Consider the following 55725-nt stretch of genomic DNA (forward strand, 5'->3'; position numbering starts at 1 on the left):
CGCGGGGGGGGGGGGGGGGGGCGGGGGGGGGGGCGCCCCCGCGGCGGGGGGGGGGGGGGCCGGGGGGGGGGCGTTGGGGGGCCCGGGCCCGGCCCGGGGGGGGGCCCGGGGGCCCGGGTGGGTCAGGGTTCGATGATGATCTTGCCTGCCGTGTGGCCCGCCTGGCTGAGGGTGAAGGCCTCCGCGAGGGCCGAGAGGGGGAAGGTCTCGGCGACGGTGACCGTCAGGCGGCCCTCGTCGGCGAGGCGGGCCAGGGCCGTGAGGTCCTCGCCGACGGGGCGGACCCACATCCACTGGCCGCCCGCCCCGAGGACCGTGTGGTCGGCGATGGAGGCGTGCCGGCCGCCCTCGGCGAGCACGGCCGTGGTGACGTCCAGGACCCCGCCGACGAAGTCCGCGACGACGCTCACACCGTCGGGGGCGAGCGCGCGCACCCGTTCGGTGAGCCCGTCCCCGTAGGCGACGGGCTCGCAGCCCAGCTCCCGCAGCCGGTCGTGGTTGCGGGGCGAGGCGGTGCCGATGACCCGGGCGCCGAGCGCGCGGGCGATCTGCACGCCGAGCGAGCCGACCCCGCCCGCCGCGCCGTGGACCAGGACGGTGTCGTCCCCGCCCGTGCCGAGGCGGGTCAGCAGCTGGTAGGCGGTGAGCCCGGCCAGCGGCAGGCCGGCCGCCTGCCGCCAGTCGAGCGAGGCGGGCTTGCGCGCGAGGGCCCGTACGGGGACGGAGACGAACTCGGCGAAGGTGCCGCCGTGCACGTAGTCCTTGCGGGCGTACGCCATCACCTCGTCGCCCTCGGCGAACTCGGGGACGTCGATGCCGACCCGCTCGACGGTGCCGGACACGTCCCAGCCCGGGACCACCGGGTACACGACGTCCATGAGGCCGTCGAGCCCGCCCGCCATGATCTTCCAGTCGACCGGGTTGACCGACGCGCACCGCACCCGGACGAGGACCTCGCCCGGAGCGACCTTGGGGACCGGGAGCCTGGTCTCGGCCAGCACCTCCGGTCCGCCGTACTTCTCGTACGCCATGGCCCGCATGGTGGGCCGGCCGTCCTGGGGGTCCTGTGACATGGGTGTGCCCTCTCGGTGAAGATGAACCGGCGCCGCTCCCCCCATCCCACCACGAACGGCCCGCCGCGCCCCGCCCGCAACGCGGGCGGCGGCGATGCGCGCGGCCGGCTCACTCGTACTCGGTGCCGCCCTTGCGGGTCAGGTAGGCCGGGCTGACCGCCTTCGCGATGGCCCGGCCGCCGACGACCGGGCTGTAGCGCTCCACGGCCGGGCGGATGACGACGCCCTCGCGCAGGTGCAGGCCCCGCCCGGAGACGGTCTCCCGTCCGCCGGCCAGCTCCAGCACGGCATCCAGGGCGTACGGGCCCTCGTAGAGCCGCGGCACCAGCGGGAGTTCGCCCTCCTCCAGCACCCGCGCCGGATCGAACCAGCGCACCCGGCCGTCGATCTCGGCGGACACGTCGAACACGGCGAACCCGGGCGGGGTGTCGGCGTCGCCGGCCCGGGCCCCGTAGGACAGGTCCTGTACGCCCGCCCCGTAGACCTCGCCGAAGACGCCGACCCGGGTGGCGCCGAGCCGCTCGGCCAGCCGGGCGGCGGCCCGCTCGACACCGTGGCCGCGGACGGCCCGCCAGTACACGTTGCGCCCGTCCTCCTTGAGCGCCAGGCCGCGCGCGCCGAAGCCCTTGGAGGAGACGAGGACGCGGTCCTCGCCGGCCAGGTAGGTCACCAGGCAGGCCGTGCCGTGGAGCTTCTCCGTGAGGACGACGGGCTCCCCCGGCTCGAAGACCCCCGGGTAGCGCTGGAGGTTCTCGATGTCCACCCACGGCAGGAGGTCGGGGGCCGCCTCGACGTCGCCGTCCATCGTCGTCGGGACCGGTGGCGACCATTTGACGATGCCCAGGGCCTCCGCGAAGTCGGTGCCCTCCTTGGCGGCGAGCTCCAGGTCGACGCCGTCGAGGGCGCGGGGCCGGCACACCAGGCCCTGCGACAGCTCCCCGCGCAGCCGGACGGCCTTGACCCGGTCGTGGGCGCTCCCGGCCAGCCGGCCGGTGAGCCCGAGCTCCTCGATCAGGGCTGCGGGCAGGACGGCCTGTTCGGGTATGTAGAGGGCGAACTCCCCCGTCCGGTACGCACCCTTGGCGACGACGGCCCGGTAGAGGCCCACCTGGGCCAGCTCCAGGGCGTCGGCGTTCGGATGGGCGTGGACGATCAGTTCCTCGACGGTGACGCGCAGCGTGGACATGGCGGCTCCTCGGTTCGGTTGTGGATGGCCGGACCACTGTCGGGCCCCCTATTTCCGCTGGTCCAGCGGAAATAGGGGTGTTAGCCTGCGCCCGCCCCGGCAACCGGCCGCGCGGCCGTCCGACTCGGAGGACCCCTATGGAGCAGCGCCCCGTCACCGTCGTCACCGGAGGGAGCAGGGGCATCGGCGCGGCCACCTGCGTCCGGCTCGCGGCGGAGGGCCACGACCTGGCGCTGGGCTACGCGCGCGAGGAAGCGGCCGCCGAGGCCGTGGCGGAGCGGGTGCGGGCGGCGGGCGCGCGGTGCGTGACGGTGCGGGGCGACACCTCGCGGGAGCATGACGTCGAGCGGCTCTTCGACGTGGCCGGGGCCGAACTGGGCCGGGTCACCGGGCTGGTCAACAACGCGGGGGTGACGGGCCCGCTGGGGCGTCTCGCCGATGCCCGGACAGAGGACCTGCGGCGGGTGGTGGAGGTGAACCTGCTCGGCTACCTGCTGTGCTGCCGCCGCGCCGCACGGGACATGGCGCGGGGGGACGGCGGGGCCATCGTGAACGTCTCCTCCGCGGCCGCCACCCTGGGCAGCCCCGGGGAGTACGTGCACTACGCGGCGGCCAAGGCGGGCGTCGACGCCCTCACCGTCGGGCTGTCCAAGGAGCTGGGGCCGGACGGCATCCGGGTCAACGCCGTGGCGCCCGGCATCATCGAGACGGACATGCACGCCGCGATGGGCGACGCGGACCGCCCCGCCCGTACGGCCGGCGCGACCCCGCTCGGGCGGCCCGGGCGGCCGGAGGAGATCGCGGGGGCCGTCGCGTGGCTGCTCTCGCCGGACGCCTCGTTCACCACGGGTGCGGTCCTGCGCGTCTCCGGCGGCCGCTGACCGCCCGCGTCAGCCGAAGGCGGCGCGCGTCGCCGGGCCGTAGACGCCGCTCGGGTCGCCCTTGATGTCGCGGTCCCGCTGGAGCTGGGCGACCCCGCGCTTGGTCTGACCGTCGTAGACCCCGGTCACCCGGACGTAGGTGAAACCCTGCGCGTAGAGCCGCTGCTGGAGGTCCGCGACCTCGGGCCCCTTGTCGCCCGAGCGCAGGGTTCCGGAGTTCTTGGGCGGTTGCTTCGCGGACGCCTCGGGGGTGCCCTGCGGACTCGTCGCGGGCTTCGCGGAGGAGGAGGGCGACGGGCCGCGCGTGAGCCCGGAGGACGACGGTTTCGCGGTGGCGGCCTGGCTGCGCACCTCGGGCTCCCCGGCGCCCGGGCTGCGGGCGGGCAGCACCGGCATCGCCAGGTCCGGGCGGGCGGTGGCCTCGGCGGTCTCCGGCTCGGACCCGCTCAGCAGGAACGCCAGCGTGCCCGCTCCGGCCGCCAGCACCACCAGCCCGAGGACCACCAGGGGCAGCCGGCTCCCCCGCGGCTCGGGCGCGTGGCGGGGCGCCGCGGCCACCGGGCCGGCCGGAGGTCCGGACGGCACCCGCGGCAGGGGTTCGGTCAGCGCCTCGGACGGTTCCGCGAGCGTCGGCCAGGCGGGGTAGGCCGCGTCGGACGGGCTCTCGGGGACGCCCACGTAGGGGCGGACGAACAGGCGGTCGTCGGGCTCGGGCCCGCTCTCATCGGGGTGTGGGGACACAGTTGTCTCCCGGCAGGGTCGGGGGGGGGGGGGGGGGGGGGGGGGGGGGCCCCCCCCCCCCCCGCCCCCCCCCCCCCCGCCCGCCGGCCGCGCCGCGGGCCCGCCCCCCCCCCGGCGGGGGGGGGGGGGGGGGGGGGGGGGGGGGGGGCCCCCCCCCCCCACCCGCCGGTCAGGCCCTGCGCCGCCGGGCGAACGGGGCCTGACCCGCTCCAGTGGCGGGCGGGGCGAGCGGGGCGCGGACGGGTATCGGCATCTGGGGCGTCTCCGGAGTGCGGCTCATACGGTCGTTCTTGAGCGGACTCTTTCCGTCCGGGGCGGTTCCGGTCAAGCCCGCTGTCCGATCCGCCCCATCCATCCGCTCTCCGTCCGCCGCACCGGGGCCCGGCTCCCCGCTCCGGGCCCGCCGGAGGTGCACGGCCAGCGTGAGGGCGGCGGCGCACATCAGGGCGGCGCCGGTCAGCGGGGCGGCCGGCACGCGGACGCGGTCCACGGCGAGCCCGCCGGCGAGCGCACCCGCGGCGATGGCGACGTTGAACATGGCCACCATCAGCGAGGAGGCGGCCTCGGCGTCCCGCGGCGCGGCCCTCAGCATCCATCTCTGGAGGCTGACGGACACCCCGCCGTAGAACAGGCCCCAGACCAGCAGCAGGCAGGTCCCGGCGACGGCGCCCGGCAGGACGGCCGTCAGGGCCAGCACCCCGGCGAGAGCGGTGCTGATGGTGAGCAGCGTACGGCGGGGGTCGCGCGGACCGGCCAGGAAGTTGCCGGCGACCCCGGCGAGGCCGTAGCCGAGGAGGAGGGTGCTGACGGACCCGGCGTCGACGCCGGAGACGTCCCGCAGGATCGGCCGGACGAAGGTGTAGGCGGCGAACTGGCCGGTGACCACCAGGAAGGTCACGGCCACCCCGGTGCGCACCCCCGCGTTGGCCCGCAGCAGGGACGGGAGTTCGGCGAAGGTGACGGGCGCGGCCGGCGGCAGTGCGGGCAGCAGCAGGAGCAGCGCGGCCAGGGCGAGCGCGCCGAGGGCGCCCACGGCGGCGAAGGCCGCCCGCCAGCCGCCGAGTTCGCCGAGGAGGGTGCCTGCGGGGACACCGAGCACGGAGGCGGTCGGGACGCCGCCGAATATCAGGGCCGTGGCCCGGCCGACGCGGTGCGCGGGGACCAGCCGGACGGCGAGGCCTCCCGCGATGGCCCAGAACCCGCCGACGCTGATGCCGACGAGCAGCCGGGCGGCCAGGACGACGGTGAAACCGGGGGCGAGGGCGGCGGCGAGGTTGGCGGCGGCCATCAGGCCGATCAGCGCGCACAGCACGCGCCGCCGGTCGATGCGGGCGGCTCCGACGGTGACGAGGGGCGCGCAGAGGCCGGCGACGATTCCGGGGACGGTCACCATCAGGCCGGCGGTGCCGTCGGAGACGTGGAGGTCGGCACCGACGGGGGTGAGCAGTCCGATGGGCAGGAGTTCGGAGGTGATCAGGCAGAAGATCCCGAGGGAGACGGCGGCGACGGCCGCCCATCCCCTCAGGGGACGGTCGCCGGTTCGGGGAACGCTGGACGCGGCGGGTTCGGTCATGCTCGGCACTCCGTACGGGGTGAAGGCGGACGGGCGGTGAACGGGGCCCGGCGGCACCGGGCGCCGGGGGTCGCGCCTCCCCCGCCGCCCGCACTGCCGTGCCGCGCCGATCGCGTTCGTGCCCATTCTGCGGCCGTCCGGGCCCTTCTCGGCCGACCCTGTGGAGAATCGGTTCACCACGGTGGCGGGTGGTTCCCCCGTCCCGGCCGCGTCACCCGGAAGCGTGAGCGGGGCGGCCGGGCCGACCCGGACTGCGGCATGGTGGTCGGGTGCTGTTGCGCCGGGCCGCCCTGCCCCTCTCCCTCCTGGCCCTCCTGGCGAGCGCCGGCTGTGTCTCCGTCGCCCCGGCGCACCACGGCCCGGGCCCCGCCCAGGGGTCCGCGCCGCCCGCCGGCGCCCTGGACGCCGACCGCCCCGATCCCACCCCGCCGCCGCCCCCGCCCCTCCCACTGGGCGAGGTCCCGGACGCGACGCCGGACCCCGCTCCGGCCCCCTCCGTCCGGACGGCGCGCCCGCCGGCCGAACGCCCGCCGAAGCCGGCCCCGCCGCGCCGCTCCCGGCCCCTCAAGCCCGCGCCGGCGCGCCGCCCCGCACCGCCCCCGGCGCGCGGGGAGGAGCTGTGCCAGGCCGCGGAGGGAGTGGTCCCGCCCTCGATCGTCGACCTCTGCGTCCGCCAGTACGCGCACTGACCGGTACGCACGGGGCCACGGGTCACCGGGCTCCCGGATCCGCCGTTCCCCTGAGCGCCCCGCACCGGCCGCGGACCGTCCGACGGGCCGCCCGCAGCCGGCGCACCGCGCTGTGGCCGCGCCGGCTCCACTCGGCGCGCGGCAGTCCGGCGCGCTGGCCGCCACCGGTGATCAGGGCGTTGACCGGGGCGTGCGGGTCGGCGGCCATCCCCTTGGCGACCAGGACGCCCACCACGAGCGGGACGAGGGCCACGGCGAGGGCGGAGCCGGCGCAGGTCACCCGGTGCAGGCGCGGGCGGGGGGATTCCGAGGTCATGGCGCCATTCCAGCAGCGGTGCCGGGGCGGGGAATCGGTGCGGGTACTCAGGCCGTTGGACCGGGGTACTCAGACGGCGGAGGGCGGGCGTGGTGGCGGATCCCCAGGGGCAGGGCTTCGAACCGGCGACGGGTGACGGCCCGCCCCCCTCGGGTCCGGCGCGGGCGGGCGAGCTGGCCACCGCGTACGAGGGGCTGGTGCAGATCCGCCGCCTGCTGACCGGGGGCGTCGGCGTGCCCGCCCCCTGGGAGCTGCGGATGATGCCGCGCGCGGTGGCCCTCGTCCTGGAGGCGGCGGGGTTCCCGCCCTCCGCGGTGGACGCCGACGGCCGGCGCAGCCGTACCGGCTACCGGGTGGCGGCCGGGGCGGAGGGGCTGGTGGAGGTCACCTGGGCCGGCCCGCCCGGGAGCGGGGCCGCCGGTGAGGAGCGGGAACGCCTGTCGGCCTGCGCGGCGGAACTGGAGCGCCACGGCTGGGACTGCCTGCTGTACCGGGGCCCGCGCGGGCGCCGGTTCCTGGAGGTGGGCGCGCCCCACCCGGCAGGGTGAGGCGCGCCCCTCAGGCCGGTGACCCCTCAGGCCGGTGACCCCTCAAGCCGGTGACCGCTCAGGCCGGGTCCCGGCGGTGCGGGAGGCGCAGGGCGCGGCGACCGCCCCGGGGGCGGGGGCCCGGTCACGGCGCCCCGAAGGTGAGGGCCAGGCGCGGGGTGGCCTCCGCGGCCGCCGCCTCCGAGGACCACAGCCACAGGGCGTCGGTCCCGGCGCTGGTCAGGGCCAGGCTGTAGGAGCCGCCCAGCGCGGCGGCCACGGCGGCCGTGTTCAGCCCGGCGGTGTGCACCGCCGAGCCGTCCGGCACCCCCGGGAACGCGCCGAGCGCCGGAGCGCCCGTGCCCGGGCGGTTGTTGTACGTGGTGCCGGCCTCCGACCAGGCGCCGCTGACGGGGACCACCGAGACGGTGTCCGTGGTGCCGGCGCCCGCCATGGTGCTGGTCTTCACGCTGAGCGCCGCCGACTTGAGCACCTTGCCCGCCGGGGCGGCCGGCAGGTCGAAGCGAAGGTAGCTCGTGTACAGCGACGTCCCGCGGACGGCCAGGGAGCCCGAGGTGCCGTAGTTGGCGTCCGGGGCGCCCGCGTTGGCGTACGTGTCCTCGGCCGCGGTGACCTGGACGGTGGAGTCCGCCGGGGCGGAGGCGAGGGCGAAGTGGTTCTGCACCTGCGCCGCGCTCAGGACCGTCGGGTAGACGGCCGTCTCGTCCAGCAGGCCCGCCCAGTGCTCGCTCGTCGGGCGGTCCGGCCAGCCGCCGAGTCCGTCGAAGCCGGCGCGCCAGTAGCCCGTGTAGTCCTCGTGGGTGGTGACGTTCAGGGTGCCCCGCTGGACTCCGTCCACGTAGAGGGCCATCCCGCCGGGGCCCTGGGTGGCGACGACGTGGTGCCACTTGTCGTCGTTGAACGCGGCGGCGGTGGTGATGGTGCGGGTGGCGCCGGTGTAGACCCCGTAGACCAGCCGGCCGTCGTCGGTCATGTAGACGTGCTTGTCGTAGTGGCCGCTGCCGTTGGTCTGCTGGCTGCCGAAGCCGACGAGCTTGCCGCCGCGGGTGGTGTTCGTCCTGAACCAGGTCTCGATGCTGTACGTGGCGCCCACCGTCTGGCGGCGGTCGCCGTACACGTGCGCGTCCGTGCCGTTGAAGCCGATCGCGGTGCTCGCACCGGCCACCGCCCCCGGGCTCTGGCGCAGGGCCGGGCCGTAGTGGTGCACGCCGGCCTGGTTGCCGTCCGAGGAGTCGGCGACGTACGGCAGCACCGTGTCGTCGTAGCGCCAGTACAGCTGGGCGCCGTCCGCCCGGACCTGGTTCGCGTACGCCTCCGGCGAGGTCGGGACGGTCACGCTCGCCGGCGCGGACGGGGCGCTGGTGTTGCCCGCCGCGTCGGTGGCCGTCACCCGGTAGGTGTACGACTGCCCGGGCTGGGCGGTGGTGTCCGTCCAGGAGGCCTGCGGGCGCTTGAAGAACAGCGAGTCCGCGGTGACCGTGCCGATCGGCGTGGCCGCTCCGTTGCGGTAGACGCGGTAGGTGAGCGCGCTGTCGTCCAGGTCGAGGCTGGTGCGCCAGCGCACCTGGACCTCGCCGGGCTTGACGCTCGCCGCGCTGGCGAGGGGAACCGTCGGCGCGCCCGTGTCGCCCGTGGAGGAGAAGCGCGTCAGGCTCTGCTGCGCCGTCCCGTTGACGGTGGTGAACTCACCGCCGACCCACAGGTACGGGATCCCGCCCTTGGAGCCGACGGTCATCACGCGCGGGCCGATGCCCTCGCCGACGCCGTCGTTGGTGTCGGGCGCCCAGCCCAGCTTGCCGACGCTCGTGGTGGGCTGCGCCAGCAGGTGGTGGCGCTGCCCGTCGGGGTACTCGCCGACGCTGGAGCAGTCGTGCGCGTGCGAGGCGCTGTAGAGCACGTTCTGGTACGGCAGGACCGCCTGGGTGGCGCCCAGGCAGGTGTCGCGCCAGCGCTGGCCGAAGCCGGAGAGGTCGAGGGCGATACGGCCGTCGAAGACCCCGCCTCCGGTGCCCTCGTTGGCGGTGTAGAAGCCCGTGGCGTCTGTCGCGATGTCCTTGACCACGGAGTTGGTCTCGATGAAGCCCGGGTAGCCCTTGGTGAGGGCGCCGGTGGCGGAGTCGACGACGGCCAGGGCGTGCGTGTTCGTCCCGTTGACGGTGAAGAAGTCGCCGCCGAGCAGCACGTTCTTCCCGTCCGGGGTGACCTCGACGGCGCGGCCCGGCTCGTCGGCGTCGGCCCGGAAGGGGCGCAGCGCGCCGTCCGCCGCGGCGACGGCGGCGAAGCGCTGCCGGGGCTGGCCGCTGACGGTCAGGAAGTCGCCGCCGGCGTAGACGGTGTCGCCGGCGACGGCGATGGCCCGTACCGTGGCGGCGAAGGCGGGGCGGAAGGACGGCTTCACGGTGCAGGTGGCCACGTCGACGGCGGCCATGCTGGAGACGGGGGTGCCGTTGACGGCGCCGAAGTAGCCGCCCGCGTAGAGCGTCTTCTTGTCCGGGGAGAGGGTGAGCGCGCGGACCGTGGCGGTGCCGGCGGCGACGGTGAAGGACAGGGTGCAGGAGGTCGGGGCGCCGGTCGCCGCGTCGAGGGCGGCGAAGTTCACGGCCGGCTGCTCGCCGCCCGCGCCGCCCGCGGGCGGGCGGACGGTGGAGAAGGTGCCGCCGACGAAGACGGTGCCCCCGGCCTCGGCGAGGGCCCAGACGATGCCGTTGGGCTGCCAGGTGGGCAGCGCGTCGGCGGTGAAGGCCACGGGCGGGGTGACGGCCGCGGCCTGCGGGACGAGCCCGAGTCCCACGACCGCGCCGGTGCCGGCCAGGGACAGGGCGAGAGCGGCTGCCAGACCTCTGGATCTACGCATGAACCCCCCAGTTCGGTATCCGTTGTCCGTACGGGCGCACCCTAGGGCGGATTGCCCCGGCGGTCAGCACACTTGACGTACCGCATGCCGAACGGCCGCCGCGCCGGGAGGGCCGGCGGCCGCGGGCCCGGGGGCCTCAGCCCGTCGGCAGCGCCCGGCACAGCAGGGACGCCGGGGAGGGGCGGAAGCCGGCGCGGGCGGTGAAGGCGATGCCCGCCGCGTACTCGGTGGGCAGGCACTGGCCCTTGTAGTGGCCCCAGGCGTAGTCCCCGCCCGGGGTCCCGGCCGGGCGGTCGTCGCCGCGGTCGAACCAGACCGTACGGCCGGAGCCCGCGAGGGGGACGCGGGCCGGGGCGCACAGGGCCGCCGACACCCGGTCACCGCGCAGGCTGTACCCGATGAGGAACCTGCCGGCCGGGCACTGGAGCTTGGTGTAGCCGGTGGCCCAGTCGCCGCCCGCCGGGACGTACGACTCGTCACGGACCACCGTCTGGCCGCCGCCGGGGGCCCGCAGGTCCGAGGTGGAGCACAGCCCGCGCCCTCCGGTGTGGCTCAGGCCCGCCAGGCGGGCGCCGTCGGGGCAGACGGCCTTGCGGGCGCCCGCGTCCCAGTCTCCGGCGGCCCGGGAGAGCAGCGAGGCGATGTGGTCCCGGTGGTCGGTGCTGAGCTGGTACCAGGCGGGGGTGGCCGGGACCGGCCCGGTGCGGCCCGCGGCCGAGGTGAGGGCGGTCCAGGGGGCGGTGCGCCAGTCGGCGGGGTCGAGGACGCCCGTCCGCTGCCCGGTGTGGCCGTAGCGGAGCAGCGCCCAGCTGTCGCCGCCGGGGGTGCCCTGTGCGGTGGTGCTCCAGCCGACGAGCGGCCAGTAGGCGAAGTCGGCGTCGGCGGCGGCCAGGTAGGCGGTCGTGTTCTGGAACCAGGCGCGCGGGGCGGCGCCGGTCTCGTCGGCGCCGGTGCCGAACTCGCTGATCCACACCGGGGCGGTGAAGTGCTTGCCCGTCTCGGCGGAGACGAAGAACGCCTGGTCGTAGAGGGCCTGTTCGAGTTCGGCCCGGCTCAGGTCCTGGTAGCGCGGGTCATGGGTCTCGCCGAGGCCGGTCGCGCCGCTGTGGTGGGGTCCGGTGTAGCCGTAGAAGTGTGCCGAGTAGACCAGTTTGTCCGAGACGACCAGGGTGTGGGAGAGGGTACGGGCGGGGGTGAGGACGGGGCGGCCGTGCGGGAGGCCGTCGGCGGGGATGCCCGTCCAGTTGATGCCCTCGATGACGATGAGCAGGTTCGGGTTGGCCTCGGTCAGGATCCGGTCCGCGGCTTCCTCGGAGGCGGCCTGCCAGTCGTGGCTGTCGCCGAGGCCCCAGTTGGGGTCGTCCCAGGTGTCGCGTCGGACCTCGTTGTAGAGGTCGGCGCCGACCACACGGGGGTTGTCGCGGTAGCGGCGGGCCAGGAAGACCCAGTCGTCGGCCCACTGGGCGGTGGAACGGGTGCTGTTCCAGCGCTCGTTGCCGTCGAGGCCGCAGCACCAGCGGGTGGTCCCGGTGTGGTTGTTGAGGATGACGGCGAAGCCCGCGTCCGTGAGGGCGGCCACGACGGCGTCGTAGACCTGGAGCGGGGTGCGGCCGCGCAGCGCCGGGTTGGCGGCGACGGCCGCGTCCGGGACGGGGGCGGTGGTGTGCAGCATCTCGTTGGAGAAGGGGAGCCGGACGCTGTTCAGCCCGAGCGCGCGGAAGTCGGCGAGCAGGGACGCCAGCGGCACCCGGTCCAGGCCGAGGGGGATGCCGTGGGAGTCCTGGCCCGCGTGGTGGGTGGCGGGGTCGGCGATGTCCCCTGAGCCGTTCCAGGAGCCCTGGGCGCCGTCCCAGTTTCCGGAGCGCAGCCGGAAGCGGTTGCCCTGGGCGTCGACGATGTAGCGGCCCCGGGTGGAGAGCGGGGGCGCCCACGGCGCGGGGTCGGCGGCCGCCCGGGCGGGGGCCGGTGCGGGCGCCGCGGCGGCGGGAGCGGGGGCGGCGGCCGGCAGGAGGCCGCCCGCGAGGAGCAGCACGCCCGCCAGCACCCGTACGAGGCTCTTCATCTGGCTCCCACCCGGTTCGGCCGCCCCGGCCGGGCGGCTGCGGCGGACAAGTTACCGGCCGGTCGCACGGGAGGGAAGGCGCCTGCGCGACCCCGTTCCCGGCGCGTCAACCCGCGGGCACGCGCCGCCCCTCCCCGCGGGCGAGCCGGGGGAAAACCGCCCCGTGCGGGGCGGGGCGGCTCTACCGTGCCCTGAGGGGTCGGGCGACGGTACCGGAGGGCGGGGCTGATGGACGAGGAAGAGGACATGCGGCTGGCGGAGATCACCCCGGAGATCTCCCGCCGCACCCTGGCGATGCTGCGCGGGCTGGCGGGGCTGGAGCCGCCCGAGCGGGTGCCCGAGGACGCGATGGCCGTCGCCGACGCGATCCTGGCCGAGCACGGGACGGACGGGCTGCGCGTGCTGGTGATGACCCTGGCCGCCTGGGCGACGGCCCAGATCGAGAACGTCGCCGAGCTCAGCGGACGCAGCCACGAGGCCGTGCTCGACGCGATGGAGCTGGCCTGTCTGGAGGCCGGCGCCGAGGAGTAGCCGCCGGGCGGGGGGCGCCCGCCGCCCGGGCGGGCAGCGGGCGGCTGGCGGGCGGTTCGAGGTGCCCGGTCCGCGCCGTGCCGCGTTCCGGCCCGGGTCGGCGACACTGGGGGGACCAGAAGGTTGCGGGGGGTCCTGAACGGAGGCCGTCGTGAGCACACCTTCCCCCATCCGGATCGCCGCCGTGCTGTCCGCCGAGCACCGCGGCCGGCTGATGTCCCACGCCCATGAGGTCAATTTCCCCGAGGGCGCCCGGATCTTCGAAGAGGGCGGCCGGGCGGAGGCCTTCTGGATCGTGCGCTCCGGCACGGTGACCCTGGAGGTCCCGCTGCCCTCCGGCGGCCACCGGGGCGCCGTGGCCGTCGAGAGCCTCGGGCCCGGGGAGCTCGTCGGCTGGTCCTGGCTCTTCCCGCCGTACACCTGGCAGCTGAGCGCCGAGGCGATGACCCCGGTGCGGGCCTACGAGTTCGACGGGCAGGCCGTGCGGCTGCTCATGGACGCCGACCCCGCCTTCGGCTCCGCCATCGGGCACTGGGTCGGCCGGATCCTCGCGGTACGCCTCCAGCAGACCCGCACCCGGCTCCTGGACCTCTACGCTCCCCGGCCGACGCCCACCCGCTGACCGCCCCGGCTCCGCCTCCCACACGCCCCACCGGCCCCAGGCCGGTCGCGTGCGGGGGGCGTGTTCGGCCGATTCCCGGAACCCCTCCTTCACAGGTCACGACGGCCCCGCCCACTGCGGACTGCACTCATGCGCTCACGATCAGTGACGAGAAATCGAGGTGTGAACGAGCGTTCCCGCCCCGGATCGGCAAGACTCCCGTCCGCTATCCGAAACACCGACCCCGAGGAGTGTTCGAAATGCGGTCCATCACCAGGAGTCTGGGACTGGCTTCCGGAGCAATGGCGCTCACCGCCTTCACCGCCCTGGCCGGGACCGGAGCCGCCGACGCGGCGCCGACCGGAGCGCAGAGCCTGTACGCGCCGTCCGCGCTCGTGGTCAGCGTGACGGCCGGTCAGAACGCCGCCACCGGAACCGTGCTGCGCGCGGCGACCCTCGTGTGCGCACCGCGCCCGGGCGGCACCCATCCGTCACCGGCCGCCGCCTGCGCCGAGCTGAAGGCGCACGGGGCTTCGCTGGACGTGCTGGCCGCCCCCCGCCCCGACACCGCGTGCACCCGGGAGTGGAACCCGGTGACGGTCACCGCCGAGGGCGTCTGGCAGGGCCGGCGGATGAGCTACACCTACACCTTCGGCAACCCCTGCGGCCTGCGCAGCAGCACCGGCACGCTCTTCGGCGTCTGAGCGCGCCGGCGGGCCCGACCCGCGGACCGGCCGGGCGGCGCCGCCGACCGCCGCCCGGCCCCACGGCCCCGGCCGTCAGCCCAGTTCGAGGCTCGTGACCCCGTACAGCCCGCCCCACTCCAGCTCCGGGGCCGGACCCGTGTACATGCGGGCGGTCTCGAAGGACGGGGCCAGCCCCAGACCGGCCGCCACGGCGGCCGCGGCCGGGTTCACGTCGGGCACGTCCACCGACACCTCCCCGTCGGGGGCGTGCCCGGCGAGCCGCCGCACCAGGGCCGAGGCCACCTCCGGCCTGGCCGCGTACAGGGGGCCGATCCGGGAGGCGGAGCTGCAGGGGCGGATCACGCCGAAGCCCTCGATCCGGCCGTCGCGGACCGCGGCGAGGGCGGTCCGGCCCGGCAGGGCGGTCCAGGCGGAGAGGAAGGCGTCGCGCGCCTCGGGGAAGAACCTGCGGTCGTAGGCGGCGAGCCGGGCGAAGGGCAGCGAGGCCGCGTCGACGATCTCCACCCCCGCGTCGTCACCCGGCTGCGGGACCCCCTCGTAGCGCATGTTCGTCCAGGCGGAGCGGAAGCCGGACTTGCGGTAGTTGTCCTGCTGCTCGACCACCCCGTCCAGTCCGACGAGCCTCCCGTCGAGCCGCTCCGTCCCGGCCCGCCACAGCCGGATCCCGTAGCCGTGGCCGCGGACCTCGGGGCGGGCGATGTAGAAGCCGATGAACCCGAAGCCGCTGCCGTAGCGCACGGCGGAGATGCAGGCGACGGGCTTCCCGTCGAGCCGGCCGACGAGGAAGCCGTCCGGGTCGGCGACCGCGAAGGCGAAGCGGTCGCTGTCCCCCGGGTTCCAGCCCTCCTCGTCGGCCCAGGTGCGCAGCATCTCCATGTCGGCGGCGCTCGCGCCGGTGATTTCGAAACGTGTCATGCGGGCTGTTCTACCCCGGAAATCACCCCGCGCAGATCACGTCGTCGAGGACGATCGGACGGGAGTCGGTGCGGACGTACGCGGTGAAGGTGTCCGTGACCCCGGAGGGCCAGGTGGTGGTGACGGTGGCCCAGCCGACGAACGCGGACGGCATGGCGGTGGCCTGGCCGACGGTGACGGACCGCGGCGTGCCGGGTCGGCACAGCAGGACGTCGGTCTCCGGGGCGTGCGCCTGTTTGTCCTTGAGCAGCTGCGAGACGCGGTACTCCCGGTCCTGCGCGGAGGGGCCGTGGCTGCCGTAGAAGGTCCGCAGGAAGCGGGTGATCTCCTCCGTGGTGTGCCGCTGGTACCAGCGGGGCAGGGGGTCGCTCAGGGTGCGGGCCGCGGAACGGCGGGGCTGTGGATCGGCGTGGGCGGCCGCCGGTGCCGACGACGCGACCAGGGGGAGCAGCAGGGACACGGCGGCGGCCAGCAGCAGGGCGCCGGAGCGGGGCGGGGTGAGCGTCATGTCCGGTATGTAACCGACGGCCCGCGGGGTCAGCCGGGGGCGCGGCGCGTTCTCACTCCGGTGGAGGGGGAGATTCACCGCAGAAACGCCCCTCCGCTTGCGCCGGCCGGCCCCGGGTGCTGTGCCGGAGCCGCCCCGGCGGGGCGGAAATCGTTCGCGGGCCGGGACGCCCGCCGCCTAGGGTCGGCGCATGGGAAAGCAGCTTGTCGCAGTGTTCAGCGGGGCCGGTATGTCCACCGATTCCGGGATCCCGGACTACCGGGGGCCGCAGGGGCTGTGGCGCCGTGATCCGGAGGCCGAGAAGCTCGTGACGTACGAGCACTACATGGCCGATCCCGGGATCCGCCGGCGCTCCTGGCTGATGCGCGCCGAGATCGCCGCTCTCGGGGCCCGCCCCAACGCGGCCCACGCGGCCGTGGCGGAACTGGAGCGCGCCGGCACCCCGGTGCGGGTCATCACGCAGAACGTCGACGGGCTGCACCAGCTCGCCGGAATGCCCGCGCGGAAGGTATTCGAGCTGCACGGGACGGCCAGGTCGGTGGTGTGCACCCGCTGCCACGCCCGCTCGGGGATGGACGAGGCGCTGGCCCGGGTCGCCGCCGGGGAGCCCGACCCGGACTGTGCGTCCTGCGGCGGGATCCTCAAGGCGGCGACCGTGATGTTCGGCGAGCGGCTGGACCCGGAGGTGCTCGCCCAGGCCGTGGCCGTGGCCAAGGGATGCCAGGTGTTCATCGCCGTCGGCACGACGCTCCAGGTACAGCCCGCGGCCTCGCTCGCCGGGATGGCGGCCGAGGCCGGGGCGCGGCTGATCATCGTCAACGCGGAGGAGACCCCGTACGACTCCCTGGCCGCCGAGGTGATCCGCGAACCGATCGGCACCGCCCTCCCGGCCCTCCTGGCCCGCTTCGCCTAGGGCCTGTCGTCACACTCCCGTCGTCGCCCGGAGGGCGGCCCCGCGGCGTCATGGGGGTCCCCCCTGGTCGAGCGAAGTCGAGAGCTTGGGGGAGCGTGCTCTCGGTGCGCCGGGCGGAAGCACGCGTACTGGACGTACTCGGCTTTCGCCCGGTGCGGCGAGAGCACGTGCCAGGCGTCGCGGGGCAGACGGGAGTGTGACGACAGGCCCTAGGAGGCCCTGGAGCCGGCCTCAGGCCGTCCCCTCGTCGGCGGCCCGGCGCATGGCCGCCACGTCGAGCTTCTTCATCCGCAGCATCGCCTCGGTGGCGCGGGCTGCCCGGCCCGGGTCCGGGTCGCTGATCAGGTCGATGGCGCCGGGCGGGATCACCTGCCAGGAGACCCCGAAGCGGTCCTTGACCCAGCCGCAGGCCGATTCCTGTCCGCCGTCCGCGGTGAGGGCGTCGTAGTAGTAGTCCGCCTCGGGCTCGTCGGAGCAGTGGATCTGGAAGGAGACGGCCTCGGTGAAGGGGAACTGGGGGCCGCCGTTGAGGCCGATGAACCTCTGGCCGTTGATCTCGAACTCGACCACCATCACCTCGCCGGCCGGACCGGGGCCCGCCTCGGTGTAGCGGGCCGTCCGCAGGATCCGGCCGTCCTTGAAGACGGAGAGGTAGTAGTCGGCGGCGGCCTCCGCGTCGCCGTCGAACCACAGGCACGTGGTGAAGCCGTTGCTGGTCATGGCTGCTGCCTCCAGGGGGACGAGGGGGCCGGGCGGCCCTCCTCACATACGGACCGGCCCCGCGCCCGAATCTCATCGGTGGGCGCGGGGCCGGTCCGCAGGTTCACCCGTTCGGGCGGCCCGGCTACTTCCCGAGCATGCGGTCGACGACCCGCTCGGCGGCGTGGCCGTCGTCCAGGTCGCAGAACTCGGCGCGGAACGCCTCCCGTGCCGCGGCGAACCGGGCGCCCACGGCGTCGGCGTCGCGGACGGCCTCGATCAGGCTCGCGGAGTCCTTCAGCAGCGGGCCGGGCGCCTTCTCCTCCAGGTCGAAGGTGAAGCCGCGCAGGGTGTCGCGGTAGTGCTCCAGGTCGTACGTGAACAGCAGGATCGGCTTGTCGGTCAGCGCGAAGTCGAAGAGCGCGGACGAGTAGTCCGAGATCAGCACGTCGGCGACGAGCAGCAGGTCCGTGGCGTCGGGCCAGCGGGAGACGTCCACGACGAAGCCGTCGCGCACGCCGTCGCGCAGCTGCTCCCCCACCAGGTGGTGGCCGCGGACGAGCAGGACGTGGTCCTCGCCCAGCTCGCGGCGGGCCGCGTCCAGGTCGATCCGCAGGTCGAGCTTGTAGCCGCCGCTCCAGCCCTCGCGGTTCTCGCGCCAGGTCGGCAGGTAGAGGACGACCTTCTTGCCCTCGGGCAGGCCGAGACGGCGGCGGACCTCGGCGATCCGCTCCGCGTCGGGACGCAGCAGCGCGTCGGTGCGCGGGCTGCCGGACTCGATGACCTCGCCCTCGTAGCCGAGGGCCCGCTTGAGGATGGGGGTGGCGTACGAGCTCGGCGAGGCGAGCAGCGTCCACTGGGCGCTGTCGTGCGCCAGGCCCTCCAGCACCTCGGGGCTGGTGTAGTAGTCGTGCGTGAAGTCGTAGCCGATCTGCTTGAGCGGCGTCCCGTGCCAGGTCTGGACGACCGTCTGGCCGGGGCGGCGCCGGAAGTGCGACGGCACGCTGTCGTTGACGACGTAGAAGCGGGCGCGGGCCAGGACGTCCCAGGCCTCCAGGCTGTCGTACTGGACGGCGCGGGCGGTCGCGGGGACCTCGACGCGGCCGTCGCGGACCAGCCAGACGTGCTCCAGCTTCTCGCCGCGGCGCAGCAGCTCCTCGTGGATGGCGCGGGGCGCGTCACCGGCGCCGTTGCCCTGGAAGACGTCGTACACGACCAGGTCCTTGACCGGGAGCCGCCGCTGCGCGGGGTAGGTCTCGTCGCGGGCGACGCGCTGGGCGTAGCGGGAGCGGTCGTGCGGGCTCAGCAGCGGGTCGCTGACCAGGGCCATCCGGTCGTGGTGGCGGGCTTCGACGCGCATGCGGCGGCCCAGCACGGTGACCGGGTGGGGCCCGGTGTTCAAGGCCGCGCCGACGAGCTGGACGGGGGCGCCGCGGTCGACGCCGAGCAGGCCGGCGGTGGTGCCGCCCTGGCTCACCGGGCGCAGGGTGGGCCACCAGCGGCCCTGCGGGAGGGTGGTGCGGCCGGCGTAGGCCTCGGGGAGCACGGGCTCGAAGGAGGCCTCGAAGCGGTCCCCGTCGCGGGTGACGGGGTAGCTGAACTCGGTGCCGTGCTGGTCGTGCAGGACCAGCTCGTAGGGTTCGTCGGCGCTCTCCGCGGGGGCCCGGAAGGTGCCGCGCAGGGTCAGCGTGCCGGCCTCGGCGGAGACGGCGTCGACGAGCGGCGGGGAGGGCTGGACGGAGAGGACGAGGTGGCCGTTCCTGGCGCGCTTGGCGAAGACGGCGAGGTCCGCGTCCCCACCGGGGAGCAGGGCGGCCAGGCCGGTGAAGCCGCCGCGTTCGTCGTGGACCAGGGGGTGGCGGGTGCCGTCGGCACGCACCGCGGCCAGGGTCCACGCCTGCGGGCTCCACTCGCCGGGCTCGCGGCGGGCGGGTGCGACGGCGCCGAGCCCGGCGAGCGGGACGAGGGCGGTGAAGGGGATCCGGCCGCCCGCGGCGGCGGTGCCCAGGGTGAGCGGGACGTCGAGGGTGGTGCCGCTGGCGGCGTGTTCGGCGCGCAGGACGACGCCCTCGCCGGCCCCGGGGGCCAGCTCGCCGGTCAGCTCCAGGGCGTCGTCGCCGCTGGTGCGGACGTCGAGCACGCGGGCACGGACGATCTCTACCTGGACGGTGAGGGAGCCCGCGACGGTCGGCACGATCCGGACGTCGGGGGTGGCCCAGTGGGCGGGCGGGTTCATGCCGCTGTCGTGCTCGCCGCCCCTGAGGCGGGCCCGGTGCAGGCCGCCGGGGCCGGTGACGGCGATGGAGGTGGTCCATATCCCCTCGCGCCACGTGCCGCCCGACTGGAAGACCGTGGGGTCGACGACGGCGGTGAAGCCCGCCCAGTCGGCGTGCCGCAGGGCGAGGTGCGGGGAGTTCACGGTGGCCATCGGCGAGGCCACCGTGCGGGTGGGGACGACCGTGCGGCGGCGCTTGCCCTGCTCGCGGAAGACGAGCATCTTGCGGGAGCCCAGGCGGCTCTCGGCACCCATGTGCCCGGGCAGGGCGTAGCCGCGCAGCAGCAGCTTGCCGTCGCTCCAGGCGGCCTGCTCCAGCCGGCTGACGACGCGGCGCTCGCGCGGGCCGAGGGTCAGCAGCTTCGGGGGGACGGGCGCCTTGAGGAAGGGGTAGTCGGCCTGCGGGCGGGCCAGGCCCTTGACCGGCACGCTGTAGCTGAAGTCCCGCTGGTGGTGCAGGAGGGCGATGAACTCCTCGACGCGGCCCTCGCGGGCCAGGTACGCCTTGAGCCGGTCGGCGACGGTGAGGTCGGTCCACGGACCGGTGCCGATCTCGCGGATGAGGCCGCCGACCTCCTTGACGAAGGCGGCGCGGAAGTCCTCGCCGCCCTCGGCGACGTACTTGTAGATGAGCGGGAGCTCCTCGCTCAACACGTTGTAGTCGTAGTCGCGCAGGTAGCGGGCGTACTTCTCGCCGGTCTTGGCGAGCAGGGCCTCGCGCACCAGCCGAACGGAGGTGACGCGGTCGATGACGGAGACCGGGTCGGTGGAGCGCTGGGTGATGGAGCGCTCGCCGGTCTCGCGCACGCGCCAGTGGTAGACGCAGTCGCTGATCACGTCGACGCTCTGGGCGAAGTAGTGCGCGGGGATGCTGACGGGGGCGTCCTCGTAGAGGATGCCCTCCGGGTACTGGAAGCCGTGCTCTTCCCAGAAGCCGCGCCGGTAGACCTTGTTCCAGGCGGTGCGGTCGGTGACCAGTGCCGGGAACTTCGAGATGTGGGTCTTCAGGCGCGTGTTCGCGAACGCGACGCGGTGGCCCCAGGACTGCTGCATGCCGACGGAGCGGAAGCGCTTGACGTTGCCGGCGGCGAAATCGGAGCCGCTCTCGTCCAGGGCGTCGATCAGCTTCTGGTAGGCGTCCGCCGGCATGGTGTCGTCGCTGTCGACGAAAGCGATGTACTCGCTGTCCGGGGAAGCGTGCCGGAAGCCTACGTTCCGCGCGGCACCGAGGCCGGCGTTCTCCTGTAGGACCACCCGGAAGCGCTTGTCACGCTCAGCGAAGGCCTTGGCGATGGCCGCGCTGTTGTCCGTGGACCCGTCATCGACGATGACGACTTCGAAGTCGTCGAACGTCTGAGCTGCTAGGGATTCCAGGCACTCGTCGAGGTAGAGCTCGACGTTGTAGGAGGGTACGACGATGCTCAGGCGCGGGGGCATGGGTGACGGGTTCTCCAGCGTTTTTATCTTTGTCGACCGGGTTGATGATCAGCCAATTACAGCATCTTACTCTGTAACAGGATGATAAAGTTGACCCATCCCGGACATATGGGACGGTCCGCCGGGGCGAGCGGCAAAGAATTCAGCCGCCCGCCACCGTGCCGTCGCGACCCCGGCGGGGCCGCCGCCAGGACCGTCAGACCTCCAGGCTCTCCTCGATCTTCTTCAACTGGTGACGCGCCATGGCAAGGTTGGCCCTGCCGCGGTCGAGGGCGAGATAGAGGAAGAAGCCCTCGCTGTTGCGCCCCTTCATCAGCCTGATCAGGTGGTACTGACTGCCGAGAGTGATCAGGATGTCCTCGATCTCGTCCTTCAGACCGAGCATCTCCATGGTGCGGACCTTGGCCCGCACCACGTCCGTGTTGCCGGCCGCGGCGACCGTCAGGTCCAGGTCCTTGCCGCCTCCGACGTGGCCGAGGGCCATCCCGCTGCCGTAGTCGACGAGGGCGGCGCCGATCGCGCCCTCGATGCTGGTGGTGGCTTCCTTGAGGGCGGTTTCCACGTTGACCATGAGGCTTCCTTTGCAGTCGTTTGCGATGGGCGTGTTCTGTCGGGTCCGTCAGGAACGGTCGGGGCGCTCCGCCACGGGCGCCTCCGGGCCGGACCTGCGGCCCAGGCTGTGCTCTATGAGTTCGGCGATCCGGACGCTGGAGCGGCGGGCCTCCAGGTGGAGGCGGCCGACGTTGACGCGCGGCTCGGCGATCAGGGTGAGGACCGCCGCCTCGCCCGCCGCGTAGGTGGCGACGTAGCCGTTCTCGCCGCGCACGAGCAGCTCCCGGAAGCCGCCCTGCCCGGTGCAGTCGCTGAGCCGCTGGGCCACCCCGAGGGCGGCGGCGGTCAGTGCCGCGACGGACTCGGCCTCCGCGGCCGCGCTGTCCTGGGCCAGGACCAGGCCGTCGACACTGGCGGCCAGGGCCCCGCCGAGCTGGGGCACCCGGGCCCGCAGCCGGCGGAGCTCGGCGAGTATCTCGGCTTCGGCCTCGGCGGGCAGCATCACCATGCTCATGTCGGCTTTCCTCCCTTCGGGCGGCCTCCGCTCGAAACGGTCGGCTCGCAGAACCGGTCGGAGCGGGAGCCTCACAGGCTTGCCTCCAGTGCGTCGCGTAACCGGCGGAGCAGCGCCACGTCCGGGGATTGGGCCTGGGTGATCCAGTCGGGCAGGGGCGGGACCGGCACCTGGACCGGCCGGTCGTGCGGTGTCTCGACGAGCCCGGCGGCTGCGAGTCTTCGTACGTCGAGCAGGGTGTGGAAGGCGGGCCGGCCCAGCACCCACGCCAGGTCGGCCGGGGTCCGCACGCCGTCCGCCTGTCCGAGCAGCGCCCGCTGCCGGGCGGTGACGATCTGCCCGGGCGCGGCCTGCCGCGGCACGACCGGCGCGGTGTCGAGCTGCGGGTACGGCCACACGGCGTCCAGCAGTTCGCGGCGGCGGCGGGTCTCGCGTTCCACGGCGGCCGCCGGGACGGACCGCACGGAGCCGATCCAGTGGGTGGCGCCGCGGCGGAACCGGGAGGGGCCGCTGCCGGGCGAGAGCGCGAAGAAGGCGGCGTCGAAGATCGCGGCGATGTGGCAGATCTCCAGTTCCCCGCCGGCCAGGCCCCCGCTGTCCACCAGGAACCGGGCGACCTGCCGGCTGGCCCCGGCCTCGTTGACGGCCTCGTTCCAGCGCTCGGGGGCCAGGCCGCCGCCGGTGGTGAGCAGTACGTCCAGGCCCGGGGTGGAGGGGCTCTCGGCGTGCACGACGCGGCCGTCCTCCAGGAAGAGGGTGCCGCGGTCGCGCAGCAGGGCGCCGGTGGCCCGCTCGGCGGCGAGCCGGGTCAGCAGGGGGGAGACGGCGGCGAGGCTCTGAACGGCGGCGGTCATCGGAGCACCAGCCCTTCGGCCAGGGTGCGCAGTCTGAGCCGGGCCAGCGCGAGGTTCCCCTCGGCCCGGTCGAGCCACAGGTGGAGGAAGACGCTGCTGTCGAAGCTGGTCTCGACGAACCGGAGCACGTGGTAGCCGGTGCGGGTGGTGACGATCAGGTCCTCGACGGGCGGGCCCGCGAGCGCGGCCACGGCCGTCGCCGCGGGGACGGGCTGGGCGAAGGACTCGTACTCGGCCGCCGCCCGGGCCAGTTCGGCGGTCTCCGCGGCGGTGGTCTCGTGGTCGCCGACGGGCGACTCCCCGGCGGTGCCGAGGGCCAGTCCGCTGCTCCAGTCGACCAGCGCGGCGCCACGGGCACCCGGCAGGGCCATGGCTTCGAGCAGGCATTCGTCGATCCCGGGCACGCGGGCTCCCCTCCCGGTCGAACGTGCTGCGCACGGTCGTCGTACGGCGTGACAGGAGGGAACTTACTCAAGTTCCACCCTGCGAAAGGGTGTTCTGGCATTTTCCGCTGGAACATGCGCGGTAGCGCGTGACAGCTTGGCCGGAACCCGTCCGTTTTTGATCAAGGCTGTCATCGTGTGCGCGTCACGAACGCCGGAAGAGGAGCGTCCTCGACCAGATGCCGCGGCAGTGACAGTCCGAAGCGCTCCTCCAGGACGGCGAGGGTCAGCCGGTCGCGCCGCCCGTCCGGCACGTCGTCGGGGTACGGGAAGGTGCCGTCGGGCGCCAGGATCCGCGCCGCGACGAGCTCGGGGAGCAGGAAGTCGGGGCGGTGGCCGCCGCGCCAGCACTCCTCGCCGAGGCCGAAGCAGCACACCAGCTCGCCGTCGCGGGCGTAGGCGAACTGCTTGGGGGGATGGTCGGGCTGCGGGTCGAGGTGGACGGCCTCGACGCCCGCGCGGGAGACGTCGGTGAGGCGTTCGGCCCCGGCGGGTATGCCGTGCTCCACGGCGAAGGACCAGCCTCCCCAGCGGCCGACCCGGGCCACGCCGTCCCCGTCGCGGGTCTCGGCGGCCATGCTCCAGGCGGCGGAGCCGCCCATCGGCCCCGGGTGGACGCCGGGCGCGGCCCCGAGCCGGGCGGCGAGCTGGTGCGGTCCTATGCCCCGGGCGAAGGTGAGCCCGGCGTACCAGCCGTCCCACCCGGCCAGCCATCGGATGCCGCCGCCGTCGGAGGCGGCGCCGCCGGCCGCCCGGTCGTCTCCCGTTCCGTCACCGGCCGTCCGTTCCGCACTGTCCACGGTCTCCCCCCGCGCCCTCGGTGCTTCCCCGTGGCCACGGTAGTCAGTCCGCGGGCCGCCGGGGGAGCAGACGCTCGACCATCACCCCGAGGAGGGGCTCCACCGGGTGGGCGTCGAGCAGGGCGGGCACGGTGAGGTCGTCCACGATCAGGCCCTGCATCGCGAAGTAGAGCAGGGCCACGCCCTGCCGGTCCCCCGGGAGTCCGGCCTCCAGGTGCCCGGCGATGTTCGCCTCCAGCTCGTCCGCCAGGAACCGCGCCAGTTCCTCGCGGAGTTCGGGCCTGCGCGTGGCCTCCAGACGCAGCTCCAGGACGGCGATCTGCACGCTGGGCTCGCGCCGCAGCCGGCCGAGGAGGCGGCGGAGCAGTTCCACGGTGTCGAGGGGGCCGGAGAGCTCGGCCGGGTCGGGGGTGAGGCGCTCGCGGGTGCGGCGCAGGATCTGCGCCAGCAGCTGGCCGCGGTGGGCGAAGTAGTTGGAGGCGGTGCCGGTCGGGACGCCGGCCTCCTTGTCCACGGCGCGCAGGGTCAGTCCGCGGGAGCCCTCGCGGGCCAGGACCTCGATGGCGGCGTCGAGCAGCGCGGCCCGGCGTTCCGGATTCTGGCGCATGGGCGTTCCCTGGGGGTCTTGCGGAGGGGCTGGCGTGAGCACTGCACCTACAGTGCTCCGGCCACGCTAGCCGACCCGTCCGCGCCGGGCCCCGCCCGCCGCCCCTCTCCCCACCGCCCCCTCACCCGTGTCACCCTGCCCGTCATGGAGCGGATCGTCGAGGAGATACGCGAGGACCTGGACCGCCGGATCGCCCTCGCGGCGGACCGGCTCACCGACCGGACCCTGGCCGAGGACCCCGCCTGGGCCGCGCTGCCCGACCGGGCCGAGCTGCGCGAGCGGATGCACCACACCCTGCGCCAGGCGGTCGAGGGCCTGGCCCGCACCGTGCGCGGGGAGCCGGTGGAGCTGGCGGGCGCCCGGGCCGCCGGGGCCCTGCGGGCGGGACAGGGGCTGCCGCTCGCCTCCCTGCGGAACGCCTACCGGTACGGCGGGCGGCTGGTGTGGCAGTGCCTGGCCGAGGCGGTGGCGGCCCACGATCGGGCGGCGCTGCCGCGGCTGCTGGCCGGGGCGGGCGCGCTGTGGGACGTACTGGACCAGCTGACGGACGCCGCCTCGGAGGCGTACCGGCGGGCCGGGGCGGAGCGGGGCGAGCGGGAACGGGAGCGGCGGGCGGCCCTGCTGGACGTCCTGCTCGACGCCACCGCGGCGGCCGCGCGGACCCCGGAGTCGGTGGCCTCCGCCGCCGCACGGCTGGGCCTGCCCGACCGGGGCCGCTTCGCGGTGGTGGTGCTGGGCCCGGCCGGCCCGGGCGGGGGCGGGATGCCGGGGCCGTCCCGCGCGGATGGCGGCGTGACGGGGGCGCCCCTTCCCGGCGGCGGCGCTGCCGGTCCGTCCCTCCCGGGCGACACGTACGGGGACGACGGCACGGGCGGCGCGTCCGGCCCCGGCGCGGGCGGCCCACGCGTGCTGTGGCGGATCGGGGCCGACGGGGAGACCGGGCTCGCCGAGCTGGGCCGCCACCCGCTGGAGGCCCTGCGCGCACTGCTCGCCCCGCTCCCGGTCCGCGCCGGGATCAGCCCGGTCGTCGCCTCGCCGGGCGAGCTGGCCGGGGCCCGCAGGCTGGCGGCGCTCGCGCTGCGGACGGCGGCCCCGTCTCCGGCCGGGTCCGGCGGGGCCGTCCTGCTGGACGAGCGGCTCCCGGTGGCGCTGGTGGCGGCCGACCCGGAACTGGCGGCCCGGCTGCGGGAGGTGGTGCTGGGTCCGGTGCTGGCGCTGCCGCCGCAGGAGGCACGGGTGCTGCTGGCCACCCTGGGCACCTGGCTGGCCTGCCGGGGCTCGACCACGTTCGCCGCCCAGCGGCTCTACTGCCACCGCAACACCGTCTCCAACCGGCTGCGGCGCCTGGAGCAGCTCACCGGCCGGGCCCTGTCGGACCCGGCGCACGTGGTGGAGCTCGCCCTGGCCCACGCTGCGGTGGCCCAGCGGGCTACGGCGCCGCCGCCTCCCGCGGCTGCGTCGGCTCCGGCGGTGGCGGCTGCGGGCGACGGGCCGAATCCAGCAGGTACGGCACGTCGATCACCGCGATCCCCGGGGTGAACAGCAGGCGCGCCTTGAGCCGCAGCGCGTTCTGGTTGTGCAGGGGCTGCTCCCACCAGTGCCCGACGACGAACTCGGGGATGACCACCGAGAGCATGTCGGTCCCCTCGGCGGCGGCCTCCTCCTCCACGTACGCCACCACGGGGCCGACCACCTCCCGGTACGGCGAGTGCAGCACCTTCAGCGGAATGCCGGGGTCGATCTCCGCCCAGGCCCGGCGCAGCCGTTCCGCCTCCTGCTCCTCGGCGGCCACGGACAGCGCGGTGAGGGTGTCGGGCCGCAGCCCCTGGGCGTAGCCGAGGGCCTTGAGCGTCGGCGCGTGCACGTTGGCGACGAGGACGACGACGTGGTGGCGGGCGGGTTTGCGCGGCCGGTCGCCGGGGGCGACGGCCACCTGTCCGGCGACCCGGTCGTAGTGCCGGCGCACCCCCTTCATGCCGAGGAAGAGGAGGGGCATGGCGATGACGACCAGCCAGGCGCCGTGCGTGAACTTGGTGGTCAGGACGATGACCAGGACCACGGCGGTCATGAGGGCGCCGACCGCGTTGATGGCGAGCCGGCGGTGGATGTGGACCCGTCCGGCGCGCGCGGTGGCGGGGGAGGCGAGTTCGCGCCGCCAGTGCCGGACCATGCCGGCCTGGGAGAGGGTGAAGGAGACGAAGACGCCGATGATGTAGAGCTGGATGAGGCGGGTCAGCTGGGCGTCGAAGGCGACGATGAGGGCGATGGCGACGAGCGCGAGCAGGACCACGCCGTTGGAGTAGACGAGCCGGTCGCCCCGGTTGTAGAGCTGGCGGGGGGCGTAGTGGTCCTTGGCGAGGATGGAGGCGAGCATCGGGAAGCCGTTGAAGGCGGTGTTGGCGGCGAGGATGAGGACTCCCGCGGTGGCCGCCTGGAGCAGGTAGAAGAGGAGGTCCAGGTCCCCGAAGGTGGCCCGGCCGATCTGGGCGAGGGCGGTGGACATGGGGGTGCCCGGCGGCAGGCCGAGTTCGGTGGGGTCGGCGGCGACGTGCACCCGGTAGGCCATGGCGAGGGTGGTGATGCCGGCGAACATGGTCACCGACAGGGCGCCCATGGCGGCGAGGGTGGTCGCCGCGTTCTTCGCCTTGGGCTTGCGGAAGGCGGGGACGCCGTTGCTGATGGCCTCGACGCCGGTGAGGGCGGTGCAGCCGGAGGCGAAGGCGCGCAGGGCGAGGAAGACGAGGGCGATGCCGGTGTAGGTGCCGGCGGCGTCGATCGGGAGGTCGGCGGACTCGGCGCGGATGGTGGCCCCGGTCCCGAGGCGGACGGCGGCCACGGCGAACATGACGTAGATGATGAGCACGAACCCGTAGGTCGGGACGGCGAAGAGGCGCCCCGACTCGCGTACCCCGCGCAGGTTCATCAGCGTCAGCAGGACCACGAAGGCGACGGACAGGCCCACTTGGTGGTCGCTGAGGGAGGGGATCGCCGAGGTGATGGCGGCGACCCCGGAGACCACGGACACGGCGACGGTCATCACGTAGTCGACGAGCAGGGCGCTCGCGGCCGTGAGGGCCGCGGTGGAGCCGAGGTTCTCGGAGCTGACGACGTACGCGCCGCCGCCACCGGGGTAGGCGTGGCAGGTCTGCCGGTAGGAGGCGACGACGACCACCAGCAGGAAGACGATCGCGGCGGCCGCGTACCACGCGAGGTGGAGCAGCGCGACTCCGCCGAGGGCGAGGATCAGCAGGATCTCCTCGGTGGCGTAGGCCACGGAGGAGAGCGGGTCGCTGCAGAAGATGGGCAGGGCGAGCCGTTTGGGCAGCAGGGTCTCGCCCAGGCGCGCGGTGTCGAGCGGCTCACCGACCAGCAGCCGTTTCGCATTGATTCGCCTCATTCCATGATGGATATCCTTTTCCATCGGCTTCAAGACGTTTGCGTACCGCACTACGCCGGGTCGGCGTCCCCCGTACGGCCCAGTGCCGTCGGTGGACCGGCACGGCGGCGGCAGTCGTGCCGACCGGCGGTCACATGCGCGCGGCCGCGCTGCGGATGGCCTCGCGGATGCGGAAGTAGGTGCCGCAGCGGCAGATGTTGGCGATGGCGTCGATGTCCTCGTCGGTGGGCTCGCTCGTCCGCTGGAGCAGGGCCACGGCGGCCATGATCTGCCCGGGCTGGCAGAAGCCGCACTGGGCGACGTCCTGTTCGAGCCAGGCCTCCTGGACGGGATGCAGCCGGTCGCCGTCCGCGAGCCCCTCGATGGTCGTGACCCGCTTGCCCGCGCAGGCGGAGACCGGCACCACGCAGGGACGGACGTCCACCCCGTCGAGGTGGCTGGTGCAGGCCTTGCAGACGTCCACCCCGCAGCCGTACTTGGGCCCAGTGACCCCCAGCATGTCGCGGAGCACCCACAGCAGGGGCAGGTTGTCGGGCGCGTCGACGGTGACGCTCCGCCCGTTGAGGGTGAAGGTGTGCGAGGGCACGGCGGCGTACTCCAGGGGTCAGCGGGGGTAGGGGGTGAAGTCGACGTCGAAGTCGAGGGGGAAGCTACGGGGCTTGGAACCGGTGGCCCGGGCCCAGGCGTTGGCGATCGCCCCCACGGCGGCGGGCACACCGAGCTCGCCGGCGCCGCCCGGTTCGGTACCGGTGGCCGGGAGCACGAAGACCCGTACGTCCTGCGGGGTGTCGCGCTGCCTCGCCCAGTGGAACTGGCTGTAACTGCCCTCCAGCGGCAGTCCCTTGTCCAGGTGCAGCCCGGCGCGCAGGGTGGTGGAGATCGCGTCGGTGAGGCCGCCGATCATCTGGGCCTCCAGCCCGCGCGGGTTGACGGGCAGGCCCACGTCGACGGCGATGACCGCCCGGGTGACGCGGACGCGCTCCGGGTCTCGGGTGTCGATCTCCACCAGGCAGGCGGTGCGCGACCTGTACTCCTCGTGGAAGGCGATGCCCTGCGCGCAGCCGGCCGGCAGGGGGCGGCCCCACTGGCCCTCGGCGGCGGCCTTGTCGAGCACGGCGCGCTGGGCGTCGGTCTTGAGGAAGGTGCGCCGGAAGCGGTACGGGTCCTTTCCGGTGGCGGCGGCCAGTTCGTCGACCACGATCTCCTCGGCGCCCCGGGTGTTGGCCGAGTAGACCGAGCGCCAGGACCCGGTGGGGATCCCGGTGGGCACCTCGGTCAGCGCCTGGGTGGTGAGCCCGAAGTGGTACGGGGACTTCACCGTGGTGAGGAACAGGGTCTGGGCGAGGGTGGCGTTGCCGATGCCGGAGGGCAGGCTCGCGGCGGTGGCGGTGATGATCTCGCCGAGGCCGTGCCGGAAGTCGGTCTCGGCGGCGGCGACCCGGTGCTCGAAGCCGAGCACCTCGCCGAGGAGGTGGGTGGCCCGGATGCGGTGGTGGGTGGCGGGGCGCATGCGGCCGTGCCGGGTGTCGTCCACACGGGTCCACATCAGCTTCACCGGGCGGCGGCAGGCCTTCGAGACGCGGGCGGCCTCCAGGGCGGCGTCGAAGAACAGGCGCCGGCCGAAGGAGCCGCCGGCCTGGACCACGTGCACCGTCACCTTGTCCAGGGGCAGTCCGAGGTCGGCGGCGATGGTCTCGCGGGCGACGATCGGGGACTTGAGGCCCGACCAGATCTCGGCCCGGTCGTCCCGGACGTCGGCGACGGCCGAGTTGGTCTCCATCGGGGCGTGGCTGACGAAGGCGAAGTCGAACTCGGCCTCCACGTACGGGGTGAGCAGCGGCGGCACGAGCAGCGGCGGGGTGGCGGCGCGGAGCTTGGCGCGGACCTGCTCGTCGGAGAGCTGGTCGGCGGGGCCGGGACCCCACTCGACCTGGAGGGCGGCCTTGGCGTCCAGGGCCTGCCCGAACGTGTCCGCGACCACGGCGACCCCGGTGGGGACCGTCACCACGTGCAGGACCCCCGGCATGGCCAGGACGGCCGCGCGGTTGGCCACGGAGCGGACGGTGCCGCCGAGGCTGGGCGGACGGCGCAGCACGCAGGGCTTGGCTCCCGGGACGTCGAGGTCGAGGGTGTAGCGCTGGGCGCCGGTGACCATCGCGCGGGCGTCGATGCGGCCGGTGGGGGTGCCGACGAGGGTGTGCCGGGCGGCCGGCTTGGGTGTGGCGCCGGAAACCACGAGCCCGGGTGCGGCGGCGGCCGCGGCGAGGCTCCCGTACCCGGCGGTGCGGCCGTCCGGGGCGCGCACCGAGCCGTTCGCGGTGGTCAGCGAGGCGGCGGAGAGGTTCCAGCGGGCCGCGGCGGCCGCGACGAGGCGGGCCCGGGCGGTGGCGGCGCACTGGCGGACCGGCCCGTACAGGGAGCGGATGGAGTTGGAGGATCCGGTGAGCTGGTTGAACAGCAGCTCGGGGCGGGCGTCGTCCAGCTCCACCCGGACGCTGCCGAGCGGGGCGTCGAGTTCCTCGGCGACCAGCATGGCCACCGCGGTGGTGAGGCCCTGGCCGACCTCTTCGCGGGGCAGCCGGAAGCGGATGGTGCCGTCGTCCTCGACGACGAGCGCGAGGAGGGACGAGGTCGGAGCGCCGGCCAGGATGAAGAGGTCCCCGAGGTCGACCAGGTCGGCCACCTCGGGCAGGCTCGGCACGACGGCGTGCGCGGACTGCGGGGCCAGCGCGTCGGCCCCGGCCCGGGTGACGAGGGCCAGGGTCGGGGCCGCGACCAGGTAGGTCAGGAACGACCGGCGGCTGTGGCCGCTCCCGTCCCGCCCCTCCGGCGTACTGCTCTCCACTGCCATCCGCCCCTGCCCACCCTCCCCCGGCCCGCCTGTGAAGACGCGGACCGCACCGGCTCGTTACCGACACGTAGGGTAGCGATCGGCTGGTGGGGTGGGAAGCGGAAGTGACGCGGGGGGTCCTTCGTTCGAGTGGTGCCCCTGACGCGCCCCGGGCCCCGCCTCCCGAGGGGCCCGAGGGCCGCAGGGCCTCGCACGTCTCGCCCGTACGATCGAACCATCCCGTCCGGAAGGCCGATTTCCGGCCGCGGGCGGACGATGGAACCACAGTCGTACGCGTTTGCGACACGTGAGGAGGTGTACGGCGATGGCCCAGTTCATGGATGTCCACCACGGTATGAAAGGCATCACCGCGGACCAGCTGATGGAGGCCCACAAGGCGGACCTCGCCATCCAGTCGGACGAGAAGGTCACGTTCCAGCGCGCCTGGGCCGACCCGGCGTCCGGCGAGGTCTACTGCCTGTCCGAGGCCCCCTCGGCGGCGGCGGTCCAGAAGATCCACGAGCGGGCCGGACACCCCGCCGACGAGATCCACCCGGTCCCCCTGAGCGTCTGACGGGACCGGCACCCGGAGGGAGCACCCCGATACTGACCGGAAATGTTCGCACGGACGGGAGGCAAACGGGAGGCCTTCGGCATATGCCGTGAGCAAGAACGTTACGGATGTTGCCAAACGCCTTACAGGCCGTCCCGGCCTGTGCCACAGTCGTAGCCGGTCCTTCTTTCAGACCTGGCCGTGCCGCGCCTGTATCGCCGCGCCTGTATCGGAGTGCTCATGCCGTCCCATCTGTACGCGGACCGTTCCGCACAGCCGCCCGAGCCGGGATCCGTGGACGCGCTGATCTCGCAGACCCGCCGGCTGCGCGGCGAGGTGGACGCCGTGCGCCGCGACACCGTCGTGGACGACGACGACGCCCAGGGCCGCTGGCAGCGCGCGCTCTGCGACCTCGCCGTGCACCACCTGGACGACCTGGGCCAGCACCTGGGCCAGCTCAAGGAGGGGCTGCCGCCCGCACCCGAGCAGGTCGAACTCCCCCCTGCTCCCCCGGAGACCACCGCCGAGGACCGCCAGACCCGCGTGGGCAGCGCCGAGTGGAACCTGCTGACGGACGAGGTCACGTGGTCCGAGGAGCTCTTCCAGATCTTCGGCCGCTCCCCCGAGGCGGGACCGCTCCCCCTCGACGAGCTGGGCTCCACCCTGTTCTCCGAAGACCAGCCGCTGCTGACCTCGATGGTCACCGACTGCCTGGTCGACGGCAAGCCGATAGACGGCGAGTTCCGCATCGTCCGGGCCGACGGCCGCGTCCGGACGCTGCACATGAGGGGCGAGCCGGTGCTCGACGCCGACGGCTGCACGGCCTCGATGTGGGCCGTGCTGCGTGACGTCAGCGAACTGCGCAGAAGCCAGCGGGCGGAGCGCGAGTCACGGGACTCGCTCCAGCGCCGGCGGGAGATCGCGCAGACCGAGCACCGGCTGGCGGTCGAGCTGCAGGAAGCCGTGCTCCCCCCGTGGCGCGGCTCCCTGCGGTTCCCGCACGACCACGCCGGAACGATGGACGTGGCCGCGCACTACCTCCCCTCCGCCACCAGCACGCTGATCGGCGGCGACTGGTACGACGCGCTCGAACTGGCCGACGGCCGCTCGCTGCTGACGGTCGGCGACCTGACGGGGCACGGGGTCAGCGCCACCTCAGGCATGGCCATGCTGCTCGGCGCCCTGCGCGGGATGGCCATGGCCGGCATCGAGCCGGGCCCCCTGATGGGCTGGCTCAACCAGCTGCTGGAGACCTCCGCGCAACCGGCCCTCGGCTCCGCCGTCTGCTGCCGCTACGACCCGTCCCGCCGGCTGCTCTCCTGGGCCCAGGCCGGACACCCCGCGCCGCTGCTCTTCCGCCGCGGCCAGGGGCGCGCGCTCCAGCCGCCGGAGGGGGTCCTGCTCGGCGCCACGTCGGGCGCCGTGTACGGCCAGGCCGAGGAACTGCTCGAACTGGGCGACGTACTCGTCCTGTACACCGACGGGCTGACCTCGCGCGGCATCGAGTTCGGCCGGGCTGACGGCACGGAGCGGCTGCTGGCGCTCGCGCCGCGCTTCTCGGCGGCCCGGTCGGCGCGCGACTGCGTGCGCATGGTCACGGAGGAGTTCGGCGAGAGCGAGCGCGAGGACGACGCCTGCGTCCTGGTGGCCCGCATCGGCGGCTAGCGGTCGCCCGACGCCACCAGGGTCCGGTTCGAGGGGCCGCGCCCACGGCGCGGCCCCGTTCGTCGTCCGCTCCCGTCCCCGTCCTCCACCGCGTGCGGCACCGGCGCCCTAGACCTCCGCCCCCGCGCCGCGGGGGGCGCGCGGGGCGGGGCTGTCGGGGAGGGCCTGCTCGATCTCCTCGCGGAGGTCCTCGATGCGCGCGTACCCGGCGTACTGGCCGGTGAGCCGGTACATCTCGCGGAGCCGGTCCCACGTCCGGTGCGAGGAGGTCTCGTTCATCGAGACCAGGGCCAGCCGGGCGTAGCGGTCCGCCTGTTCCGGGTCGTCCGCGATGAAGCAGGCCGAGGCCATGGAGATGTAGTCGAAGATCTGCGAGCGCTGGTAGCCGTCACCGCGCAGCCGCAGGGCCTCCCGCGCGTGCCGCGCCGCGACCGGGGCCGCCGAGGCGTCGTGGTCGGCGAGCGTGCGGTAGGCCAGGGCCTGCATCCCGTGCAGGTCAGCCTCGTCGAAGTGCTGCATCCACGACGGCGGCGGCACGTCGCCCTTGTCGGACACGAACAGGTCCTCGGCCTCGCCCAGGGTGCGGCGCATGGCCTGGCCCTTGCCCATGGCGGCCTGGGCCCAGGCCTCGATGGTGTGCAGCATGGCGCGGGTGCGCGGGAGCGTCTGGTCCCCCGAGCCGGCCTGGGCCAGCTTCATCAGGTCCAGGGCTTCGTTCGGCTTGCCCAGGTGGACCATCTGGCGGGCCGCCCGCGACAGCGCCTCGCCGGCGCGGGGGCGGTCGCCTCCCTCGCGGGCGGCGTGGGCGGCGATGACGAAGTACTTCTGGGCGGTGGGTTCGAGGCCGACGTCGTGCGACATCCAGCCCGCCAGCACCGCCAGGTTGGCCGCCACCCCCCACAGCCGGCGCTGGAGGTGGTCGGGGTGGTGGTAGGCGAGCATGCCGCCCACCTCGTTCAGCTGCCCGACGACGGCCTTGCGCTGGAGCCCGCCGCCTCTGGAGGCGTCCCAGGCCCGGAAGACCTCCACCGAGCGCTCCAGCGCCTCGATCTCCTGCGAGCCGATGGGGGCGGCCTCGTAGCGGTCGTAGCCCGCCGGGTCGGCCTGGTAGGGGTCACCGAACCGCTGCGGGTCCTTGGCGGTGGCGGGGTCGCCTTGCAGCCAGTCGTACATGGCGTTGCTGAGGGCTGAGCCGGCGGTGAGCGCGGCTCCCGCGCCCATCAGGCCGCGACGGTTGAGCATGAGGTCCATTCCCGTGAATTCGGTGAGGACCGCGGCTGTGCGTTCGGGCGCCCAGGGCACTCCGTCGGGGTTCTCCTTCGCCCCGTCCGGCTGCCGTCTGGCGGTGCGCCGCTGTCGTACGAACCCGAGGTCCTCGATGGTCACGACACGACCGAGCCGCTCGGTGAACAGTGCTGCCAGTACCGTGGGCACCGGTTCGCGCGGGGTCTCCCCCATGTCGATCCAGCGCCGCACCCGCGAGGTGTCGGTGGCCAGTTGGTGGTGGCCCATCGCGGCCGCCTGCCGGTTGACCATCCTCGCGAGTTCGCCCTTGGACCAGCCGGCCAGGCCGAACAGGTCGTTCAGACGGGTGTTTGGACCCTTGCTCACGTCAAGCCCCCAGGTTCTCGGCTGAGTTGACAGTAGCCCCCTGTCAGTTCCCCGTGGACTATTCGCCAGGGTTCGCCAGGGCACGCCCCGTGGTTCGCCACCTGCCGCCGGGTGTCAGGTAGGAATGCGCCTCCCCGACCCGGTTCACCGGCGGAACTCCCCAGGGTGAAGTACGGGATCCGGCGGGGCGGCGTACGCAACTCGTCGGCGCACGAAGGGAACCGTAAACGCCATGTACGCAGCAACGTCCTCCGTGTCCGCCCCGGTCCGCCCGCACCGCACCCTCCAGGCGGGGGGCGGGGGCATCTCCCTCGAAGCCGGCCGTCAGCCCCTCCCGGCGCAGGGCGCCGTCAGGGCGCGGCGGATGCCGGCGGCCGGAACGCAGCCGCTCAGCGGAAGAATCGACCTGTCCGGGCCGCAGGGGGCGCAGCTGCGCACCGCGCTCGCGTCCGTCCAGCGGATCTGTCCGGAGTTCGCGCCGGTCCAGGTGCTGCGGCGCAGCGGCCGGTCGGTCCTCCTCGTGGGGACGACCGGTCGGATGACCGCGGTCGCGAAGGTTTTACTGGACCACTCGCCCGAGTGGCGCGAGCGGTACCGGCACGAAATAGCGACGTACCGGACCTTCGTCCGGCACCGCCCGCCGGTCCGTGTGCCCCGGCTGATCGCCGCCGACCCGGAGAACTGCGTCCTGGTGGTGGAGCGGATGGCCGGCCGGGTGGCCGCCCTCCAGCGGCATCCGGTGGAGGCCCCGCCGCGGCCGGACGTGCGGGCGGCGCTGGGCGCGGTGTGCCGGCTCAACCAGTGGCGTCCGCCGGCCGATCTGTTCGGCCACCCGGTGGACTACGCGCGGCGGATCTCCCGGGACCACGACCTGGGGCTGCTGACCGACCGGGACTTCGGCGACCTGCAGAAGCTGCTGCACGGACTGCGGCTGACCCCGTGGCAGTTCAACCACGGTGACGCGCTGCTGTCGAACCTGCTGCTGTCCCCGGCCGGTCCGGTGATGCTGGACTGGGAGCACGCGGGCTGGTACCTGCCGGGCTACGACCTGGCCACGCTGTGGGCGGTGCTGGGTGACGCCCCGGCGGCGCGCAGCCAGATCAGCCGGCTCGCGCAGTCGGCCGGTCCGGCGGCCCGGGACGCCTTCCTGGTGAACCTGATGCTGGTGCTGACCCGGGAGATCCGGATGTGCGAGACGGCCGTCCAGCGATCCATGCTGGCGGCTCCGGCGACCCAGCCGCTGCCCGCGGGGGCCCTCTCCTCCGGGGAGGAGCAGCGCCTGCTGCTGCGCCGCCTGCACGACGACGCGGGGATGGCCCGCAGAGCGGTCCGGGCGGCGGTCGGCACCCGCTGACCCCGCCCCGGTCCCTCCCTCCGTACGAAATCCCGTGGTCCCCACACCTGGTGGGGACCACGGGATTTCGGCCGTCCTGGACGGATCGCCCCGCTGCGCGTGCCTTGACATCACATGATCCCCCGAACACCTTTTCCGATCAGCATCAGGTGTCCGCGCCCCTGCCGTCCCCACACCACTGGAGCCCGCCCATGACCGAGGCCGTGTCCATACCCGCGAACGCCCAGCCCGTCCTCCCCTCCCGCCGGACGGTCCTCGCGGGGGCGGGGGCCGGGGTGCTCGCGGCCGCCGTCCTGCCGGCGGCCGCGGCACGGGCCGACGGGACGCCGCTGGGCGAGTACGACGTCGTGGTCGTCGGGTCGGGGGCGGCGGGGATGACCGCCGCGCTCACCGCCGCCGGGCGGGGGCTGAGCGTGCTGGTGGTGGAGAAGGCCGCGACCTTCGGCGGTTCCGCGGCCCGCTCCGGGGCGGGGATCTGGCTGCCGAACAACTCGGTGATCCTGGACGCGGGGGTGCCGGACACCCCCGAGAAGGCGGCGCGGTACCTGTCGGCGGTGGTGGGTCCGGAGGTGCCGGCCGACCGGCAGCGGGCCTTCCTGGCCAACGGCCCCCGGATGCTGGACTTCGTCATGGCCCGCAGCCCGCTGCGGTTCCGCTTCATGGACGGCTACAGCGACTACTACCCCGACCTGCCGGGCGGTCTGCCGAACGGCCGCTCCATCGAGCCGGACCAGATCGACGGGAACGTCCTGGGCGCCGAACTGGCCCACCTGAACCCGGCGTACATGCCGGTGCCGGCCGGGATGGTGGTGTTCAGCCAGGACTACAAGTGGCTGAACCTGGCGGCGGTCACCGCGAAGGGCCTGGCGGTGTCCACGGAGTGCCTGGCGCGCGGCACGAAAGCGGCGCTGCTGGGGCAGAAGCCACTGACGATGGGGCAGGCGCTGGCCGCGGGGCTGCGGGCCGGGCTGATGCGGGCGGGGGTGCCGGTGTGGCTGAACAGCCCGCTGGTGGACCTGGTCCTGGAGGGCGGGGCGGTCACCGGCGTGGTGGTGGAGCGGGAGGGCGTACGGGGCGTCGTGCGGGCCCGCCGCGGTGTGGTGATCGGCTCGGGCGGCTTCGAGCACAACGCGGCGATGCGGGAGCGGTACCAGCAGCAGCCGATCGGCACCGCGTGGTCGGTGGGCGCGAAGGAGAACACCGGCGACGGGATCCTGGCGGGGCAGCGGGCGGGGGCGGCGCTGGCGCTGATGGAGGACGCCTGGTGGGGGCCGTCGATCCCGCTGCCCGGGGAGCCGTACTTCTGCCTGGCGGAGCGGACCCTCCCGGGCGGTCTGCTCGTCAACGCGGCGGGGACGCGGTTCGTCAACGAGGCGGCGCCGTACAGCGACGTGGTGCACGTGATGTACGAGAAGGACCGGGGGGCGCCGGGGTCGCACATCCCGGCCTGGCTGATCGTGGACCAGAACTACCGCAACCGGTACCTGTTCAAGGACGTCCTGCCGACGCTGCCCTTCCCGGACGCGTGGTACGAGGCGGGCGCGGCGAAGAAGGCGTGGACCTGGGACGCGCTGGCCGGACAGATCGGGGTGCCGGCGGCGGCGCTGCGGGCGACGCTGAACCGCTTCAACGCGCAGGCGTGGAGCGGCTCCGACCCGGACTTCCACCGGGGGGACACCGCGTACGACCACTACTACACGGATCCGAACGTGGTGCCGAACTCCTGCCTGGCGCCGGTCTGGGCGCCGCCCTTCCACGCCTTCCGGATCGTGCCGGGCGACCTGGGGACCAAGGGCGGGATCGTCACCGACGCCCGGGCCCGGGCCCTGCGGGCGGACGGATCGGTGATCCGGGGCCTGTGGGCGGCGGGCAACGCGAGCGCGGCGGTGATGGGCCACAGCTACGCGGGGGCCGGGTCGACGATCGGGCCCGCGATGACGTTCGGCTACGTGGCGGCGAACGACATCGCGGACACCCCCTAGCCCTGCTGGAAGAGCTCGGCGGGGAGCGGCTTCAGGAGCGCGTAGAGGTCGTCGGTGATCGGGCGGTCCCAGCTGGCGATCGTCACGAGGACGTTGTCGCTGCGGTCGAACTGCACGCAGGAGATCCGGCTCTCGGAGAGCTTGACCTTGCGCACGATGAGGAGGTTGTCGCCCTGCATGACGGGGCAGTCCTCGGTGCCGGTGACCTCGACCTCCTCGTCGTTCTCCAGGGCGTCGAGGAGCTGGGCCACCTCGAAGGGCACCTGGCCTTCGGCGAGGTCACGGGCCGGAGAGCCCTCGGGGAGGTTGCCGATGATCATCGCGGGACCGCGTCCGCCGAAGAGGTCGTAGCGGAGGAAGACGCCCTGGCAGCTGCCGTCGGGTGCGGGCAGCAGCCCGGCCCCGAGGTTGCCCGGCCAGTCCCCCGGGTCCATGGCCAGGACGTCGAAGTCCGGGCCGGCGGGTGTGGCGGCGCGGTGGCGGCGGAGGAAGGACATGCGGCCCATGGTACGTGGCCGCGCGGGTTTTCCGGCCCCGGGGTGCTCCCGGCCGCCGGGGCCGGGCGGAAGCGGTTCACACCTCCCGGACCTGGGGGTATGGGGTGTGCGTCCGCGATGCTCCTTACTCTCCGCGGGGCGCCGGGCATGCTCGCTTTTCTGCCACCACCAGCCCTCCTGGCTGTATCTTGCTGTCCGTCCCCGCCGCCGGTCCGCGATCGTTTTCGAATCGACGACTACGATCCGAAGGTGGGGAACTTGATGGCCGGGGGGGCCTACCGCCGTCCCGGGCGCGCAACCGGCCTTCGGACGTATGGGAGCACAGACGGATGACCGTGTCTGTTGGCGATCCGCCGCTTCCCCTCGCCATGACGCTCGACCGGATACGGGCGCTCGCCGACGAGGGGCGGCTGGACATGGACGAGATCCTGGACCCGGTGGCCCTCTCCGAGCGGGCCGGTGTGCCGCTGGCGGTGACCCTGGCGCTGCTGCGCGGGGAGGAGTGCGCGCGGCCGGCCCCCGGCGGGGCCGAGGAGAGGGTCCGCCGGCGCGCGGCGTTCCTGTACGCGGTCTCCCGCGACGTCCACGGCCGCCCCTACCCCGTCGGGGAGATCGCGGCGGCGATCGGCGCGCCGCCGCGCTGGGTCGACGCCCTGGTGTCCGGGCGCAAGCCGCCGCACCTGCGGCACTGCAAGGCGTTCGCCGCCTTCTTCGGGCGGGACGCCTCCTTCCTGACGGACACCCCGGCGCAGGCGGTGAGCCGGGCCCTGCGGCCCACCCTCGAATCCCTCGACTACCGATCGGGCACCCTGATGGCCGACCTCGCGGACCAGTACGGCCTGGTCGCCGTCTCCACCCGGGGCAGGCCCCTGACCCGTACGCAGGAGGCCCTGTTGCTGGGCATGATCACGAGGATGCTGTCCGCCGAGCCGCGCGCCGAGGTGGCCCGGTGAACCTGTCCCGCTCGATGCGCAAGCTGTGCACCGCGCTGACCTCCTCGCTCGACCTGGAGGCTCCGGTCGATCCGCAGGTCCTCTTCCGCGCCCTGTGCGACGCCATGAGCCGTACGCGCGGCGGCCGCCCGATCGTGCTGCGCTTCGAGCGGTTCCCCACCGAGCTGACCACGTCGGGCCTGTGGCTGAACATGGAGAAGTACGACATCGTCGTGGTGGAGAAGCACACGACCCCGGACCACCAACTGGTCATCCTCGGGCACGAGCTGTGGCACATGAACGCGGGCCACTGCGGCGAGCACGGGCGCCGGGCGGCCGACGCCGCGCGGTCGCTGCCGGACGCCTCGTCGCTGACGTACGCGAGCGTCGCCGCGCGGTCCCACTACGAGGACGCCCAGGAGATCGAGGCCGAGCGATTCGGGCTGATGCTCGGCGACCGCTGCCGGCCCTGGCTGCTGGGGGGCGAGGGCCCGGGGGGCGGGCGCGGGCACGGTGTCGCGGGCCGGATAGGCAACGCGCTGGGATACCGCGGGCCGATCGGTTGACGTTGACCTCGGACAAGTACTACATCCCGCTGCTCATCCCGGCGGTGATCCTCACCCTGGCCTTCGTCCTGCGCCTGCCGGTGATCATGAGGTTCTGGCGGAACGACCCGAACGTGCGGTCCCTCGGCGGCCTGCTCCTGCTGGGCTCGGCCGTCTTCTACTGCGGCAGGCCCAAGACCCTGGCCCTGGTGAACCGCTCCACGGGCGTCAGCAACGTCGCGGCGCCGCTCGTCTACTCGCTGATCACGATGTTCTGCGCCTCCTGCCTGATCCTGATCATCCACTGGCGCGGCGGCGACCCCCGGCGGGTGCGCCGCACCAACTGGAGCATCGGGGCCGTGTACGCAGCCGTGGTCGCCGGCCTGTGGATCACGTTCGCCCTCGCGGACGTGCCGGTCGAACGGCTGCGGGACCTGGACACGTACTACGCCAACGCCCCCTGGATGCGCGAGCACATCCTGCTCTACCTGGGGGCCCACACGGTCGCCTGCCTGATCACCTCGGTCGTCACCTGGGCCTGGCTGCGCGAGGTGTCCGGCTGGCTGCGGGCGGGCCTGGTGTTCCTGGTGCTCGGCTTCGTCCTGAACCTCTGCTACGACACGGTGAAGCTCGTCGCGGTGTCCGCCCGCTGGACCGGGCACGACCTGGACTGGCTCAGCACGTTCGTCGCACCGCCCATCGCCTCGGTGGGCGCCCTGTTCATCGCCGTGGGCTTCATCCTGCCGCACGCCGGGCAGGCGGCGCAGGCGCTGTGGGCGGACTACCGCCAGTACCGGTCCCTCGCGCCGTTCGTCCGCGAGCTGGACGGGCTGGACACCGGGTCGCTGCGGCTGCCGCGGCGGTCCCCCGTGAGCCGGCGGCTGGTCCAGCGCCGGACGCAGATCAGCGACGGGCTGCTGCGGCTGCAGCCGTACATGGATCCCGCCGTCCGCGACCGGGCGTTCGCCGAGGCCCTGGCCCTCGACGAGGCGCCCGCCCAGGCTGCGGCCACGGCCGAGGCGGTCGCGGTGGTCGCGGCGGTGCGCAGCCTGCGCCTGGGCCTCGCCGCGGCCCCCGGCGAGGCCGCGGGGGCTCCGGGCGAGGCCGGGGCCGTCCCGGTGCCGGCCCGCTCCCCCGACCTCGTCGCGGTGTCCCGGGCGCTGCGCCGCTCCCCCGTGGTGGGGTCCTTCCGCGCCCGGTCGGGGGCGCCTGGCCGGCCGCAGGGCGTACGCCCCTGAGGCGTTCCCCGGCCCGGTTCAGGCCGGGGGGACCAGGGTGAACCAGCGGTCGAGCAGGGCCGGGTCCCCGGTGACCTCCAGCCCGGCGGCGGGGAGGCGCTGCCAGAGGAAGAGGGTGAGGTCGGAGGCCGTGCCCGCGGCTTCGACGGCCACGGGGCCGGTGCCGCCCGGCTCCAGGCGGACCTCGTCCCCGGTGAACTCCACCGTCCAGGACCCGGGGCCGTCGGCGCGCCGGAAGCGGTAGCGCTCTCCCGTTCCGGGCGGGGCGGGGTTCCAGCGGCGCCGGGCCGGGACCATGACCTCGAAGGTCTGTGCGACGGCGTCGGTGGCGAAGGCCGGGTCGAAGGGGGCCGGGTCTGCGGTGACGGACTCGGCGTCCCAGCGGTGGACGGCCTGTTCGACGGTCTGCGTCCGCGTCCAGAAGCCGCTGGTCCGCTCGGCCGACCAGCTCCACACCGGTACGTCCGGACCGAGCTCCTCCAGGGTCCGCACGAGTGTGCGGGCGGCCTCGGCCGACCAGTCGAGGAGCTCTGCGGGGACGGGGCCTCGGTACGGGGTCGCGTCCTGCCGGGGCCAGGCGGCCCTTACGGCGGGGTCCTCGGGCAGGGCGTAGAGGGCGGGGTCGGTGGGGTCGGGGGGTTCGGTGTGGCGGCCGCGGAGGACGTGGGTGAGGTAGCGCTGGACGCTGCCGAGGTGGCCCGCGAGGTCGGCGAGGGTCCAGCCGGGGCAGGACGGCACGGGCGGGCTGTCCCGGCCTCCGTCGGCCGCCCGCCGCAGGGCCCTGTCGTAGGCGGCCGCCTCGCTGCGGAACACGTTGAGCCTGGTGAGGTGGTCCATGGGTCCCACCTTGCCCGGGGGTGGCACGGTACGCGTCAGCGCGCGCCGCGGGCGAAGGCCTCCAGGGCCCGCCCGGTGTCCGCCTCCAGGGCGTCGGCGCCGCAGGTGCGGGCGGTCAGGTGGGCGCGGGTGAGCAGGTCGGGGTCGCGGAGCTCGGTGGCGAGGGCGGCGAGGGCGCGGGCCAGCTCGTACGCCGCCGGGGAGTCCTCCAGGAGGGTGACCGCCTCGCTCAGCAGGGCCGCGCGCTGCTCCGGCGGCGCCACCTCGGCCGCGACGCGCAGGGCCTGCCCGATGGCGGAGGGGGCGCCGAAGGTCCGCGCCCGGTGGACCGCCCCGTCGGCCAGGGCGCGGGCCCGGGCGGGGTCCTCTGGGGCCACGGCGCGGGCCAGGTGCAGCCGCCAGGGGCACCAGGCGGGGTTCTGGATGCCGCGCGGGGTCAGCCGCCGGTCCACCGCCTCCAGTTCGACGACGGCCGCCTTGCGGTCCCCGGCGGCCAGGAGCAGTTCGGCGTAGACGGTCTGGGAGTCGGGGAAGACGACGGCGGCGGGGAAGGGCTCCCCGTACGCGTGCTCCCGGGCGAGCCCCCAGGCCTCCTCGGTGCGGCCCCGGGCGAGCAGGGTGGTGATGAGGATGGTGATGGCGTACCAGTGCACGGGGGTGCGGCGGCCCACCCGCTCGGCGAGCCGCAGGCCGGCCCGGGCCAGTTCCTCGGCCTCGGCGAGGCGGCCGCGCCGGTAGCGGACGTAGGCGCGCAGGCTGTAGGCGAAGGACAGGTGGGCGCCGTGCCAGCCCTGGCGTTCGAACTCGGCGGTGCCGGCCTCGAAGAGCTCCTCGGCACGGCCCGGCCGGTCGGCGTACATGTGGACCATGGCGGCGAGCACCGGGACCTCGAAGCCCCGGTCCTCGTGCGCCCAGCTGAAGGGCTGTTCCAGGACCCGTCCGGCGTGGTGGAGGGAGACCTCCAGGGGTTCGCCGCGCAGGCAGGCGTCCCAGGCGCGCAGTCCGATGACGTACCGCTCGGTGAGGTCCCGGCCGGTGAGCCGGTCGGCGAGTTTGGCGAGGCGCCGGGAGCGGGCCGGGGAGTCGGGTTCGGCGGCGTCGAAGGCGTCCCACATGAACTGCTCGGACTGCAGGCGCAGCCGGGCGCGCGGGTCGTGGGTCCGGGGTATCTCCGCGGCGAGGAGTTCGGAGGCGGCCCGCAGGTGGTCGCTGTGGGCCAGGACCTGGGCGAGCCGGATGACGATGCCCTGGCGGAGCGCCGGGTCGTCGGAGGGTTCGGCGAGGGCGGCGCGCAGGTGGTTGACGGTGGTGGCGGGTTCGGTGAGCAGGGAGGCGCAGCCCAGTTCGTAGAGCACGGCGGCGCGTTCGCCGAAGTCCGGGGGTTCCTGGAGGGCGCGGGCGAGCTGGCGGCGGGCGGCTTCGGGGGCGCCGGCGCGGAGGTTCTCGGCGGCGGCCTCGCGCAGGGTGCGCACCACCCAGGGGTCGTTCTCGGGGTGGGTCTCCAGGAGGTGGCGGGCGGCGGCGGAGGATCCGAGTCCGGCGTCGACCACGGCGGCCGCGGCCTTGCCGTGCAGGGCGACCCGCAGGGCGTCGGGGATGGCCCGGTAGATGGCGGTGGCGATGAGCGGGTGGACGAACTCCAGCCCGGTGTCCTCGTCGTCGGCGTCCGCCGGGGGCGCCGACAGGATGCGGGCGTCACGCAGCCGCCAGGTGGCCCCGGCGGCCTCCTCGGCGCCGAGTCCGGCGACGCGGGCGGCGATCCGCCGGGGGATGGCGGTGCCCAGGACGGCGCACGCCCAGGCGAAGCGGACGGTGGAGGGGCCGAGGCTGTGGAGGCGGGCGACGAGGCCGCTGCCCCGCTGGGCGGCGGCGAGGTCGTGCAGCAGCGGGGCGCTGGACCCGACGGGGGTGATGCCGCTGCTGCGGACCTTGGCGGTGAGTTCGACGGCCTCGAAGGGGTTGCCGGTGGTGACGGCCCAGGCTTCGTGGCAGAAGGCGTCCTCGGCGTGGGCCCCGACCGTCTCGCGGACCAGGGTGGCGACGGCGGCCTCGGTGAGCGGGGCGAGGTGGAGCGGGCGCCGGCCCGCCCGGCCGGGCAGGGTGCGGAAGGCCTCGGCGTGCGCCGGGAGTTCGTCGGGGCGGTAGGCGACGACGAGGAGCAGCGGGAGCTGCTCGGCGCGCGGGGCGAAGGCGGCGAGCCAGCCGAGGGACTCGGGGTCGGCCCAGTGGGCGTCGTCGAGGACGAGGACGACGGGGGCGCGGTGGACGGTGAGGTGGGTGAGCACCCAGTCGAGCCCGTCGCGCAGGCCCTGGGGGTCGGGCGGGGCGCCCTGTTCGGGGGCGCACAGGCCCAGGGCGGGGCCGACGATGGCGTACCAGCCGCCGAGCGCCTCGCGCAGCTCGGCCTCGGGGCGGCCGGCGAGGTGGGGCTGGATGAGCTGCCGGGCGACGTGGAAGGGCTGGCTCTGCTCCTGTTCGCCGCCGCGTGCGGCCAGGAGGGTGCAGGAGCGGGCGAGGGAGCGGCGGCGCACTTCGGCGAGGAGGGTGGTCTTGCCGAGGCCGGCCGGGCCGGAGAGGGCGAGCAGCCCGCCGGACGCGTCGGGGCCGCCGCCGGTGAGCCGGTCCAGGGCCTCGTCGACGATGACGAGTTCGTTTTCGCGTTCGAAGAGCGTGCGCCGCGTGCGGGTCCGGCGGTCCGTCATGGCTGGTACCCCCCAGGCCGGTTCGGGAGATCAGCGTACGCCCGCGCGCGGTGCGGGGGCTGCCCCTCCCGGGAAAGAATCCGATCTTCTCTTCCGGATGTCGCCCCGTACGGGCGGGGCCGGGTGCGGGTGGCGGGTTTGCGGCGGCCGTCCGGGGACAGTCGCCAGGTGAGGCACCCTGACGTGCCGGTCCACGGCCGGCCCCGGGCTCCGCGCGGGACCGTGCCCCGACCCGGAGGCGAAGGATGGACACGAACCGCGGCCACGAGCAACCGGAGCGGGGCGCCGCGCCGCTCCCGGACAGGGGGGCGATGGTGGACGAGCACGGCCGGCCGCCCGGGGTGCCCTCCCGCACGGGGACGGGCGCGGGCCCGTCGGCCGACCCGGCCCGCGTGGACGCGGCGCGGTCGGCCGCGGAAGGCTCGCAGCCGGCGGGGACCCCGGAGGGGTCGAGGGCGGAGCGGCCCGTCGCGGAGTCGCCCGCAGCGGAGGCGCCCGTAGCGGAGTCGCCCGCAGCGGAGGGGCCCGTAGCGCAAGGGGCCGTGCCGGAGGGGGCCGTAGGGGAAGGGTCCCTGCCGGAGGGGGCCGTCGCGGGAGGGTCTCTGCCGGAGGGGGCCGTGCCGGAGGGGGCCTCGGCCGAGGCCGAGGTGAACGTGCTGGTCAGCCACTGTGAGCCGGAGGGGGCCGAGGCCGTGCTGGGTGTGCTGGCGGAGGCGTTCCCCGGGATGTCCCCGCCGGCCGCCGTCCCGGCCCGGGCCACCGCCGGCCCCGCCGCGCCCCCGAGCATCTGGGCGGTGACGGTCGACGTCCGCCGGCGCGCACCCGGCGCACCGGCTCCGGCGGTCCGTCCGGCATCGTCCGTGACGGCCGAGCTGGACGGCGCCGCCGAGCCGGTGCGCCGGGTGCGCGCCGTCCTGGAGGAGGCCTTCGCCGGGGAGCACCTCGGCACCGTGTCCGGCGAGCACGAGCTCCAGGTGGCCCTGCGGCTGACCGCCCGCGGGGACGCCCGAAGCCGTGACGCGGCCGTCTAGCCGGGGGACGTCGCGAAAGCCCCGCACGGCGCCCGGCGCGTACGCCCGCCGCAGGGGCCGTACGTCCGGTACGAGGGCCTCCGGCCGGCACGCCGGGAGCACGCACCGGACACCGCGGGCACCGGACACGAGCTCGGCAACAGCCCCTAGGCCAGGTCGAAGCGGCCGGCCCTGGCGCCGAGGACGAACTTGCGCCACCCGTTGGGGGCGAAGACCAGGGACGGCTCGCCGGGGCGGTCGCTGTCGCGCATGGCGATGAACCCCTCCACGAAGGCGACCTGCAGGTCGCCCGCGCCCCGCCTGCTCGGCTGCCAGTCGGCCCCGCTGAGATCGAGCTCGGGCCTGCCCACGTCAGCGAGGGTCCGCGTCGTCGTCCTGTCGGCCATCTGCCTGCTCCTCCCGGTACGTCGTCGTCCGGGGGCCCAGGGTAGCCATCGCGGCGCGTGCCGCACAGACCACGGACCGTAACCCGTGGTCGTGCGGCGCGCCCGCCCCGCTCAGCTGTCCGGTCGTTCGGCCCCGACCAGCCACATGGCGAAGAACTGCGCGCCGCCGCCGTACGCGTGGCCCATGGCCCGGCGGGCGTCCGGCACCTGGTGCTCCCCCGCCAGGCCGCGGACCTGGAGGGCCGCCTCCGCGAAGCGGATCATGCCGGAGGCACCGATGGGGTTGGTGGACAGGACGCCCCCGGAGGGGTTGACGGGGAGGTCGCCGTCGAGTTCGGTGACCCCGGCCTCGGTGAGCTTCCAGCCCTCCCCCTCCTGCGCGAAGCCGAGGTTCTCCAGCCACATGGGCTCGTACCAGGAGAAGGGGACGTACATCTCGACCGCGTCGATCTCCCGGCGCGGGTCGGTGACGCCGGCCTGGCGGTAGACGTCGGCGGCGCAGTCCTTGCCGGCCTGCGGGGAGACGAAGTCCTTGCCCGCGAAGAGCGTCGGTTCGCTGCGCATGGCCCCGCCGTGCACCCAGGCGGGGGGACGGGGAGAACGGGCCGCGCCCGCCCGGTCGGTGAGGACCATCGCGCAGGCCCCGTCCGAGGAGGGGCAGGTCTCGGAGTAGCGGATCGGGTCCCACAGCATGGGCGAGGCCTGGACCTTCTCCAGGGTGATGTCGTGCTCGTGCAGGTGCGCGTACGGGTTCTTCAGAGCGTTGCGCCGGTCCTTGTACGCCACCAGCGAGCCCACCGTGTCCGGCGCGCCGGTGCGCCGCATGTAGGCGCGCACGTGCGGGGCGAAGAACCCGCCGGCCCCGGCCAGCAGCGGCTGCTGGAACGGGACGGGCAGGGACAGCCCCCACATGGCGTTCGATTCGGACTGCTTCTCGAAGGCCAGGGTCAGGACGGTACGGTGGACCCGGGCGGCGACGAGGTTGGCGGCGACGAGCGCCGTGGACCCGCCGACCGAGCCGGCCGTGTGCACGCGGAGCATCGGCTTGCCGACGGCCCCCAGGGCGTCGGCGAGGTAGAGCTCCGGCATCATCACCCCCTCGAAGAAGTCGGGGGCCTTGCCGATGACGACCGCGTCGACGTCCGCCCAGGTCAGTTCCGCGTCGGCGAGGGCGCGGACCGCCGCCTCGCGGACCAGGCCGGCGAGGGAGACGTCGTGGCGGGCGGCGACGTGCTTGGTCTGGCCGACGCCGACGACGGCCACCGGCTCCTTGCCGGACGTCGCGTCCGATCCGCTCATGCTCGGTCCCCTTCCAGGACGGCGACCAGGTTCTGCTGGAGGCAGGGGCCGGAGGTGGCGTGGGCGACGGCCCGGTCGGACTCCCCGCGGTGGATCCGGGCGGCGGCCTCGCCGATGCGGATCAGGCCGGCGGCCATGACGGGGTTGGCGGCGAGGGCGCCGCCCGAGGGGTTGACGGTGACGTCCTCGCCCAGGGCGAGCGCCTTGCGCAGGACGACCTCCTGGGAGGAGAACGGCGCGTGCAGTTCGGCGGTGTCCACCGGGGCGTCGAAGAGCCCGGCGTGCTCGGCGGCGGTCCGGGTGGACGGGGAGTCGGTGAGGTCGCGCAGGCCCAGGGCGTGGGCCTCGATGCGGTGGTCGATGCCGGTGATCCAGGCGGGCCGCCCGCACAGCCGGCGGGCGGTGTCGCCGGCGGCCAGGATGACGGCGGCGGCCCCGTCGCCGATGGGCGGGCAGTCCCCGGTGCGCAGGGGCGCCACCTGGTAGCCGCCCTGCGGGATGGTTCCGCGGAGCTGGGCGTGCGGGTTGTCCGCGGCGTCGGCCCGGCTGCGGGCGCCGATGGCGGCGAGGGCCCGCTCGTCGGTCTCGCCCGCGTCGATGAGCGCCCGGGCCTGGAGGGCGGCCAGGGCCACGGAGTCGGGCCAGAGGGGGGCGAGGTAGTAGGGGTCGAGCTGGCGGGTGAGGACGTCGCGCACGGAGCCCGGGGAGGACTTTCCGTACGCGTAGACGAGCGCGGTGTCGGCCTCGCCCGTCTGGATCTTGACCCAGGCCTCGTGGAGCGCCCAGGCGCCGTCCATCTCGACGTGCGACTCGGAGATCGGCGGCCACGCGCCGACGCCGTCGAGGGTCATGGTGAAGGAGAAGGCCCGGCCGGCGAGGTAGTCGCTGGAACCGGAGCAGGTGAAGCCGATCTCGCCGGTCTTCAGGCCGGTCGCGTCCAGCACCCGGTGCAGCACCGGCATGACCATCTCGACTTCGCTGAGTTCGTCGGTGCGGCGCCGGTGGTCGCTCTGGGCGAAGGCGACGACGGCCACCTCGCGCGCGTGCCTGCTCGTCCTGGGCATCAGATGAGCTCCTTGTACGCGTCGTAGTCCGCGTCCGGTTCGCCGGTGGGGCGGTAGTGGTCGGGGTAGCGGCCGCCCTCGGTCCACACCGGTTCGACGCGCAGGCCCATGCGGACCTGGTCGTACGGGATGCCGCCGATCCGGCCGTGGAGGGCGAGGCCGGCGCCGTCGAGGGCGATGTGGGCGTACACGTACGGCACTTCGATGTCGAGGTTCTTCGCCTTGATGTTGACGATGCAGAAGGTGGTGACGGTGCCGGCCGGACCGACCTCCACCCGGTCGGTGGTGGCGACCCCGCAGGTGGGGCAGGCTCCGCGCGGAGGGACGTACACCTTGTGGCAGGAGGGGCAGCGCTCGCCGACGGTCCGCCGCTCGGAGAGGGCGTTGATGTAGGCGGTCTGGGCACGGCCGGGGCTGTAGGTGTAGTCCAGGCGGGCCTCGGCGACGATTCCGGTGACGGGGTCGTCGAACACGCCGTCGTGCGGGACGGCGCCGCCCCGCCGCTCCCCTCGCCCTTCCTCTTCCTCTTCCGGCTCGAAGCAGGCGATGTCCGTGATGGCGCCGGTGCGTTCGGCCGCCCAGCGCACGCGGACCCGCATGCCGGTGCGGACGGCGTCGGGGCCGGGGGCGTCGAGGGCGTGCAGGAGGGCGGTGTCGGCGCCGTCGAGCCGCACCAGCACCCAGGCGAAGGGGGTGCCGAGGGGCTGCTGGGGGCGGGGCTCGCCGTTCCAGGCCCAGGTGGTGACGGTCCCGGTGGGTGCGACCTCGACGAGCTCGCGGAGCTCCTCGGCGGTGGCGGGGTCGTACTCGACGGGCGGCACCATCACCGTGCCGGCGGAGGTCCGTACGCCGAGGACGACGCGTTCGCGGAGCCCGGTGAGGAAGGCGCTCTGAACGGGCCCGAGGGACCGGGTGAACGGGAACTCGACGACGAGGGGCGCACGCAGCACCTCGGGCGGCGAAGCGGCTGCTGTCATGAACGGTCTCCGATACTGGAAGGGTCGGAAGCGAAACGACTGCCCCCGGGGGCCGAAGCCCCGCCGGATGCGGGGACCCAGCCCCGGAACGCACCCCGCGCGGGTCCGGAGATGCGACCCAACGGGGTGCGGGCCGCACCCCCGAGGGGTCGGAAGCGGAGCCCCACGGGGTCCGGGGCGCAGCCCCGGCGGTCGGGCACCGCAGGGGGTCGAGGGCGAATCCCCCACCGGGTCGCGGGTGGCCCCGGGAGGGAGTCGGGGTGCGCCCCAGGGTCGGGGTGCACCCCGAGGGGACGGGAGCGGAACCCCAACAGGTCTGGGGCGCCACCGGCGGTCGGGCACCACAGGGGGTCGAGAGCGGAGCCCCCACCGGTAACGGAGTGGCCCCTGGGAGGAGTCGGGGCGCAGCCCCCGGGGTCGGGGCACGCCCCGAGGGGTCGAGGGCGGAGCCCCCACGGGTCCGGGGCGCAGCCCGGGGGCCGGAGCGCAACGCACCGGGCCGCAGCCCCGGGAGGGGCGGGGCGCGCCCCTCGCGGGGTTCGGGGGCGCAGCCACCGGGGGGTTGGGCCGCGGGGGGCCGGGCATCGGGCCGTCAGGCCCTTCGGTACAGGGGTGGCCGCTTCTCCGCGAACGCCCGCGCTCCCTCCTTCGCGTCGGCGGTGTCGAAGACCGGCCAGCCCCGGGCCAGTTCGGACGCCAGTCCCTCCTCCTCCGTCATCCCGGCCGTCTCGTAGACGGAGGCCTTCACCGCCTCCACCGCCAACGGCCCGCACGCGTTCACCCGTTCGGCGATCTCCAGCGCCGCGTCCAGTGCCGTCCCGTCGGGCACCAGCCGCCCCACGAGCCCGATCCGCGCCGCCTCCTCCGCCGTGTACGGGCGGCCGGTGAGCAGCATCTCCAGCGCGTGCGTGCGCGGTATCTGCCGTGGCAGCCGGACCGTGGAGCCGCCGATCGGGAACAGCCCGCGCCTGACCTCGAACAGCCCGAACGTGGCCCCGGCGCCCGCGACCCGGATGTCGGTCCCCTGGAGGATCTCCGTGCCGCCGGCCACGCAGTACCCCTCCACCGCCGCGATCACCGGCTTGCGCGGCCGGTGGTGGCGCAGCATCGCCTTCCAGTGGAGGTCGGGGTCGGCCTTGAGCCGGTCGCGGTACCGGTCGCCCGCCATGCCCTTCCCGGCCAGCGCCTTGAGGTCCATCCCGGCGCAGAAGTCCCCGCCGGCGCCCGTGAGGACCACCGAGCGGATCCCGTCGTCCGCGTCCGCCTCCAGCCAGCCGTCGTACAGCCCGACCAGCAGGGGGAGCGAGAGCGCGTTCTTCGCCTCCGGCCTGTTCATGGTGAGCACCAGCGTGGCGCCCCGGCGGTCCACGGTGAGGTGTTCCGTCCCACCCATTGCCGTCCTCCCGTCTTGAGACCTAGAACAGGTTGCAGGAGGGCAGGGTGCAGTTCAAGAGTTTTCTGACGCCCAGTCAGTTTTCTTGCCCGCGCGCCCTTCCCAGTTGCGCCGGGCGACGCTCTAATGACCGCCGAGCAGACCGGCCGCCCGGTCCGGGTCAGGAGGAGGAACGGTGGAGTACAACCTTGCCGACCTGTTCGAGTCGGTCGTGGACGTGGTCCCCGACCGCGAGGCGCTGGTGTACGTGGACCACCCCGGGACCGGCGCCGAGCGCCGCCTGACGTACGCCGAGCTGGACGCCGCCGCGAACCGCGTCGCGCACCACCTCACCGACAGCGGCCTGCTGCCCGGCGAACACGTGGGGCTGCACCTCTACAACGGCGTCGAGTACCTCCAGACGGTGCTGGCCTGCCTCAAGGCCCGCCTGGTCCCGGTGAACGTCAACTACCGTTACGTGGAGGAGGAGCTGGTCTACCTCTACAACGACGCCGACCTCGCCGCCCTCGTCTTCGAGGGCGAGTTCACGGAGCGGGTCACCGCCGCGCTGCCGCGGACACCGAAACTGCGCCACCTGCTCCGTGTCGGCGCCACGCCCCCCGGCGCACCGGAGCCGGCCATCGCCCCCGTGGCGTACGGGGACGCCGAGGCGTCCGGGTCCCCGGAGCGCGGCTTCCCCCCGCGCAGCCCCGACGACCTGTTCATCATCTACACCGGCGGCACCACCGGCATGCCCAAGGGGGTGATGTGGCGGGCCGAAGACCTGTTCTTCGCCGGGCTGTTCGGCGGAGAGCCCTCGGGCGAACCCGTCAAGCGGCCGGAGGAGCTCGCGGAGCGGGTCGCGGCGCGCGGCGCGGGCCTGACCTTCTTCCCGGCTCCGCCGCTGATGCACGGCACCTCGACCCTGACCTCGTTCATCGCCTTCAACTACGGCCAGCGCGTGGTGATCCACCGCAAGTACGCGCCCGAGGAGGTGCTGCGCACCATCGAGAAGGAGAAGGTGTCGAGCGTGTCGCTGGTGGGCGACGCGATGCTCCGGCCGCTGATCGACGCCCTGAACGGGCCGCTGAAGGGGACGGACCTGTCCTCGTTGTTCAGCGTCTCCTCGTCGGGGGCGATCATGTCGGAGTCGGTGCGCGCCGAGTTCCGTCGGCTCGTGCCGAACGTGGTGCTGCTGAACAACTTCGGTTCTTCGGAGTCGGGTTCGAACGGGCGGGCCACGGACGACTCCGGCCCGGAGAAGGGGTTCCGGCTCCAGGTCAACGACCGGACACAGGTGGTGGACCCGGTGACGCACGAGCCGGTGGCGGTGGGCGTGCCGGGGCGGCTCGCGCAGCGCGGGCACGTTCCGCTGGGCTACTACAACGACCCGGTGAAGACGGCGGAGACGTTCTTCCGGAAGGGTTCGGAGCGCTGGGTGCTGCTGGGTGACATGGCGACGGTCGACGAGGAGGGGATCGTCACCGTCCTCGGGCGGGGTTCGCAGTGCATCAACACCGGCGGCGAGAAGGTGTACCCGGAGGAGGTCGAGCAGGCCCTGAAGTCCCATCCGGACGTGTACGACGCCCTGGTGGCGGGGGTCCCGGACCCGACCTGGGGCAGCCGTGTCGCGGCGGTGGTGCAGGTACGGGCGGGCGCGCCGGAGCCCTCGCTGGAGGAGATCCAGCGGCACTGCCGGACCCGGCTGGCGGGGTACAAGATCCCGCGCCAGTTGGTCGTCGCCCCGGCGATCCAGCGCTCGCCGAGCGGCAAGGCGGACTACCGCTGGGCGAAGGCGGTGGCCACGGAGGCCGACGCGGGCTCCTGACCGCCGCACCACCCCGGGGGCCGGCCCCGGGGCGGCGTCGCCCCCCGTCGGGCTCCCCCGCCGGCACGAGCGCCTCTCCCGTGAACCGCGCCCGGCGGAGGCCGCGGGGCGGCGAGGTTCCGGTCCTCGTCGGCGGCCGGGCCCGGGAGGAGCCTGCCGAGGGCCTCGGTCGCCGTGTCGTACGGCGCGGCGCCCGCCCCTCGGCGCCGGCCGCCGACCGGCCGAGGACGTCCATGGCTCCGGGCCGAGGTGGACACGGAGCGCCTCCACGTCCGCGACCTGGCGGACGATCACTCGTTCGAGTCATTGATTTGCGTGCCGGGGTCCGGCAATCTACCGAATGAACGTTCGGTTGGGTTGGCTCGGTCCTTGGTGTGTGAGGTGACGGCGATGGCGGCGTACACGGAGCTCGACGGTCAGGAAGACCCCGGAGATCCCGGCAGCGGCGACGAGGGGGAACGGCTCGGCCGCGACGAGCTGGCGGCCCTCCAGCTCACGCGGCTGCGGGCGACCCTGCACCGGGTCTACGACCGCGTGCCCTTCTACCGCGAGGCCTTCGACAAGGCGGGGGTGCATCCCGACGACTGCCACTCCCTGGCCGACCTGGCGCTCTTCCCCCTGACCACCAAGGCCGACCTGCGCGGCCAGTACCCCTTCGGGATGTTCGCCGTCCCGCGCGCCGACGTCCGCCGCCTGCACGCCTCCAGCGGCACCACCGGCCGCCCCACCGTGGTGGGCTACACCGACGGGGACCTCACCGCCTGGTCCGGCCTGGTCGCGCGGTCCCTGCGCGCGGCGGGTGCCCGGCCGGGCCAGATCGTGCACATCGCGTACGGCTACGGGCTGTTCACCGGGGGCCTCGGCGCCCACTACGGGGCGGAGCGGCTGGGCTGTACCGTCGTCCCGGCCTCGGGGGGCATGACGGACCGCCAGGTCCGGCTGATCCAGGACCTGCGGCCGGAGGTCATCATGGTGACCCCCTCCTACATGCTCACGCTGCTCGACGAGATGGAGCGCCAGGGGATGGACCCGCGCTCGACCTCCCTGCGGACGGGCGTGTTCGGCGCGGAACCCTGGACCGAGGAGATGCGCCGGGAGATCGAGGACCGGCTGGGCATCGACGCCGTCGACATCTACGGCCTCTCGGAGGTCATGGGGCCGGGCGTGGCGCAGGAATTCGCCTCGCACAAGGACGGGCTCCACATCTGGGAGGACCACTTCTACCCCGAGATCGTCGACCCGCTGACCGGGGCGGTGCTGCCGGACGGCGAGCCCGGCGAGCTGGTGTTCACCTCCCTCACCAAGGAGGCCATGCCCCTCGTCAGATACCGCACCCGGGATCTGACGCGGCTGCTGCCGGGCACCGCCCGGCCGGCCTTCCGCCGGATGGAGAAGGTGACGGGCCGCAGCGACGACATGATCATCCTGCGGGGGGTGAACCTCTACCCCACGCAGATCGAGGAGATGATCCTGCGCACCCCCGCCCTCGCCCCGCACTTCCAGCTGCGGCTGACCCGGCAGGGACGGATGGACGCCCTGACCGTACGGGTGGAGGCGCGCCGGGAGGCCGATGCCGGACAGCGCCGGGCAGCGGCCTCGGAGCTGGCCCGGGCCGTCAAGGAGGGGGTCGGGGTGTCCGTCGGGGTGGAGGTGGTGGAGCCGGAGAGCCTGGAGCGCTCGGTCGGCAAGATCAAGCGGGTGAGGGACCTGCGCGCGGCCGGGGCGGATGCCGTGGAGGGCTGAGACGCGGGCGGTGCGGGGACGCGCCGTCCGGCGGGCCGCACCACCCCTTCGGCCCCACTTCGGCGCGGCTTCCGGGAACCGCCCGCCCGGCCCGGGTAGGGGATGGGGTGTGATCTCGATCCTCCGGCAGCTGCACCACCGGCTCCTGGCCTCCCCCGCGGGCCTCGCCTGGAGCCGGGGCCGCGAGATCGAGCTGATGCACCGGGCGATGGGCTTCGCCGCCCTCGGGTTCCTCACCCTGGTGCCTCTGCTGGTGGTCGTCGCGGCCGCGGCGCCGGGCAGCGGTTCGGGGTTCGGGCGCTGGCTGGGGCAGGCCCTCGGGGTCACCGCGGCCTCCCGCGCCAAGGTCGAGATGCTGTTCGGTGCGGCCGACCTGGCGCTGGAGCGGACGACCGCCTTCGGGCTGGCGGCCCTCGCGGTGTTCGGGCTGACCTTCGGTTCCGCCGTGCAGACCGGCTACGAGAAGGTGTGGGACCTGCCCACGGCCCGCTGGCACACCATGTGGCGGCACGTGGTGTGGCTGGCGTTGCTGGTCTGCTACCTGGCGCTGCTCGTCGGGATCCCCGCGCCTTCCACCAGCAGGGCGGGGGCGGTCCTGGGCACCATCAGCGACCTGGTCGGCACCTGTCTGTTCTTCTGGAGCTCCGGACGGCTGCTGCTGGGCGGGCGGGTGCGCTGGGTCGCCCTGTTCCCGGGGGCGGTGGCGACCAGTGTCGGCCTGCTCGGCCTGCGGGTCTTCTCGCAGCTGGTGTTCTCGCCGCTGATCGCCTCGAACGCGGTGACGTACGGCCCGTTCGGCACGCTGCTGGTCGTCCAGTCCTGGCTGGTCGGCGTCGGCTTCGTGGTCTACGGCGGGGCGCTGGTGGGCCGTCTCGTCCACGAGCACCGCACCCTGCGGCGGCTGCGGGCCGGCGGACTCCTCGGCTCCGCCGAGGGCCCTTCTCATGATCCGGGACAGGACTGAGCCCGGCGGGCCCGAACATGGCAGGATCACACCTGCACCACCCACAACACCGTTTGATATCAGGGGGATTGATGTCTGCACAGGATCTCGCCGCAGGCCGGGTATGGCTGATCACCGGGGCTTCCTCGGGCTTCGGGCGGACGCTCGCGGAGGCCGCGCTCGCGGCCGGGGACACGGTCGTCGCGACGGCCCGCCGGACCGCCGCCCTCGACGGCCTGGCGGCCGCCCACCCGGAGCGGCTGGTACCGGTCGCGGCGGACGTGACGGACACGGCGCGCGCCGGGGAGGTCGTCGCCGAGGCCGTGGACCGGTTCGGCCGGATCGACGTCCTGGTCAACAACGCGGGCCGGGGCCTGATCGGAGCGGTCGAGGAGACCTCCGAGGCCGAGCTCCGCGACCTGATGGAGCTGCACTTCTTCGGCCCGGCCGCGCTGATCCGCGCCGCGCTGCCGCACATGCGCGAGCGCGGCTCCGGGGCGATCGTGCAGATGAGCAGCATGGGCGGCCGGCTGTCCTTCCCGGGCGTCGGCGCCTACTCGGCGACCAAGTTCGCCCTGGAGGGCCTCACGGAGGCGCTGCGCGGCGAGGTCGCCCCCTTCGGGATCAGGACGCTGATCGTGGAGCCCGGCGCCTTCCGTA

At 74.6% G+C, this 55725-nt stretch carries 49 protein-coding genes (1 of these 49 only partly in view); 20 read left to right on the top strand and 29 right to left on the bottom strand.

Going from position 1 to position 55725, the window contains the following annotated elements:
• Positions 1 to 122: 122 nt before the first annotated feature.
• Together WDV06_RS10175 and WDV06_RS10180 are read right to left on the bottom strand one after the other, a co-directional pair.
• The gene (locus WDV06_RS10175; RefSeq protein WP_395509385.1) at positions 123 to 1040 is read right to left on the bottom strand and encodes an NADP-dependent oxidoreductase; all 918 of its coding nucleotides are present in this window, start codon (positions 1038 to 1040) and stop codon (positions 123 to 125) included.
• A gap of 142 nt (positions 1041 to 1182) precedes the next feature.
• Positions 1183 to 2259: an RNA ligase (ATP) gene (locus WDV06_RS10180; protein WP_395509315.1), complete on the bottom strand. Its 1077-nt coding sequence runs from the start codon at positions 2257 to 2259 to the stop codon at positions 1183 to 1185.
• A gap of 137 nt (positions 2260 to 2396) precedes the next feature.
• On the opposite strand from WDV06_RS10180, the gene WDV06_RS10185 reads away from it, so the two are divergent.
• Positions 2397 to 3140, top strand: a complete 744-nt coding sequence (locus tag WDV06_RS10185) for an SDR family oxidoreductase (RefSeq protein ID WP_395509316.1) — start codon at positions 2397 to 2399, stop codon at positions 3138 to 3140.
• Between the two features lie 9 nt (positions 3141 to 3149).
• On the opposite strand, the gene WDV06_RS10190 is transcribed toward WDV06_RS10185, so the two are convergent.
• Positions 3150 to 3881, bottom strand: a complete 732-nt coding sequence (locus WDV06_RS10190; RefSeq protein WP_395509317.1) for a peptidoglycan-binding protein — start codon at positions 3879 to 3881, stop codon at positions 3150 to 3152.
• Between the two features lie 169 nt (positions 3882 to 4050).
• Positions 4051 to 5454 (bottom strand): MFS transporter, encoded by a 1404-nt coding sequence (locus tag WDV06_RS10195; protein ID WP_395509318.1) that lies wholly within the window; start codon positions 5452 to 5454, stop codon positions 4051 to 4053.
• A 269-nt stretch (positions 5455 to 5723) separates the two neighbouring features.
• On the opposite strand from WDV06_RS10195, the gene WDV06_RS10200 reads away from it, so the two are divergent.
• Entirely contained in the window at positions 5724 to 6143 is a 420-nt protein-coding gene (locus WDV06_RS10200; protein WP_395509319.1) for a hypothetical protein, read from the top strand.
• A 22-nt stretch (positions 6144 to 6165) separates the two neighbouring features.
• Here the strand turns inward: WDV06_RS10200 and WDV06_RS10205 are convergent, their stop codons facing one another.
• A complete protein-coding gene (locus tag WDV06_RS10205) occupies positions 6166 to 6459 on the bottom strand; it encodes a hypothetical protein (protein WP_395509320.1) in 294 nt (97 codons plus the stop codon).
• Between the two features lie 92 nt (positions 6460 to 6551).
• Here WDV06_RS10205 and WDV06_RS10210 point away from each other — a divergent pair, with 92 nt between their 5' ends.
• Positions 6552 to 7007 (top strand): hypothetical protein, encoded by a 456-nt coding sequence (locus WDV06_RS10210; RefSeq protein ID WP_395509386.1) that lies wholly within the window; start codon positions 6552 to 6554, stop codon positions 7005 to 7007.
• Between the two features lie 124 nt (positions 7008 to 7131).
• On the opposite strand, the gene WDV06_RS10215 is transcribed toward WDV06_RS10210, so the two are convergent.
• Positions 7132 to 9861, bottom strand: coding sequence for a DNRLRE domain-containing protein (locus tag WDV06_RS10215; RefSeq protein WP_395509321.1), 2730 nt, complete (start codon positions 9859 to 9861; stop codon positions 7132 to 7134).
• 136 nt (positions 9862 to 9997) lie between these two features.
• Entirely contained in the window at positions 9998 to 11923 is a 1926-nt protein-coding gene (locus WDV06_RS10220) for a glycoside hydrolase family 5 protein (RefSeq protein ID WP_395509322.1), read from the bottom strand.
• 228 nt (positions 11924 to 12151) lie between these two features.
• Between WDV06_RS10220 and WDV06_RS10225 the strand changes: the two genes are divergently transcribed.
• From WDV06_RS10225 to WDV06_RS10235, 3 genes are all read left to right on the top strand, one after another.
• Positions 12152 to 12454: a hypothetical protein gene (locus WDV06_RS10225; RefSeq protein WP_395509323.1), complete on the top strand. Its 303-nt coding sequence runs from the start codon at positions 12152 to 12154 to the stop codon at positions 12452 to 12454.
• Between the two features lie 151 nt (positions 12455 to 12605).
• Positions 12606 to 13076, top strand: a complete 471-nt coding sequence (locus WDV06_RS10230) for a Crp/Fnr family transcriptional regulator (protein ID WP_395509324.1) — start codon at positions 12606 to 12608, stop codon at positions 13074 to 13076.
• Positions 13077 to 13315: 239 nt separating this feature from the next.
• Positions 13316 to 13759, top strand: a complete 444-nt coding sequence (locus WDV06_RS10235; RefSeq protein WP_395509325.1) for a subtilase-type protease inhibitor — start codon at positions 13316 to 13318, stop codon at positions 13757 to 13759.
• 75 nt (positions 13760 to 13834) lie between these two features.
• Here the strand turns inward: WDV06_RS10235 and WDV06_RS10240 are convergent, their stop codons facing one another.
• Positions 13835 to 14677, bottom strand: coding sequence for a GNAT family N-acetyltransferase (locus tag WDV06_RS10240; RefSeq protein WP_395509326.1), 843 nt, complete (start codon positions 14675 to 14677; stop codon positions 13835 to 13837).
• 22 nt (positions 14678 to 14699) lie between these two features.
• Entirely contained in the window at positions 14700 to 15185 is a 486-nt protein-coding gene (locus tag WDV06_RS10245; protein ID WP_395509327.1) for a hypothetical protein, read from the bottom strand.
• A gap of 190 nt (positions 15186 to 15375) precedes the next feature.
• On the opposite strand from WDV06_RS10245, the gene WDV06_RS10250 reads away from it, so the two are divergent.
• On the top strand, positions 15376 to 16098 hold the full coding sequence (locus tag WDV06_RS10250; protein WP_395509328.1) for an SIR2 family NAD-dependent protein deacylase: 723 nt from the start codon (positions 15376 to 15378) through the stop codon (positions 16096 to 16098).
• A 231-nt stretch (positions 16099 to 16329) separates the two neighbouring features.
• Here the strand turns inward: WDV06_RS10250 and WDV06_RS10255 are convergent, their stop codons facing one another.
• The 8 genes from WDV06_RS10255 to WDV06_RS10290 all read right to left on the bottom strand — a co-directional run bounded on the left by WDV06_RS10255 (position 16330) and on the right by WDV06_RS10290 (position 24279).
• Positions 16330 to 16818 (bottom strand): VOC family protein, encoded by a 489-nt coding sequence (locus WDV06_RS10255; RefSeq protein ID WP_395509329.1) that lies wholly within the window; start codon positions 16816 to 16818, stop codon positions 16330 to 16332.
• Between the two features lie 124 nt (positions 16819 to 16942).
• Positions 16943 to 20509: a bifunctional glycosyltransferase/CDP-glycerol:glycerophosphate glycerophosphotransferase gene (locus WDV06_RS10260; protein ID WP_395509330.1), complete on the bottom strand. Its 3567-nt coding sequence runs from the start codon at positions 20507 to 20509 to the stop codon at positions 16943 to 16945.
• A gap of 196 nt (positions 20510 to 20705) precedes the next feature.
• Positions 20706 to 21080 (bottom strand): hypothetical protein, encoded by a 375-nt coding sequence (locus WDV06_RS10265; protein ID WP_395509331.1) that lies wholly within the window; start codon positions 21078 to 21080, stop codon positions 20706 to 20708.
• A gap of 48 nt (positions 21081 to 21128) precedes the next feature.
• Positions 21129 to 21563, bottom strand: a complete 435-nt coding sequence (locus tag WDV06_RS10270; protein WP_395509387.1) for a roadblock/LC7 domain-containing protein — start codon at positions 21561 to 21563, stop codon at positions 21129 to 21131.
• Positions 21564 to 21646: 83 nt separating this feature from the next.
• A complete protein-coding gene (locus WDV06_RS10275; protein ID WP_395509332.1) occupies positions 21647 to 22429 on the bottom strand; it encodes a transcriptional regulator in 783 nt (260 codons plus the stop codon).
• Positions 22426 to 22833 carry a hypothetical protein gene (locus WDV06_RS10280; RefSeq protein ID WP_395509333.1) on the bottom strand — a complete coding sequence of 136 codons (408 nt, stop codon included), beginning with the start codon at positions 22831 to 22833 and terminating at the stop codon, positions 22426 to 22428. The genes WDV06_RS10275 and WDV06_RS10280 overlap by 4 nt, the downstream gene beginning before the upstream one ends.
• Before the next feature lie 170 nt (positions 22834 to 23003).
• Positions 23004 to 23672 (bottom strand): DUF6461 domain-containing protein, encoded by a 669-nt coding sequence (locus tag WDV06_RS10285; RefSeq protein WP_395509334.1) that lies wholly within the window; start codon positions 23670 to 23672, stop codon positions 23004 to 23006.
• A 43-nt stretch (positions 23673 to 23715) separates the two neighbouring features.
• A complete protein-coding gene (locus WDV06_RS10290) occupies positions 23716 to 24279 on the bottom strand; it encodes a TetR/AcrR family transcriptional regulator (RefSeq protein ID WP_395509335.1) in 564 nt (187 codons plus the stop codon).
• A gap of 144 nt (positions 24280 to 24423) precedes the next feature.
• Between WDV06_RS10290 and WDV06_RS10295 the strand changes: the two genes are divergently transcribed.
• Positions 24424 to 25818 carry a helix-turn-helix domain-containing protein gene (locus WDV06_RS10295; RefSeq protein ID WP_395509336.1) on the top strand — a complete coding sequence of 465 codons (1395 nt, stop codon included), beginning with the start codon at positions 24424 to 24426 and terminating at the stop codon, positions 25816 to 25818.
• Here the strand turns inward: WDV06_RS10295 and WDV06_RS10300 are convergent.
• The 3 genes from WDV06_RS10300 to WDV06_RS10310 all read right to left on the bottom strand — a co-directional run bounded on the left by WDV06_RS10300 (position 25709) and on the right by WDV06_RS10310 (position 30527).
• Entirely contained in the window at positions 25709 to 27676 is a 1968-nt protein-coding gene (locus tag WDV06_RS10300; protein WP_395509337.1) for an APC family permease, read from the bottom strand. The genes WDV06_RS10295 and WDV06_RS10300 overlap by 110 nt on opposite strands.
• Before the next feature lie 130 nt (positions 27677 to 27806).
• The gene (locus WDV06_RS10305) at positions 27807 to 28262 is read right to left on the bottom strand and encodes a (2Fe-2S)-binding protein (protein ID WP_395509338.1); all 456 of its coding nucleotides are present in this window, start codon (positions 28260 to 28262) and stop codon (positions 27807 to 27809) included.
• 18 nt (positions 28263 to 28280) lie between these two features.
• The gene (locus WDV06_RS10310) at positions 28281 to 30527 is read right to left on the bottom strand and encodes a xanthine dehydrogenase family protein molybdopterin-binding subunit (protein ID WP_395509339.1); all 2247 of its coding nucleotides are present in this window, start codon (positions 30525 to 30527) and stop codon (positions 28281 to 28283) included.
• A gap of 304 nt (positions 30528 to 30831) precedes the next feature.
• On the opposite strand from WDV06_RS10310, the gene WDV06_RS10315 reads away from it, so the two are divergent.
• Both WDV06_RS10315 and WDV06_RS10320 read left to right on the top strand, forming a co-directional pair.
• On the top strand, positions 30832 to 31080 hold the full coding sequence (locus WDV06_RS10315; RefSeq protein ID WP_344168306.1) for an SCO4226 family nickel-binding protein: 249 nt from the start codon (positions 30832 to 30834) through the stop codon (positions 31078 to 31080).
• A 219-nt stretch (positions 31081 to 31299) separates the two neighbouring features.
• Entirely contained in the window at positions 31300 to 32724 is a 1425-nt protein-coding gene (locus WDV06_RS10320; RefSeq protein ID WP_395509340.1) for a PP2C family protein-serine/threonine phosphatase, read from the top strand.
• Positions 32725 to 32832: 108 nt separating this feature from the next.
• On the opposite strand, the gene WDV06_RS10325 is transcribed toward WDV06_RS10320, so the two are convergent.
• Entirely contained in the window at positions 32833 to 34335 is a 1503-nt protein-coding gene (locus WDV06_RS10325; RefSeq protein WP_395509341.1) for a DNA-binding protein NsdB, read from the bottom strand.
• A 232-nt stretch (positions 34336 to 34567) separates the two neighbouring features.
• Between WDV06_RS10325 and WDV06_RS10330 the strand changes: the two genes are divergently transcribed.
• The gene (locus WDV06_RS10330; RefSeq protein ID WP_395509342.1) at positions 34568 to 35689 is read left to right on the top strand and encodes an aminoglycoside phosphotransferase family protein; all 1122 of its coding nucleotides are present in this window, start codon (positions 34568 to 34570) and stop codon (positions 35687 to 35689) included.
• A gap of 191 nt (positions 35690 to 35880) precedes the next feature.
• Positions 35881 to 37671: a 3-oxosteroid 1-dehydrogenase gene (gene kstD, locus WDV06_RS10335; RefSeq protein ID WP_395509343.1), complete on the top strand. Its 1791-nt coding sequence runs from the start codon at positions 35881 to 35883 to the stop codon at positions 37669 to 37671.
• Here the strand turns inward: kstD and WDV06_RS10340 are convergent.
• A complete protein-coding gene (locus WDV06_RS10340; protein WP_344168321.1) occupies positions 37668 to 38168 on the bottom strand; it encodes a hypothetical protein in 501 nt (166 codons plus the stop codon). The genes kstD and WDV06_RS10340 overlap by 4 nt on opposite strands.
• Before the next feature lie 329 nt (positions 38169 to 38497).
• Here WDV06_RS10340 and WDV06_RS10345 point away from each other — a divergent pair, with 329 nt between their 5' ends.
• From WDV06_RS10345 to WDV06_RS10355, 3 genes are read left to right on the top strand one after another with little or no spacing between them, the layout of a single operon-like run.
• The gene (locus WDV06_RS10345; protein WP_395509344.1) at positions 38498 to 39121 is read left to right on the top strand and encodes a hypothetical protein; all 624 of its coding nucleotides are present in this window, start codon (positions 38498 to 38500) and stop codon (positions 39119 to 39121) included.
• A gap of 14 nt (positions 39122 to 39135) precedes the next feature.
• Positions 39136 to 39666: a toxin-antitoxin system, toxin component gene (locus WDV06_RS10350; RefSeq protein WP_395509388.1), complete on the top strand. Its 531-nt coding sequence runs from the start codon at positions 39136 to 39138 to the stop codon at positions 39664 to 39666.
• A gap of 2 nt (positions 39667 to 39668) precedes the next feature.
• Positions 39669 to 40883 (top strand): MAB_1171c family putative transporter, encoded by a 1215-nt coding sequence (locus WDV06_RS10355; RefSeq protein ID WP_395509345.1) that lies wholly within the window; start codon positions 39669 to 39671, stop codon positions 40881 to 40883.
• 18 nt (positions 40884 to 40901) lie between these two features.
• Here the strand turns inward: WDV06_RS10355 and WDV06_RS10360 are convergent, their stop codons facing one another.
• Positions 40902 to 41720, bottom strand: coding sequence for a maleylpyruvate isomerase family mycothiol-dependent enzyme (locus WDV06_RS10360; RefSeq protein WP_395509346.1), 819 nt, complete (start codon positions 41718 to 41720; stop codon positions 40902 to 40904).
• A gap of 35 nt (positions 41721 to 41755) precedes the next feature.
• Positions 41756 to 44422, bottom strand: coding sequence for an ATP-binding protein (locus tag WDV06_RS10365; RefSeq protein WP_395509347.1), 2667 nt, complete (start codon positions 44420 to 44422; stop codon positions 41756 to 41758).
• A 617-nt stretch (positions 44423 to 45039) separates the two neighbouring features.
• Here WDV06_RS10365 and WDV06_RS10370 point away from each other — a divergent pair.
• Positions 45040 to 45453, top strand: coding sequence for a hypothetical protein (locus WDV06_RS10370; protein ID WP_395509348.1), 414 nt, complete (start codon positions 45040 to 45042; stop codon positions 45451 to 45453).
• Positions 45454 to 45599: 146 nt separating this feature from the next.
• Here the strand turns inward: WDV06_RS10370 and WDV06_RS10375 are convergent, their stop codons facing one another.
• The 5 genes from WDV06_RS10375 to WDV06_RS10395 all read right to left on the bottom strand — a co-directional run bounded on the left by WDV06_RS10375 (position 45600) and on the right by WDV06_RS10395 (position 50572).
• Positions 45600 to 45839, bottom strand: a complete 240-nt coding sequence (locus WDV06_RS10375) for a DUF397 domain-containing protein (protein WP_395509349.1) — start codon at positions 45837 to 45839, stop codon at positions 45600 to 45602.
• 111 nt (positions 45840 to 45950) lie between these two features.
• On the bottom strand, positions 45951 to 47138 hold the full coding sequence (locus tag WDV06_RS10380; protein ID WP_395509350.1) for a thiolase domain-containing protein: 1188 nt from the start codon (positions 47136 to 47138) through the stop codon (positions 45951 to 45953).
• Complete coding sequence (locus WDV06_RS10385) at positions 47135 to 48202, bottom strand: thiolase domain-containing protein (protein ID WP_395509351.1); 1068 nt, start codon at positions 48200 to 48202, stop codon at positions 47135 to 47137. The genes WDV06_RS10380 and WDV06_RS10385 overlap by 4 nt, the downstream gene beginning before the upstream one ends.
• Positions 48202 to 49179, bottom strand: coding sequence for a Zn-ribbon domain-containing OB-fold protein (locus WDV06_RS10390; protein WP_395509352.1), 978 nt, complete (start codon positions 49177 to 49179; stop codon positions 48202 to 48204). The genes WDV06_RS10385 and WDV06_RS10390 overlap by 1 nt, the downstream gene beginning before the upstream one ends.
• Positions 49180 to 49771: 592 nt before the next feature.
• Entirely contained in the window at positions 49772 to 50572 is an 801-nt protein-coding gene (locus WDV06_RS10395) for a crotonase/enoyl-CoA hydratase family protein (RefSeq protein WP_395509353.1), read from the bottom strand.
• A gap of 175 nt (positions 50573 to 50747) precedes the next feature.
• Between WDV06_RS10395 and WDV06_RS10400 the strand changes: the two genes are divergently transcribed.
• From WDV06_RS10400 to WDV06_RS10415, 4 genes are all read left to right on the top strand, one after another.
• Entirely contained in the window at positions 50748 to 52379 is a 1632-nt protein-coding gene (locus tag WDV06_RS10400) for an acyl-CoA synthetase (protein ID WP_395509354.1), read from the top strand.
• Between the two features lie 390 nt (positions 52380 to 52769).
• Positions 52770 to 54122, top strand: a complete 1353-nt coding sequence (gene paaK / locus WDV06_RS10405; protein ID WP_395509355.1) for a phenylacetate--CoA ligase PaaK — start codon at positions 52770 to 52772, stop codon at positions 54120 to 54122.
• Positions 54123 to 54231: 109 nt separating this feature from the next.
• Positions 54232 to 55086, top strand: coding sequence for a YhjD/YihY/BrkB family envelope integrity protein (locus WDV06_RS10410; protein WP_395509356.1), 855 nt, complete (start codon positions 54232 to 54234; stop codon positions 55084 to 55086).
• A gap of 71 nt (positions 55087 to 55157) precedes the next feature.
• On the top strand, positions 55158 to 55725 hold the 5' portion of the coding sequence (locus WDV06_RS10415; protein WP_395509357.1) for an oxidoreductase. Its footprint extends 290 nt past the window's final position; the window shows 568 of its 858 coding nt (coding positions 1-568); it begins with the start codon at positions 55158 to 55160; the stop codon falls past the right edge of the window.

The sequence above is a fragment of the Streptomyces racemochromogenes genome (assembly GCF_044129415.1).
Classification (GTDB): Bacteria; Actinomycetota; Actinomycetes; order Streptomycetales; family Streptomycetaceae; genus Streptomyces; species Streptomyces racemochromogenes_A.

Excerpts from the sequence above, each read along its gene's own strand:
- WDV06_RS10175 (WP_395509385.1), bottom strand. The coding sequence starts at position 1,040 with ATGCGGGCCATGGCGTACGAGAAGTACGGCGGACCGGAGGTGCTGGCC.
- WDV06_RS10180 (WP_395509315.1), bottom strand. The coding sequence starts at position 2,259 with ATGTCCACGCTGCGCGTCACCGTCGAGGAACTGATCGTCCACGCCCAT.
- WDV06_RS10185 (WP_395509316.1), top strand. The coding sequence starts at position 2,397 with ATGGAGCAGCGCCCCGTCACCGTCGTCACCGGAGGGAGCAGGGGCATC.
- WDV06_RS10195 (WP_395509318.1), bottom strand. The coding sequence starts at position 5,454 with ATGACCGAACCCGCCGCGTCCAGCGTTCCCCGAACCGGCGACCGTCCC.
- WDV06_RS10205 (WP_395509320.1), bottom strand. The coding sequence starts at position 6,459 with ATGACCTCGGAATCCCCCCGCCCGCGCCTGCACCGGGTGACCTGCGCC.
- WDV06_RS10215 (WP_395509321.1), bottom strand. The coding sequence starts at position 9,861 with ATGCGTAGATCCAGAGGTCTGGCAGCCGCTCTCGCCCTGTCCCTGGCC.
- WDV06_RS10220 (WP_395509322.1), bottom strand. The coding sequence starts at position 11,923 with ATGAAGAGCCTCGTACGGGTGCTGGCGGGCGTGCTGCTCCTCGCGGGC.
- WDV06_RS10225 (WP_395509323.1), top strand. The coding sequence starts at position 12,152 with ATGGACGAGGAAGAGGACATGCGGCTGGCGGAGATCACCCCGGAGATC.
- WDV06_RS10235 (WP_395509325.1), top strand. The coding sequence starts at position 13,316 with ATGCGGTCCATCACCAGGAGTCTGGGACTGGCTTCCGGAGCAATGGCG.
- WDV06_RS10240 (WP_395509326.1), bottom strand. The coding sequence starts at position 14,677 with ATGACACGTTTCGAAATCACCGGCGCGAGCGCCGCCGACATGGAGATG.
- WDV06_RS10245 (WP_395509327.1), bottom strand. The coding sequence starts at position 15,185 with ATGACGCTCACCCCGCCCCGCTCCGGCGCCCTGCTGCTGGCCGCCGCC.
- WDV06_RS10250 (WP_395509328.1), top strand. The coding sequence starts at position 15,376 with ATGGGAAAGCAGCTTGTCGCAGTGTTCAGCGGGGCCGGTATGTCCACC.
- WDV06_RS10255 (WP_395509329.1), bottom strand. The coding sequence starts at position 16,818 with ATGACCAGCAACGGCTTCACCACGTGCCTGTGGTTCGACGGCGACGCG.
- WDV06_RS10260 (WP_395509330.1), bottom strand. The coding sequence starts at position 20,509 with ATGCCCCCGCGCCTGAGCATCGTCGTACCCTCCTACAACGTCGAGCTC.
- WDV06_RS10265 (WP_395509331.1), bottom strand. The coding sequence starts at position 21,080 with ATGGTCAACGTGGAAACCGCCCTCAAGGAAGCCACCACCAGCATCGAG.
- WDV06_RS10270 (WP_395509387.1), bottom strand. The coding sequence starts at position 21,563 with ATGCTGCCCGCCGAGGCCGAAGCCGAGATACTCGCCGAGCTCCGCCGG.
- WDV06_RS10275 (WP_395509332.1), bottom strand. The coding sequence starts at position 22,429 with ATGACCGCCGCCGTTCAGAGCCTCGCCGCCGTCTCCCCCCTGCTGACC.
- WDV06_RS10290 (WP_395509335.1), bottom strand. The coding sequence starts at position 24,279 with ATGCGCCAGAATCCGGAACGCCGGGCCGCGCTGCTCGACGCCGCCATC.
- WDV06_RS10295 (WP_395509336.1), top strand. The coding sequence starts at position 24,424 with ATGGAGCGGATCGTCGAGGAGATACGCGAGGACCTGGACCGCCGGATC.
- WDV06_RS10300 (WP_395509337.1), bottom strand. The coding sequence starts at position 27,676 with ATGAGGCGAATCAATGCGAAACGGCTGCTGGTCGGTGAGCCGCTCGAC.
- WDV06_RS10310 (WP_395509339.1), bottom strand. The coding sequence starts at position 30,527 with ATGGCAGTGGAGAGCAGTACGCCGGAGGGGCGGGACGGGAGCGGCCAC.
- WDV06_RS10315 (WP_344168306.1), top strand. The coding sequence starts at position 30,832 with ATGGCCCAGTTCATGGATGTCCACCACGGTATGAAAGGCATCACCGCG.
- WDV06_RS10320 (WP_395509340.1), top strand. The coding sequence starts at position 31,300 with ATGCCGTCCCATCTGTACGCGGACCGTTCCGCACAGCCGCCCGAGCCG.
- WDV06_RS10330 (WP_395509342.1), top strand. The coding sequence starts at position 34,568 with ATGTACGCAGCAACGTCCTCCGTGTCCGCCCCGGTCCGCCCGCACCGC.
- kstD (WP_395509343.1), top strand. The coding sequence starts at position 35,881 with ATGACCGAGGCCGTGTCCATACCCGCGAACGCCCAGCCCGTCCTCCCC.
- WDV06_RS10340 (WP_344168321.1), bottom strand. The coding sequence starts at position 38,168 with ATGTCCTTCCTCCGCCGCCACCGCGCCGCCACACCCGCCGGCCCGGAC.
- WDV06_RS10345 (WP_395509344.1), top strand. The coding sequence starts at position 38,498 with ATGACCGTGTCTGTTGGCGATCCGCCGCTTCCCCTCGCCATGACGCTC.
- WDV06_RS10350 (WP_395509388.1), top strand. The coding sequence starts at position 39,136 with ATGCGCAAGCTGTGCACCGCGCTGACCTCCTCGCTCGACCTGGAGGCT.
- WDV06_RS10360 (WP_395509346.1), bottom strand. The coding sequence starts at position 41,720 with ATGGACCACCTCACCAGGCTCAACGTGTTCCGCAGCGAGGCGGCCGCC.
- WDV06_RS10365 (WP_395509347.1), bottom strand. The coding sequence starts at position 44,422 with ATGACGGACCGCCGGACCCGCACGCGGCGCACGCTCTTCGAACGCGAA.
- WDV06_RS10375 (WP_395509349.1), bottom strand. The coding sequence starts at position 45,839 with ATGGCCGACAGGACGACGACGCGGACCCTCGCTGACGTGGGCAGGCCC.
- WDV06_RS10380 (WP_395509350.1), bottom strand. The coding sequence starts at position 47,138 with ATGAGCGGATCGGACGCGACGTCCGGCAAGGAGCCGGTGGCCGTCGTC.
- WDV06_RS10385 (WP_395509351.1), bottom strand. The coding sequence starts at position 48,202 with ATGCCCAGGACGAGCAGGCACGCGCGCGAGGTGGCCGTCGTCGCCTTC.
- WDV06_RS10390 (WP_395509352.1), bottom strand. The coding sequence starts at position 49,179 with ATGACAGCAGCCGCTTCGCCGCCCGAGGTGCTGCGTGCGCCCCTCGTC.
- WDV06_RS10395 (WP_395509353.1), bottom strand. The coding sequence starts at position 50,572 with ATGGGTGGGACGGAACACCTCACCGTGGACCGCCGGGGCGCCACGCTG.
- paaK (WP_395509355.1), top strand. The coding sequence starts at position 52,770 with ATGGCGGCGTACACGGAGCTCGACGGTCAGGAAGACCCCGGAGATCCC.